The organism is uncultured Friedmanniella sp., from assembly GCF_964244005.1.
In the GTDB taxonomy this organism is placed as follows: Bacteria; Actinomycetota; Actinomycetes; order Propionibacteriales; family Propionibacteriaceae; genus Microlunatus.
The window spans coordinates 1-56,211 of sequence record NZ_CAXTHG010000021.1 but is presented as its reverse complement, the minus strand read 5'-3'; the positions used below and the strand labels follow the sequence as shown (position 1 = coordinate 56,211).

Below are 56,211 nucleotides of genomic sequence, written 5' to 3'. Positions count from 1 at the left end.
CGGCGCTCCGCCGCCGGGTGAGCTTGAGCACCGCCGGCGCGAGCACCACCACCAGCGCGACGACCAGGATGATCCGGCTGAACCACGAGTCGACCAGGGCGGTCAGGTCACCGTTGCTGATGGCCAGGGCGCGGCGCAGGTTGGTCTCGGCGACCGGGCCGAGGATCAGCCCGATCACCGCCGGCGCGACCGGCCAGCCGAAGCGGCGCATCGCGAAGCCGAGCAGGCCGAGGACCAGCAGGATGACCAGGTCGAGCGGGTCGGCGTTGACGGCGTACGAGCCGAGCGAGGCGAACATCAAGATGCCGGCGTAGAGGTAGGGCCGCGGGATCTTGAGCAGCTTCACCCAGATCCCGACCAGCGGCAGGTTCAGCACCAGCAGCATCGTGTTGCCGATGAACAGCGAGGCGATCAGGGTCCAGACCAGCGTCGACTCGGTGGTCAGCAGGGTGGGGCCGGGCTGGATCCCGTAGCCCTGGAACGCGGCCAGCAGGATGGCCGCGGTGGCCGAGGTGGGCAGGCCGAGGGTGAGCAGCGGCACGAGCACTCCGGCGGCGGCGGCGTTGTTGGCCGCCTCGGGTCCGGCGACTCCCTCGATCGCGCCGTGGCCGAACTCGTCCGGGTGCTTGGTCAGCCGGCGTTCGGTCGCGTAGGAGAGAAAAGTGGGGATCTCGGCCCCACCGGCCGGGAGGGCGCCGAAGGGGAACCCGAAGGCGGTCCCCCGCAGCCACGGCTTCCAGGAGCGCCGGAAGTCCTGCCGGGTCATGAAGGAGCCGGAGCTGCTCATCACTTCAACCGGCCCGTGCCGCAGCCGGGACGCGACGTGCAGCGCCTCACCGACCGCGAACAGCGCGACCGCGACGATCACCACGTCGATCCCGTCCGCCAGCTGCGGGATGCCGAGGTTGAACCGCTGCTGACCGGTCAGCAGATCGGTGCCGACCAGCCCCAGGAAGAGCCCGACACAGAGCGAGGCCAGCCCCCGCAACGGCGACGCGCCCAGCACCGTGGCCACGGCGAGGAAGGCCAGCAGCGCCAACGCGAAGTAGTCCGCCGGGCCGATCGCGATGGCGAGCTTGACCACCGTCGGAGCGACCAGCGCCAGCAGCAGGGTGGCAATCGTGCCCGCCACGAACGAGCCGATCGCGGCGGTGCCCAGCGCAGCCGCCCCCCGGCCGGCCTTGGCCATCTTGTTGCCCTCGAGCGCGGTCATGATCGAGCTCGACTCACCCGGGGTGTTCAGCAGGATCGAGGTGGTGGAGCCGCCGTACATGCCGCCGTAGTAGATCCCGGCGAACATGATGAACGCCGCGGTCGGTTCGAGCACGTACGTGATCGGCAGCAGCAGCGCAACCGTCATCGCCGGGCCGATGCCCGGCAGCACGCCGACCGCCGTCCCGAGCAGGACGCCGAGGAGTGCGAAGAGCAGGTTGACCGGGGTGGCCGCGTCGGCAAAACCGCCGAGCAACGAGCTCAGTGCCTCCATCAGAGCCAGCCCGTCGCCAGCTCGAGCAGGATGCCCCCGGGCAGCACGACGCCGAGGGCCTTGACGAAGATCAGCCAGACGATCACTGAGGTCAGCCCGCCGGCCAGCAGCGGCCGGAGGATCCCCCGCGCGCCGAGGGCCCAGGCCACCACGCCGAACATCGCGGTGACCGCGAGGGGCCAGCCGACGACGTTGATCAGCAGCGCGTGGGCGAGGAAGGCGACCGCGATGATGCCGACCGCCCGCCAGGACGTGGCCGCGTCCGGGTCGATGTCCTCGCCCTCTTCGGCCGGCCCCTGGTCTCCACGCAGGATCCGGATGCCGAGCACCGCCCCCACCGCCACGGTCGCGGCCCCGACCAGGTACGGGAAGAAGCGGGGACCGACGGTGTTCGACGAGCCCGGGACGGCGATCGTGGTCGCGTCGAGGATGACGTAGAGCCCGAGCGCGAGCAGCAGCACGCTGAGGGCCAGCTCGCCGTAGTTGCGGCCCGGGGGCGCCGACGCAGGGGTCGAGGGCTCCGTGTCCGGTGACTCCGGCGCCTCCGAGGCGTCCGGCAGGATCGCCGAGCTCACGTGAGACCGATTTCGGTGAGGATCTTCTGCACGCGCTGCTCCTCCTCGTTCAGGAACGCCCCGTAGTCGTCCCCGGTCAGGTACAGGTCGTCGAAGCCGTTCTTGCTCAGCACGTCCTGCCACTCCGGGGTGTCGTGTGCTCGGGTGACCAGGTCGGTCAGGTCGGCGCGCGCGTCCGGCGTCAGCCCCGGGTGGGACATCAGCCCGCGCCAGTTGGACAGCACCAGGTCATAGCCCGCCTCGGTCATCGTTGGCACGTCCGGCACCTGGGCGCTGCGCTTCTCACTCGAGACCGCGAGGCCGCGGAGCTTGCCCGCGGTGACCTGCGGGCCGTACTCGCCGATCCCGGAGATGCCGGCCGCCACCTTGCCGCCGAGCAGCGCGGCGAGGGACTGGCCGCCGCCGGAGTAGGGGATGTAGTTGATCTCCTTCGGGTCCACGCCGCCGGCTTGGGCGAGCAGTCCGGCGAGGATCTGGTCGGTGCCGCCCGCGGACCCGCCCGCCACGGGATGCTCGCGGGTCGAGCCGCGCCAGTCCTCGACGAAGTCCTTGAGCGTGCGGTACGGCGAAGCCGCGGGGACGACCAGGATCTCTGTCTCACCGACCAGCCGGGCGATCGGCGTCACGGCCGAGGTCTTGACCTTGGACTTGTTGGTCTCCACCGCGCCCACCATCACCAGGCCCATCATCATCAACAAGGCGTCGTCGGACTCGCGGCTGAGCTGGCCGAGGCCGATGGTGCCGCCGGCGCCCTCGACGTTGAAGACCTGCACGTTGCGCGCCAGCCCGGTCGACCGGATCACCCGCTGCAGCAGCCGAGCCGTGGTGTCCCAGCCGCCGCCGGGACTGGCCGGGGCCATGATCCGCAACCGCGACAGGTCACCGGGCTTGGCCACCGTGCCGGCGCAGCCGCTCAGGCCAGCGACCGGCAGGCTCAAGGCCCCGGCAAGGAGGGTTCGACGGCTCAGGCCCACGATGATCCTGTCGTTGTCCACCCCACGTGGCGGGGCGCGTGTGACGCAGGTTACACGGCGGTCGAGGGGACGGAAAGCGTCGGGTCCGTTGCGCGGCTCTCCCGGACCACGTGCAACGCGTCCTGACGTCGAGCGCGGCCGAGCAGCACGGCCGCGACGGCCATCACCACCCCGGCGAGCAGCAGCGCGTACGGTCCGCCCAGGTAGCGGGTCACCGCGGCTGAGGCGAGCGCGCCGAGACCCATGGTGACGATCGCGCCGACCCGCCGCAGCCAGGCCGACCCCGCACCGCCGGCGAGCCGGCTGTCGGCGGAGAGGTTGACCATCGTCATCGTGACCACCACGGTGGACAGGTCGCGCAGCCCGGTGTGCCGGACGGCGGCCGCCTGGGCCCCGAGCAGCAGAGCGAGCAGCCCGGTGAGCACGATCATCGTCGGCCGGCTGATCTCGCCCAGCGCCAGCCAGACCAGCGCCAGGACCACCAGCGCGCCGGTGTCGGCGAGCACGATCAGCAGCGCCCGGCGGGGCAGCCGGACCGGTCCGGTCGAGGCGCGGGTGAGCCGCGAGCCGAGCGAGGCCCCGAGGCAGAAGGTGAGCAGCGCGACCAGGTTGTTGAGCACCGGGATCCCCTGGACGCCTACCAGGCCAAAGCCGAGGAAGAGCACGTTGCCCGTCATGTTGCCGGTGAACACGCGGTCGAGCGCCAGGTAGCTGACCGCGTCCAACGCTCCCGTCGCCGCCGTGAGCACGAGCAGGGCGGTGGCGTACCCGCGGTCGACCCGGTCCGACATGGCGGTCCTCCTTTGCCCTCGACGCTGCCGGTGGTCAGCGCGCGCTCACCCTATGCGGGACATCAGGGCTGGCGCTGCACCCCCTATTGTCGTGGCCATGGAGTATCGACAGCTCGGCAAGTCGGGCCTGCGGGTCTCGACCATCACGCTCGGCACGATGGGCTTCGGCGGCAGCGGCTGGGCCGCTGCGGTCGGCCAGATCGACGTGGCTGGAGCCGCCCGCCAGATCGGCCTCGCCCGGGACGCGGGCGTCAACCTGTTCGACACCGCCGACGTCTACTCCAGCGGCACCTCCGAGGAGATCCTCGGCGCCGCGCTCGGGTCGTCACGGGACGACGTGCTGGTGGCCACCAAGGTCCGGATGCCGATGGGCGACGGCCCGAACGACGCCGGGCTGTCCCGGCACCACATCATCCGCGGCGCCGAAGCCAGCCTGCGCCGGCTCGGCACCGACTACCTCGACCTCTACCAGGTGCACGAGTGGGACGGTCAGACTCCGCTCGAGGAGACCCTGCACGCGCTTGACCACCTGGTCAGCTCGGGCAAGGTCCGTTACATCGGCTGCTCGAACTACGCCGCCTGGCAGCTGATGAAGGCGTTGGGGACGGCCGACAAGCACGGGTACCAGCCCTTCGTCAGCCAGCAGGTCTACTACTCGCTGCAGAACCGCGACATCGAGAACGAGATCGTGCCCGCGTGTCTCGACCAAGGCGTCGGCATCCTGGTCTGGAGCCCCATCGCGGGCGGGCTGCTGTCCGGCAAGTACCGCCGCGGGGTGGACGCGCCCGCCGGCAGCCGGCACCTGGGCGAGTGGAGCGAGCCGCCGGTCAACGACGAGGACAAGCTGTACGACACCATCGAGGAGATCGTCGCCATCGGCGAGGCGCACGGCGTCTCGGGCGCTCAGGTGGCCCTGGCGTACACGCTGGCCAAGCCGGCCGTGACCTCGCTGATCGTCGGGGCCCGGACCGAGAAGCAGCTCGCCGACAACCTGGCCGCGGCCGACCTCACGCTCACGGCCGAGGAGCTGGACCGGCTCGATACTGTCAGCGGCTCCCCGCTGATGTACCCCTTCTGGCACCACGCCGCCACCTCGAGCGACCGGCTCAGCGCCGCCGACCTCACCCTGCTGGGTCGCCACCTGAGCTGAGGAGATCGAGTGTGCGCCAAGCGCGGGCTGGGGCGTCCGCAGACCGCGTCTTGACACACACTCGACTGCGCGGCCATCCTGCTGCGGCCGAACGGGTCCAGAACCACGGCTCGCGCGGCTGGGCTGGTCGGCGGCCGACGTGGAACGGGTGAGCCGGGCGGCGGTCCATCGAACAGCTGGCTGCTGCTTTTCGCCCCATGACCGCGGAATCATGGGGACCATCATCGGCATTCTCGTCATCAGCGCCTTGGTGCTGGTGATCCGCAGCCTATGTAGGCGCGGCCCGTGGTGAGCAGGTCACCCGCGGCTGACCCCGGCCTCCACCACTATCACCTCGAGGGTGCGGGGGCCATGCACGCCCTCGACCCGGTTGAGCTCGATGTCGCTGGTGGCGCTCGGGCCGCTGATCATGGTGGTCGGCCGGGTCAGGTCGAGCCGGCTGACCATCTGGGGCACGTCCGCCACGACCTGGTCCGGCCGGACCACGCAGAGGTGGTAGTCGGGAATCAGGCTGACCACCCGCCGGCCTTGACCAGCCGTACCGTCCAGGACCAGCGTGCCCGTCTCGGCCACGGCCAGCGCGCAGCTGGTCACGACGCCGTCCACGCCGTCCAGCACGGCGACACTGAGCTGGCCGTCGACCTCGAAGCCGTCGGTGTGCACCGTCGTCGCCGCGTCGAGGCCGGCCAGCCAGCTCGGCTCGAAGCCCGCCGGCACGACGACCGTACGGGCCCCGCGCTCGGCCAGCGCCGCCGCGACCGTGGCCGCCACCTCGCCCTCGGTGCAGCGCCGGACCAGTGCCTTGTAGTCGAGCAGCCGATCGACCAGTCGCTCGGTCAGTGCGTCAGCGTCCAGGTCGGAGCTGGTCCGGTAGTCGCGGGCGATCGAGTCGTACGGCAGGTCGGGCGGCGGCGCGTCCGCGTGCGCCGCGGCGATCCGGGCCAGCACGTCTTCCCGGGCGCTCATGCCGGACCCCCGCGTCCCCGACCCGCTGACCGATGCTCCACAGATTGCCTTTTCCGCCTCATCGGGGCCCGAAGTGCCCCAGCGGGAGCATTCGTCAGCGGTTTGCCCGCCGTACCCCGAGGGAGCGCAACCCCTGCGGGGCCCTCGACAGGCTCGGGACGCGTATCTGGGCTCGCTGCCTCCAGGCTCCAAGAAGTTGCGTATGCGCTCACGACTGGTCCCCGCGCCCTGAGCTTGTCGAAGGCCTCGAAGAGGTTGCGCTTTCGTGCTCGGCACTCCACCAGTCGCGGAAGGTCTGCTGTGGCGGGCGCTTCAGGTCGCGGCTGTCGGTCCACGGGCCCACGACCGGGAGCGGGATGCGGCCAATCATCTCGGCGGCTCCGCCGCGGGCGATCACGCCCCGACGCCGACCCAGCACCCGGCCGAGCCGGCCGCTGCGGACGGCGAGGGTCCAGCGCTTCGGGTTGCGCATCACCCAGGCGACGGCCTTCATCGCCGCGGCCTCCACGCTCGGCAGCCGGTGCTCGGCGGCGTAGGTCTCGGTGTGGGCGGCCCGCAGGTGCACGAGGATCTCGGGGATGTTGATCTTGACCGGGCAGACGTCGTAGCAGGCGCCGCAGAGCGAGGAGGCGTACGGCAGCGAGGCGTTGTCCTCCACCCCGGTCAGCTGCGGCGACAGGATCGCCCCGATCGGACCGGGATAGACCGACCCGTACGCGTGGCCGCCGGCCCGCTCGTAGACGGGGCAGACGTTGAGGCAGGCCGAGCAGCGGATGCAGTTCAGCGCGTCCCGGCCACGCGCGTCGGAGAGGACGGCCGTCCGACCGTTGTCGAGCAGCACCAGGTGGAACTCCTGCGGCCCGTCGCCGGGAACGACGCCGGTCCACAGGGAGGTGTAGGGGTTCATCCGCTCCCCCGTCGACGAGCGCGGCAGCAGCTGCAGGAACACCTCGAGGTCCTGCTCACGCGGGACGAGCTTTTCGATGCCCATCACCGTGATCAGGGTCTGCGGCAGGGTCAGGCACATCCGGCCGTTGCCCTCGGACTCGACCACCGCAAGGGTGCCGGTCTCGGCGACGGCGAAGTTGGCCCCGCTGACCGCCACCCGGGCGGAGAGGAACTTGCGCCGCAGGTGCTGCCGGGCCGCGCCGGCCAGCGCGGCCGGGTCGTCGGTCAGCTCGGGGTCGACGTCGCCCATCTCGCGCAGGAAGATCTCGCGGATCTCGGCCCGGTTGCGGTGGATCGCCGGCACCAGGATGTGGGAGGGCTTGTCCTGCCCCAGCTGGACGATCAGCTCGGCCAGGTCGGTCTCGAAGGCCGCGATCCCCTCGGCCTCGAGCGCCTCGTTCAGCGCGATCTCCGCCGTGGCCATGCTCTTGACCTTGACCACCTCGTCCGACCCGGTCGCCTTGACCAGGTCGATGACGATCCGGTTGGCCTCGGTGGCGTCGCGGGCCCAGTGCACGACGCCACCGCGTGCCGTCACGACCTCCTCGAGCTGCACCAGGTACGCCGGCAGGTTCGCCATCGTGTGCACCTTGAGCTGGCGGCCCGCCTCGCGCAGCTCCTCCCAGTCGGGGAGCTCGGCGACCACGGCCGCCCGCTTGTCCCGGATCGTCCGGGTCGCGTTCCCGAGGTTGCGGCGCAGCTGGGTGTCGGTCAGGGAGTGCCGGGCGAACTCGGGAAAGCTCTCCTCCCCGCGCAGGTGGCCGACCCCGCGCGGCGAGACCACCGGCATGCCCAGGTGGACGGCGGTCATGCCGCTCCCCCAGCAAGCCCGGCCACCCGCGCCCGGAGCCGGTCGAGACGCGTTCCCTCACCGGTGAGCACCAGCGGCTGCTCGCGGGTGGCGGCGAGGATCTGGGCCAGGTGCACGGTCTTGGCGCCGGCCCGGAGCCGGGAGAGGCCGCCACCGATGTGCATCAGGCACGAGCTGTCTCCGGCCGTGCAGACCTCCGCGCCGGTGGCGGTCACGTTGGTCATCTTGTCGGCCAGCATCGCGGTCGAGGTGTCGGCGTTCTTGATCGCGAACGTGCCGCCGAAGCCGCAGCACTGGTCGGCGTCGGGCAGCTCGACCAGGTCGAGCGCCTCGACCGACCGGAGCAGCTGCAGCGGCTTGTCGCCGACGTGCAGCATCCGCAGCGAGTGGCAGGTCGGGTGGTAGGTGACACGGTGCGGGAAGTAGGCCCCGACGTCGATCACGCCCAGCACGTCCACCAGCAGCTCCGAGAGCTCGTACGTCTTCGCCGCGACGGTCTCGACCCGGCTGACCAGGGCGGGCGTACCGAAGCGTTCGGCGACCATCGCATGCTGGTGTCGGACCGAGCCGACGCACGAACCCGACGGGGCCACCACCGCGTCGCACGCGCCGAACACGTCGGCGAACCGGTCCACCAGCGGCAGGGCCTGCTCCTGGTAGCCGGTGTTCACGTGCATCTGCCCGCAGCAGGTCTGGGCCGCCGGGAACTCGACCGTGTGGCCGAGCCGCTCCAGCACCGTCACGCATGCCCGCCCCACGTCCGGGTAGAGCGCATCGGCCAGGCAGGTGATGAACAGCGCGATCTTCATTGGCACAGCTCCCAGATGCGGGCCGCAACGGCCTCGTTGCCCCCAGCGTGCCAGACGGAACCGACAGCGCCCGCACGCCGGGCGACACCAGGGTCCGCAGGACAGAATGCGGGTCATGGAGCAGCTGATCGCGCGGGCAGCCGCCGACCGGCACCGGCCGCGGTTCCACGTCGTCTCCCCGGCCGGCTGGTTGAACGACCCGAACGGGGTGGGCCAGTGGCAGGGCCGCTATCACCTCTTCTACCAGTACAACCCGGACGCGGCGGTGCACGGCAACATCCACTGGGGTCACGTCTCGAGCGCCGACCTCGTGCACTGGCGAGACGATCCGGTCGCCCTCAGCCCAGGCCCCGGACCGGACGCGGACGGCTGCTGGTCGGGCGTCCTGGTCGACGACGGCGGCACGCCCACGCTGGTCTACTCCGGCAACCGGGACGGCGTGGGCCAGCGACCCTGTCTGGCGGTCGGCGACACCGAGCTGCGGCACTGGCGCAAGGAGCCGGTCCCGGTGATCCCCGACCTGCCGCCGGGTGTGGACCTGCTGGAGTTCCGCGACCACTGCGTCTGGCGGCGGGACGGACGGTGGCACCAGCTGATCGGGGCCGGCATCGCGGGCCAGGGCGGTGCGGCCCTGCTCTACCGCTCGCCGGACCTACGGACGTGGACGTACGTGGGTCCGATCCTGGTCGGCGACGCCGAGGACCGCTGGGTGTGGACCGGCAGCGTCTGGGAGTGCGTCGACCTGTTCCGGCTGGGCTCCGGCGCCCCCGACGCTGGGAATGAGGCCGCGCTCGACGTGCTGTTGATCTCGGTCTGGCACGACCAGGTCACCCACTACGGCGTCTACCTGACCGGCGTGTTCGACGGTGAGCGGTTCGAGCCGCAGCAGCGCCGCCACCTGGACTTCGGACGGCACTACTTCTACGCCGCCCAGTCGTTCCGCGACGAACAGGGGCGGCGGGTCCTCTTCGGCTGGCTGCCGGAGGGCCGGTCCGCCGCCGCGCAGGTCGAGGCCGGCTGGTCGGGGGTGATGTCGCTGCCCCGCGAGCTGACCCTGGGCGCGGACGATGAGCTGGCTGGTGGTCGGCTTCCGGGCCACCCCGGACGGGGCCGAACAGACTCGACTGGTCCTGTCGGCCCCCGAGGTGGACGCGGCGCACCCGGGCAGCGTCCGGCTGCTGCTGGACCGGAGCTGCAGCAGCCTCGACCGCACGAGCGACGACCAGGAGCTGCACGGTGAGGTCCCGCTGGTCACGGACGAGACGCTGTCGGTGCGGCTGCTGCTGGACCGGTCGGCGTGCGAGATCTTCGTCAACGGTCGGGCGATGACCGCCCGCCTCTATCCCACCCGTGAGGACGCGACGGAGATCTTCCTCGCCGCTGGCGCGCGTCCCGTACGGGTCGACCGGCTGCACCTGTGGCGGATGGCGGACCTGGACTGGGGTCCACGCGTCGCCCGCCCATGACCGAGCCCGAGCCTTGGTGGGCGGACCGTCGCGCGCGGGCAGGCCCCGCTCGTCACCGGGTACCTCGCTCTCGTGGCTCTTCGGCCCCGTCGGGTTCTTCGGGTGGGCCACGCCGGTCGGGTCGGGCCTCGGCCGTTCGCCGACCAGACGCCCGGGGAGAACGCGTTCGAGTCCGTGCAGCCGGTGCCGAAGATCTCTACTGACCGTGCCGGACCCTCCTAGACGGTGGTGGGCGACGGGTGACGCCGCCGTCGCCACAGCCATCCGGCCCCGACCAGTGCCAGCAGTCCGGCGCCACCGGCGTACCACCAAGCCGACGTGCCGGCCGTCGACGGGTCCGGCAGGACGACGTCACCGCGCGACTGCGCCTCCGCGCCGGCCGGCAGCAGGTCGGAGTCGGACGCGCACACCACCGGGGAAGCCTTGGCGCCGGTCTGCAGGCAGGCGACCGAGGCGAGCCGCAACAGGCTGGCGTCAGCGCCGGCCAGGGTCAGCGCGCTGTGCCGGGTCACCGTCGCGCCGGGGTCGACCGTCACCTTCCACTGCAGCTGCGACGGACCGGCCTTCGCCTTCACCACCGTCGGCTTCGGGCCTTTGCTCCTCGCGGACGAGACGGTCGTACCGGTCGGCACGGTCTGGGTGATCAGCATGTCCTTGACCGGGCTGGCGCCGACGTTCGTCACGGTGACGGCGTAGCGGAGCGTCTGACCGACCCTGGCGGACGGCTGGCCGTCGTCCAGCGCGATCTGGACCTGCGGTACGCCCGTGCTGGGTGCGGGGCTGGGCGCCGCTCCCGCCGACGGCGGCAGCAGCAGCGCTCCAGCCAGGGCACAGCCGAGCGGAGCGAGGGTCAGGACTGATCGGTTCATCAGGCTCCTCCTGGGTGGTGGCGATGTGTTCGAGCGTCGTGGAGCAGGTGTCGGATGCGACGAGGGGATGTCGACGGAGTAGTCGTAGCTGCCTGCGTCCCCGTCGAGGGAGGTGTCCACGCCGTCCCGACGTACGCGGGTCTCACCGGTGTTCTGGACCGACACGGTGCAGCCGACCGCCTCACCCGGGCTGGTCGTTCTCGAGGTCAGACATCTCCACTACCGGTCGGCTGCCGCAGCTGGGCGGCGGCGGCCAGCACCCGGTTCTGGTACTGGCGGCGCATCAGCCGCAGACCCAGAACCAGCAGAAGATAGACCCCGACCGCGATGGCCACCAGATGCCACGGGAAGATCACGACACGGACGGTCTGCGACTGCAGCACCCCGCCGTTGGAGAACTCGACACGCGGGTGGCAGATGCACGCCACGGGCGGGTCCCAGGTGGTGCTGAGGTCGCGGACCGCGCCGCGCGGGACGGTGAAGTCAGGAAAGGGCGCCGCCTTCGACACGCCCTGCACGGCCAGCGCCGTGGCCCCCCGGAAGTCGCGGTGCACCGTCCCCGTGTTCTGGACCTGCGCGGTGATCGTCAGCGGACCCCAGGCGGCGAAGCCGGGCGCGTGGACCGAGCGCAGCGCCACCGAGTCGTCGACCGGACCGGGCACGGTGATGAAGACGGGGACGCCGACGCCGCGGTTGATCCGGATGTTGCCGTCGGTCTGGCCGGGCGGCACGAGGAAGATCAGGGCTGCCTGGTGGTCGCCCACCTCCGGATCGGACGGGATGGTGACGCGGGCGGTGACGACCTGGGTCGCGCCGGGCTTGGCCTCGAACGTCCTCGGGCTCACCACCAGCCAGTCCGCTGCCCCGTAGGGAGCGTCCTGGGAATACGTCAGAGACCCGTCCACGCCCGCGGCGAAGTTCCGCGTCTGCACCGTCACCGACACCGACTCTTCGCCGCGGTTGACGACCTGTACCTGCTGCAGGGCAGACCCGCCCTGCCCGACGACCAACCGGGTGGGGCTGATGGTCAGCGCAAACGGTGTCGGCTTGGTCTTGTAGGTGGTCCGCGTCCCGCCCGGCGTCGCCGAGGGGGCAGTCGGCGACGCCGTCGGTGCGGCCAAGGCCACGGTCGGACTCGTCACCACGGCCACGACGAGCCCGGCCGCCAGCGCACGCGCGAGCGACCGAACTCCCCGGCTAGCCATGATGACGACGTCGACCCGGATCAGAGCGTCGTAGCGACGTAGTTCAGGGTGACCGAGTAGGTGTCAGCGTTCACGAACGGGATGTCCACCGAGTAGTCGTTCTGGATCGTGTCGCCACCCTCGGCCGACCGCTCGGTCTCCCCGCCCACGGTCACCGGGGCGGTGGCGTCGAGCGCCTGGTAGGTCGGGCTGCCGGTCTCGCGCACACTCAGCTGGTCGACGTCGATGACGTCGGTGTTCGCCACGGGGTCCGCCGGCACCAGCTCAGCGGTAGCGGGCTGGACGGTGACCGAGTAGCCGCCGATGTTGTTCGTCTCCACGTTCATGCTCACGGCCGCGGCGCCCTCCACGGTCGCCCCCGGCGCACCGGTCAGGGTGAAGGAGGAGGTCGGGCCGGTGAGCGTGATGGAGGAGGTCACGCCGACGTTGGCGGTCGTGGCGCCATCATCGGTCTGCCCGGGGACTGCCGAGGCCGGCAGCGCGAGCCCGCTGAGCATCAGGGCTGCGGCGGCGGTACCGACACGACGGAAGGTACGGGTGGAGATGACGAACGGGGAGGTGGGAGTGGACACGGGGGTTCCTTTGCTTGTCGTGCTCGACCCCCGAGCAAGAGAAATATATACAGCGAAAGTGACCCTTGGAACCTCTCTGGGCGGAGAGGTGACCTTCGTCTGGTGAAGACAGGACGATAGTCCCAGACCTCGTACCTCACCGTTACCAAAGTGTAGCGCCGCGTGGCGGCGGGCCCGGACGTCGGCGGGAACGTCCGGCTTCGGGGTGAGTGGGTCCGTTCTGACGAACCTTTCACCACCCTCCTAGGGCTCCCCGGCCGGTGAAACGGTTCAGACCGGTATTCGAGGGACCAATGTCTTGGAGTGAGGTCTTCCGCGCCACAGTCGCCCCCTCCTGAGCTCGGCCTGCCGGGTGCGGGCTCAACTCCGGACAGGCTACGGCTCGCCGCCGGCGGCGTGGATCGTGCGGGTCGAAGACTCCCGGACGACCAGCTCGGGGACGAAGCGGACCTGCCGATGCTCGTGCTCCAGTCCCGTGGCCGCATCGCCGATCTCCGCGAGCAACAGCCTGGTGGCTTCGGCCCCCAGGGCGGCCCGCGGTTGACGCACGGTGGTCAGCGGGACGTCGGCGAGGGCAGCCAGGTCGATGTCGTCGTAGCCGACCAGCGCCACGTCGTCCGGCACCCTCAGCCCGACGGCCGCCAGCCCCTGCAGCACCCCGATGGCCAGCAGGTCGTTCGCTGCGAACACCGCGGTGGGACGTTCCGACGGCTTCAGCGCCACCAGGGTGGCGGCCGCCTTGAGGCCGGCCGGCACGTCCAGGACGGTGGTGAGCAGGGTCCGCAGCCGCAGCTGGTCGCCGTAGCCGGCGCTGGCCAGCTTGGCGCCGAGCAACCGGTCCCGCACCTGCGGCAGGCTGCCCGGCCCGCCGACGAAGGCGATCCGCCGGTGCCCCCGCTCGGTCAGGTGGGCGACCGCCAACCGGCCACCGGTGACGTCGTCCACCCCTACCGCACAGAAGTCCGGGTCGTCGACACCCCGGTCCACCAGCACCACCGGGACACCGCGGTGGCGCAGCCGCTTCACCTGGTCGGGGACCTCACCGATCGGGGCGAGCAGCACCCCGTGCACCCGGTGCCGCTCGTAGCCCCGCAGGATGTCGACTTCCCGCTCCGGATCTCCGGCGCTGTCCCCGATCCGGACGGCGTACCCCTCGGCAGCCACCTTCGTCTCCATCGCGGCCAGCACGTCGGCGAAGAAGGGGTTGGCCAGGTCCATCACCGCCAGGCCGAGCGCCCGGCCGCGGCCGGACCAGCGTGAGCGCAAGAAGGGCAGCGTGGCAGAACTACCGGCGGTCGTCCTCGCCTCTCCCATGAGACCTCAATCTCGCGCCGTTCCCCCGACGCTTCCAGGAGGCGGCGCTGACTCACCTCCGGTCCAGGTGATGATAGTGCCTCCAGGCACCAGGAGGGCGGTGATGCTCCTCTTGGTCGCCAAGCGCAGTGAGCCAGACACGGCAGGTCTGGGCGTGGGCGTCGTCCCGGCGGGTACCGCGTTCGCTGGTGGAGATGTGCGTGGGCCGGACGGAGAAGTATTCGGCCACCTGGGTCGGAGTGACGTTCTTGGCCTGGCTGACGGGTCGGAGATCTTGGTGGCAGCGGTCGCCGCCGGGCCGACGGCCGCACCTCGTCGAAGCCCGGATGGTGGGTCCAGCAGGGCTCTTCTGTGTCGCGTCCCGTTTGGATGCGTGATCTATCCAACCTGGTCAGAGGCAGGTTAAGGTCATCGGCCGCCTAGGATTGGACCATGACCACGATGGTGACCTCTCCCGGTGACCGCAGCACCGCCACTCCGACGCACCACCTCGCCGAGACCTCGGTGATCACCGACGCACGCACGGCGGGCAGCCAGGAGCTGTCTTCGCGCGTCCGCCGGTACACCTACGCGATGGCGTTCCGGATGGCGTGCTTCCTCGCGATGATCTTCGTCGAGGGCTGGCTGCGCTGGGTCCTGCTGGCGGTGGCGGTCTTCATGCCCTACCTCGCGGTGGTGCTGGCCAACCAGTCCGACCAACGCAGCGCCGACCCGGTAGACGCCGTGCTGCCGGAGGCGGCTCCGGCCCTCACGTCCGGCGTCGACGACGTCCTCCCCGGCGAGATCATCACCGGGGAGATCGTCAGCGAGTCCGTCGAGGCCGAGCCGCTGCCCCGCGCCGCCTGATCCTCAGCGCCGGCGGCGGACCACTCTGCGCGCGAGCTGACGGACGGTCACGGCGACCCGCCGACGGGTGGTGCGTTGCCGGTCGGTCACCAAGGGCAGCACGGCGGCCGGCGGCAGCGCCACCTCGAAGATGCGCGGACCACCGAACGATCGCGTCAACGCACGCACCGACACGAGATGGATCCGGGCACTCCGGGTGACCAGCTGCTGCCACCACGGGGCCTGGACACCGGCGCCGATCCGTACCAGAGGACCGTCCGGCCCGGCGACCTGCACGGTCAGACCCAGATCGTCGAGCTGCTGGGCGAACGGCCGCACCAACGGACGCGTCGACGAGCCGCCCAGAGACGGCATCGGCGAGAGGTCGACCGTGATCTCCTGGCCGTCAGCCTGCACCCGACCGGTGCACCGAGTGGGCGCACGACCACCGCCGGCGTGCGGAGGCACGTCGACGGTGAACGTGAGGTCGGCCCGGACCTGCAGCGCCACGACCTCGAGCCTGGTCAGGAGGCGTTGTCGGTGGTGGTGATCTGCAGGGTGCCGTCGAACTTCCAGGTCGCCCGCGGGGCGTCCGCACCGGTGTCGCGCGGCACCTCAACGGTCATGTCAATCAGCTTGTAGTTGATCGCGGCACCGCGACCGGTGAGGTAGGCCCACATCTCCTTGCCCAGCTGGGTCCAGGACTGCGGCTCGGCGCCCTCCGTGCCCTCCGTCGGCTGTGCGCTTCCTTCGGTCGGCTGAGATGTCATGGGTGGCTCCTCGTTCGTCGGTGCGACTGCGGGTGCAGACGCCCAATCTTCACGGTCGGCCGCCCCGGCAGATGCAGCGGGGTCCTCAGCAGCCCTCGTACGTGGTGATCTCGGCGACCTTGGGAGCCGAGGAGCTGGTCGGGTCGAAGACGTAGCCGATCCACTCCTTCGCCAGTCGACGCGCCAGCTGCAGGCCGATCACGCGCTGGCCGAGGGTGAGCACCTGGCAGTCGTTGGACAGGATCGACCGCTCCACGCTGAACGAGTCGTGGGCGACCGTGGCACGGATGCCAGGGACCTTGTTGGCCGCGATGGCGACACCGATCCCGGTGCCGCAGAACAGGATGGCCCGGTCCGCCTCGCCGGCGCGGATCTTTTCCCCTGCGGCGATGGCGACCGAGGGGTAGGAGCCGCCCTCGAGGTCGCCGGCGTAGACGCCGAGGTCGGTCACCTCCACCCGGGCGTCGGACTGCAGGTCGGCCAGGATGGCGTCCTTGTAGTCGAAGCCGGCGCTGTCGCTGCCGACGAGGATGCGGAGCGTGCTCATCAGGTGTCCTTCTGTCTGTCTGGTGGTGGTCTGGGTGGTCGGGTCGTACGCGGTCAGGCCGGCGGTGCGGCGAGCGCCTCGCCGACGGCGGTGACGATCATGCCGAGGGAGACCGCGCCCGGGTCGGGGGTGCCCACGCTGCGCTCGGCCAGCGGGCGGGCCCGGCCGATCCGAGGCGTGAGGGCTGCTGTGTCCTCCGCTGCGGCAACCGCCGCGGCCGCCGCCGTGTTCCAGGCGTCGGCGAGCGTCCGGCCCGCACCGGTCTCGGCGGTCAGGCTCTCCACGAAGGGGAACAGGGCGTCGAGCATCGTCTTGTCGCCTCGTTCGGCCTTGCTGAAGGTCTGCAGCTTGTCGACCGCGGACTGGACGGCGGCGGCAACGCGCTCGGCCGTCACCTCGTCGGTGTTGCCGAGCCCTTGGCCGATCCCGTCGAGCAGCACACCCCAGAGGATGCCGCTCGTGCCCCCGGCCCGGTCGCCGAAGGCCGCTCCGGCGGCCGTGAGCACCGTCTGCACCCCGCCGTCGGTGGCCTCGGCGGCCTCGGCGGCCGCGGTGGCGCCCCGCGACATCCCGATGCCGTGGTCCCCGTCGCCGGCCACGGCGTCGAGCTGGCCCAGCTCTTCCTTGTGCTCGTTCACGGTGTCTCGCAGCGCCGTCACCGCCCGCTTGACCACGGCCGCCGCGGCGACCGACGCCTCGCTGGCCTCCTCGGCCGCGGCCGTAGAGGCTTCGGGCACCTTGCGCTCCCGCGGGGTGCTGCGCTGGGTGGCTACGGCGTTGCCGCGGCGAAAGGCCGGGGTGCTCGCCGGGGCGATCCAGTAGCCCTCGAGCTCGTCGTCGAGCCAGGTCACCGAGAGGGAGCAGCCGGCCATGTCCAGGCTGGTCACCAGCTCCCCCACCTCGGGCGCGACGAGCTCGACGTCGGCGTCGGCGAGCAGCTCGGCGACCTCACCGAAGAGCACGAACAGCTCCTCGTACTTAGTGGCGCCCAGCCCGTTCACCAGGACGGCGGCGTGGCCGTTGGCGCCGTCCGGGCGTTCGGCCAGCACCGTCTCGACCAGCTGGGCCGCCAGCTCGCGCGCCGGCATCCAGGGCGCCGAGCTGATCCCGGGTTCACCGTGGATGCCCAGCCCGAAGTCCATCTGGCCCGGCTCGACGTGGAAGAGCGGCTCGTCCGCGCCCGGCATGGTGCAGCCCTCGAAGGCGACCCCGAAGGAGAAGGTGGCGGCGTTGGCGGCCCGCATCACGCGCTCCACCTCGTCGAGGTTCAGCCCGGCCTCGGCGGCCGCGCCGCCGATCTTGTACACGGTGAAGGTCCCGGCGATGCCACGACGGAGGTCGGCCTCCGCCGCCGAGCCGGAGGCGATGTCGTCGGTGACGTAGACGATCCGGGTGTCGATGCCCTCGGCCTGCAGCCGGTCCGCGGCGACGGCGAAGTTGAGCCGGTCACCGGCGTAGTTGCCGAACGCGAGCACCAGCCCGGCGCCCCCTTCGGCCGCCCGGCCGACCCGGTAGACCTGCTCGGCCGACGGCGAGGCGAAGAGGTCGCCGAGCACGGCCGCGTCGGCGAAGCCGGTGCCGACCACCCCGCTGTAGGAGGGGTAGTGCCCGGAGCCGCCGCCGACCAGCAGGCTGACCTTGCCCTCGGTCGGCCCGCCGGCCCGGACGAAGCCCGAGGCCTCAGCCACCCGCTCCACGTACTGCGGGTAGGCCGCCGCGAAGCCGCGGAGCACCTCGCTACGGAAGTCGGCGGGATCGTTGTGCACGTGGGTCATGGCGTCTCCAGGCGGTACGGGTCGGTAGCGGATGTCGGCGGTGCAAAGGGGGCGCAGAGCTGCAGCAGCTCCACGAAGCCGGTGGCCGACCAGCCGGCCCGGCCGACGAACAGGCCGTCGGTGTGCGGGTCGGTGAGCAGGTCGGCCGCGTTGTCGGGATGGACGCCGCCGCCGTAGAGCAGGGCGAGCGCCGGCTGGCCGTCGCAGACCTCGGCGACGACCTCGGCGATGGCGGCCATCACCGGGGCGATCTGGTCCTGGGTGGCGGGCCGACCGTGCTCCCCGATCGCCCAGATCGGCTCGTACGCGATCAGCACCCGGTCGACGGCGGTCGCCGGCACCCGGGACAGGGCGGCGCGGACCTGCCCGGTGACGAAGGCCACCGCGTCGCCGGCGGTCCGGACGTCGGCGGACTCACCGACGCAGATCAGCGGCAGCAGACCGTGCTCGAGAGCGGCCGCCGCCTTCAGCGCCACGGTCTCGTCGGTCTCGCCGAAGCTGGCCCGCCGTTCGGAGTGGCCCATCTCGATCAAGGTGGCACCGGCGTCGGCCGCCATCCGCATCGAGATCTCGCCGGTGCCCGCGCCTTCGGGCCCCCAGTGGGCGTTCTGAGCTCCGAGCAGGAGGCTGGATCCGGCGGGCAGCCGGTCGCGGACGCTCGCCAGTGCGGTGTGCGCGGGCAGCACGAACGGCTGGATCCCTGCTGGTACAGGGTTTTCGACCAGCTCGTCGACGAACGCGGCTGCCTCGGCCAGCGTCTTGTTCATCTTCCAGCTCGTGCCCACCCACAGCGGGCCGGGACGGGACTCACTCACGGTTTGAGCTCACGGGATGAGCGAGACCTTGATCGACTCCTTGCCGCTGGCCACGAGGTCCAAGCCCTGCTGGAAGTCCGCCAACGGCAGCTGGTGGGTGCAGATCTTCTCCATCGGCAGCCGGCCCGACTCGATCATCCGAATGGCTGCCGGCCAGCAGTGCGGGCCGAGGTGCGCGCCACGGACGTTCAGCTCCTTGTCGTCGCTGATGATCGACCAGTCAACGGTGACGTCGCTGCCGAAGACGCTGTACTCCACGTAGGTGCCCAGCTTGCGCAGCAGGTTCAGGCCCTGCGCCACCGCGGACGGGTGGCCGGTGCCCTCGATGTAGACGTCCGCGCCGTAGCCGTCGGTGAGCTCTTTGATCTTGGTCACCGCGTCCTCGGTGGCGATGTTGATCACCAGGTCGGCCCCGCACTCCAAGGCCAGGTCCAGCTTGTCTTGAGCAAGATCAAGACCGATGACGAGCTTGGGGTTCTTGGACTTCGCGCCGGCGATCATGCCCAGGCCGATGGGACCGCAGCCGGCGACCACGACAACGTCGTCGAAGGCGATCTCGGCGCGCTCGACCGCGTGCAGGGCGCAGGAGAGGGGCTCGGCAAAGGCGGCGTGTGCCGGGGGCAGGTCGGCCGAGACCTGGTGCACGCGGGCGCGGGAGGAAAAGACCATGTACTCGGCCATGGCACCGGGGTTGCGGCGCTTGAAGCCGAACATGTCGTGCGGCTGGCACATCCAGTACTGGCCGTTACGGCAGTAACGACACTCCTCACAGGGGACGATCTGCTCGGCCACCACGCGGTCACCGACGCCGACGCCCCAGCCCCGGGCCGCGGCGTCGTCCAGCTCGACGATGGTGCCGACGAACTCGTGGCCCGGGATGACCTCGGTCTCGGCCCACGCCGGCCGGTTCTCGTCTCCCCAGAACTTCGACGCGCCGTGATAGCACTTCAGGTCGCTGGCGCAGATACCGACCGCCTCGACCTTGACCAACGCCTCGCCCGGACCGGGGCGTGGGACGGCGACCGTCTCCAGCACGTAGTTCTCCGGACCGTGGCACACCACCGCCTGCATCGACTCCGGCAGCTGCGGCCCTCCGGCCGGCTGCGCGAGCGTGGCGGCTGCTGGCGATGTGGTCATGGGTGCGCCTTCCTTGGTGCAATGGTGTGCTGACACCTTCTCGCGCCGGGGCTGGCGATCGAAAGGCGGGTCAGGCCAGGCCGAGCAACCGGTCGCAGGCCGCCGCCAGGTCATCGCCCAGCTGCGGGTCTCGCAGCCGACCGGGCAGGGCGATCGGACGCCGACCGCGCCAGTAGGGAGCGGTCGACAGGTCGGCTCCGCCGGCCTCGACCGGCGTGCACAGGTAGGAGAGCGCATCGGCGGAGTCCTCGACCCGTCCGGGCGCGCCACTGCTGGCCAGCTTGGTCAGCACCCAGCCCGGGTCGAGCGCCGCCGACGCGACGTCCGGCAGCCGCCGGTTCCAGGCTCCGGCGAGCGCCACGTCGCAGGCCTTGCTGTCGGCGTAGGCGCGCGAGGACTCCTGCGGCTCCCCGAGGTGAGCCGGGTCGGGGCGACCGGAGCCGGCCATGCCTGAACCCAGCCAGATCAGGCGGTCCGTGATCTGGTCGGACAGCAGCGTCGTCAGCAGGTGCGGGGCCAGCACGTTGACCCCGAAGGTGGTCTCGAAGCCGTCGACCGTGGTCAGCGGCATGGGTTCGCGGACCCAGACCCCGGCGTTGTGGACCAGAGTGTCCACTCCCCCGAGGGCGCTGATCTGCTCCGCGAGAGCCCGGACGTCCTCCAGCCGGGCGAGGTCGCCGCTGACCAGGACGGCTTCAGCTCCGGCTGCGGCGTCCGCGGCCAGCCCGTCGACGACCGGACGCCCGCGCTCCTCGTTGCGGGCGTGCACGAGGACCCGGTGGCCCGCGCCCAGCAGCACGCGCGCGGTGGCCAGGCCGATGCCGTCGGTCGCTCCGGTGAGGCAGATGGTGGTCATGTCCGTATCGTCTCCCGGTGGACCAAACAGATGTAGGGCGACGAACTATCCAGCCACTGGAGCAAACCCGCGCTCGCGCAAAGCCTCGTAGATGCGTGCGGCGTTCTCTGACGGCGGCGTCACGGTGGTGTCCAGATGAAAGACGTCAGCCGGGGGTGGCTGGTAGAGGCTGGTGTGGAGACGGTGGACTCGATAGCCCTCAGGGTCCGACCCCTTGCGCCGGGCCACTCGGTCGGGGTTGTCGATGCGACTGACCTGCGTCTCGATGTCACAGCTGAGCATGACCGAGAGAAACAACGATCTCCGCCGCCGTGCGACCGACCGCAGGCGGTCGTACTCCGCAGCCGCCGTAGGGCCCTCTTCGATGACGTTGGTGAAGATATAGCTGTTCGACGGCGGCGCCAGGTCCTCGATCGTGCTGAGCACCGCGTCACGGATCTGCCTCGCCCGCTCCCAGATCTCCGGCGGCAGCAGCTCAACACCGTCCCAACGGAAGAGCTCGAGCAGCGGCCGGTTGATCAGCGCGTTGTCGACCAGCACCCCGTCGAGAAGCGTCGCCAGCTCGCTGCCGATGGTTCTCTTACCCATGCCGGGATAGCCCAGCATGTGGACGACGCACGTCTCGAACGGGCCCGTTGCGGCAACCGCGGGCGACTCCACCGTCGTCACCGTTCGCGGGGCAGACAGCGCTCCATGCCTGGACCTTCGCAACGCGTGATCGACGCGACGGCGACCGGCGACGCGCCCTGAGCAACAGGGCGCCCCAGGAACCGCTGACGGATGCTCCCGCTCGCACACATTCCGGGCTGTTCACCCGGAAAAGACGATCTGCGGAGCATCTGTCAGCGGGTCTCGGCTAATTCCCTTCTGTCAGCCACCAGATGTTCGCTCACCGTCAGACCTGAGTTGTCGCAACCCCTTCGGGGCCCTCGACGGGCTCGGGGCGCGTGATGGGCTCCACGAGCGTGGGGCGCTAGCCTCGAGGCGTGCCCCTCTCCCCCGCGTCGTCGGTGACGACTGCTCCCCTGGTGACCCTCGGCCTGCTCGGCGGTTACCTCACCGCGCGCGAGACCGGCATCCGGCCGTTGGGCGGGGTGGTCCTCGGGCTGGCCGGGGTCTACAGCGGACGGACCTGGCTGGCCAAGCGCGGACCGGCCGTCACCGCGGTGCTGAGCGCGGTCTACGTCCTGGGTTTCGGGGCCTCGCACCCGCTGGCGAAGCAGATCGGCGCCTGGCCGTCGGTGCTGACCGTGACCGCCGTCTCCGCGGCCGCATCCTGGGCGCTGGTCGACCGCTACTGACGGCTCCAGCGCGAAGGGGCTGATCCGGACGCCGATCGTCCGGCATCGGTCCTACAGTGCGTCAATGAGCGGCGTTTCGATGGACGGCTTCCGGATCGAGCCGCTGAGCCCGCAGACCTGGCCGGACTTCGAGGCGCTCGCGGGACGGCACAACGGGGTCTGGGGCGGCTGCTGGTGCACCTGGTTCCACCTCTACCCGGATCCGCCGGAGCGCAGGGAGCTCGGCCACTGCGAGTTCAAGCGCCAGCTGGTCGAGCAGGGCCGGGCGCACGCGGCGCTGGTCTTCGACAGCACACCGGACGGGGACGAGGCGATCGCCTGGGCTCAGTTCGGCACGGTGGCGGAGCTGCGCAACATCCACCACCGCAAGGAGTGGGAAAAGGGTCTGGTCCAGGCGCCGGACTTCCGGATCACCTGTCTCTTCGTCGATCGGCGCTACCGCCGGCGCGGCGTGGCGGCCGTTGCCGTCCGCGGCGCGCTGGCGCTGATCGCCGAGGCGGGTGGCGGCTTGGTCGAGGCCTATCCGCACGACCTCGTGCCGGGCAGGAAGACGTCGTCATCCTTTCTCTACAACGCCACCCGCACCATGTACGAACGCCTCGGCTTCGACTACCAACGTCCCAAGGGCAAGGGAAACTGCGTGATGACCAAGATCATCCCGGCCGCCTGATCCCCCGTCAGCGGCGGTCGACCCGTTTGAGCGTGAAGGGCGGCGCCTCGCGCTCGCTGAGGGTGTAGTAGGCCGAGCCGTCCGGCGCGTACTCGATCGCCTCGCCCTGGCCCTCACCGGTCGGAACGGTCAGCGCGACTGGCGTGGCGGCCAGCGCGCTGTCGAACGAACCGCCGGGCGTCCCGCGGTACTCCCAGACCGCGTACGGGGTCCGGACCAGGAACCGGTTGGCGGCGGGGTGAATCGCGGCGGCGGTCACCTGTGCGTACCACTGGGCGGTGTGGGTGTCGGTCGGGTCGCCGGTCCAGGTGGGCACGTCGAGCGTCGCGACCTTGGTCAGCGTGGTCACCGTGGTGGCGGACGGGGCGGGCAGCGTGGTCGGGAAGGCGTAGACCCCGCTGATGCCGCTCTGCTCCTTGGTGATCACGTAGATCCGTCCGGTCACCGGGTGCACCATCAGTGCTTCCGCGTTGTGGGGGGCGTCGGGATAGCGGAAGCGGAACCAGTCCCCGGTCAACGTGCCGGAGGTCTTGCCGGCGGCCAGGTCGGGCTCGGGCACGCGGTAGACCGCGAAGGTGGACGGCGGGTTGGGCTTGCCGTTCGAGCGGCCGATGTCGCCGGCGAAGATGCAGCTGCCCGTCGGGCAGGGGCCGGTCGCGATGTCCTCCCAGTCCCACTGGTCGGGAATGGCCACGTCGTAGCGGCCGACGACCCGGGCGTCAGCGGTGCTGAGGGCCACCATGCCCTCGACGTCGGACTCGCTGTGCACGTACTGCACTCCCACGTTGACCCGGCTGGCGGCGAGGCCGGACGGCTCGTGCAGCTCGCTGTCGGGCAGGGCCGTGTTCTTGGCTCCCGACGCGGTGTAGCCGTCCCAGAGCTGGCCGACGTCGACCGAGGCGCTGACGTAGCGGTCGGCGGCCTGGACGGTCGCGGCCGGGCGCAGGGTGAGGACCTGGGTGACGTTCGTCTTGTCGTACGGCGAGCTACCTGACCAGCCAGAGCGGGTGGCGGCGGCGCCCAGCTGGGCGTACGCCGTGTCCATCGCGAGCCCGGAGCTGCCGGTCAGGCACGAGTCAAGGGTCTCGGTGAAGCCGGCTGGGGCGGTGACCGACGAGGTCGGGCAGCTGGCCACCGCGTCGAGCTGGGTGCCGAACCACGCCGCCACAGCGTTGCCCGTACCCGTGGTGACCGCACCGCTGGCGAAGCTGGCCGCGTTGCCGTTGACCTTGCCGACGTAGCCGTCGACGGGGTTGTCGGGGTCCACGCCGTCGAACGCGGAGATGCTGGCCACCAGCGGGCTCCGGGCGCTCGCGGTGAAGGTGTAGGACGAGGGTTCCGAGACTCCGGCCACGCGGGTGAGCAGGACCGACTTCAGCATCGCCGAGCTGTGCGTCTCCCCGGCCTGGGTCCAGCCGGAGCCGGCCAACGCCACCGAGACGTTGCCCCAGTTGGCCACCCGGGCCACCAGCACGTCGCCGGCGACCACCCCGGCGGGCTTGGTGACCATGAGCGCGGTGGCGCCGGCGCTGGTGGCGCTGCTGCCGGCACGGAACGCGATCGGGGCGCCGGCGGTGACCGCCGCCTGCGCTCCCGTGGGCGGGACGAGTGCCGCGACCACGCCCAAGGCGATGGCGAGCGCGGCTGGTGCAGGACGGGCAGGACGCATAGGTCTCCGTTCAATGACCTGACGTCGTCGTCGGGCGCGCAGGGCATCGGGGGTTGCCTGCGTTGACTCTCATCCTCCCAAGGCGCGCAACCGAGTCGCACAGCAAACGCACAGGTCTTGTTGGGTTTGCCCTAGCCGGGAGCCCATCACGCGACTAGGTTGCCGCTATGACGGAAGCGGCCGGACGGCGCGAGGCCAGCGGCGCGATGTCGCGCGCGGCGCTCGCCGTGGCGGTCGTCGTCGTGGTCACCGCGCTGACCGGCTGTGGGTCGGCAGCCGCCCCGGCTGCGCCGCCGAGCCCGTCGGAGAGCCGGGACCCTTCCGGGCTGGTCATCTTGCCGCCGGACGATCTGACCGTCATGCCCACACCCGTCGCGGTACCGGACGGCCTGGATCCGGCGTACCTGTTCGCGCGGATGCTCGCCGAGGACAACCCGACCGACTTCGGGTTCAGCCGGATCGAGGGTGACCACGTGCTGCTGCCCGTCACCTCGTCGCTGAGCAAGCCGCTGCTGGCCGCCACGGACGCTGAGACTCGCCAGGCGGCGCTGCTGGCCTACGACCAGGAGGTACGGGCCCGGTTCCCTGCCCACCCGAACCCGCCGGACCTGCTCGAGAAGCGGCTGCAGCTGACCCCGGAGCGGCTGCAGCAGTTCGCCGACCACGTCCGCGTCACCGCCGAGCCGGTCAGCCTCTCCGACGCCGACGAGCTGAGGGAACGCGCCACCGACCTCGTCATCGAGCCGACCTACGCCGACGCCAAAGCCTGGGAAAGCACCTACGACGAACACCTGGGCAAGGTTGTCCTGACGATGGAGAAGCTGACGCCCGAGCTGGCCGCGGCACTGGTCAAGGCATTCGGCACCGACGGCGTGGCCGTCCGCCTCGAACCCGACCCGGGTGCCGGGTTCTGACGAAGCGGACCATGGCTGCTCCCGACCCGGTCTACGCCGCCCTGCTGGCCGACAAGCTCGCCCAGACTCAGGTCCAGCAGGCGGCCCTGACGAGCGCGATCGCGGACATGCGGCTCGCGCGCAGCCTCACCGTCGCCGACGACGAGCATGACCCGGAGGGCTCGATGGTCTCGCTCGACCAGGCCCGCGACGCGGCCCTGCTCGAGCGGACCGAGCTGACCTTGGCCGAGCTGGGCGCCGCCCAGGACCGGCTGGTGGCCGGGCAGTACGGCCGGTGCGAGAGCTGCGGCCGCGCGGTTCCCGACGAACGCCTGCAGGCCCGACCCGAGGCCCGACGCTGCGTGGGCTGCACCTGAGGAGGATCACCCGGCGCGCTGGGTCAGCGGCGGCAGTCCGGCCCGGCGACGTAGCCCGCGCCGGGTGGCCCGCTCGGCGGCACGCTGGCTGGCGGGTCCGGCATCGGGCGATCGCCTGATCTTCGGCGCCCCTCGACGCCGGTCGGACCTCTGAGGTACCGAGACGCCAGATGGGCGCCGTGCCCTCCTCCTGGTGCTCGCGCCGCTGACCGGCCGGGACGACGAGCTGAGCCGAGGAAGCCGCTGACGGATGCTCCCGCTCCGACGTTTCCGGGCCTGTCAACCCGGAAATGGCGATCTGCGGAGCACCGGTCAGCGGTTACGGCACACACACCCGCGTCGGTCACGGGATGTTCTCGCTCGCCCCGTAGAGGCGGACCCGAGTCGCCTTTCCGGCGCACCTGTCAATCTTGGTGTCGCATGCCCCGAAGGGGCTGCGCTCCCCGCTGACACACGGGACACAGGCGGGTGCTCGTCGCAGCGGCTGCTGGAAGAGTCGGGCAAGTTTGAGCGCCCTCGGCGCCCGCTTCCAGCACCTACTTCTCCAGATCGGGCGGCCAGACCGGGGTCCACGCACATAGTGTGAGTGAACGTCTCGTAGTCAGGACACAAGCTCACACTCTGACGGGCTCGGGGGGCTTGCGCTGAAGGGCATGTCGCGTCCAGGGCCGATGGTGAGCGTGCTGGTGGCCGAAGTGGTGGACGGGCTCCGAAGTCTGGTCCGAGTTTTGCCAACCCATGCTGGACGTTATCGGTACCACGACGCTTCGGCGTACACGGCCAGCTTCGTCTCAGCTTGTCGAAGGACGCGTACGGGAGTCAGCGCAGGACGGCGTCCAGGGCCCAGAAGGCCTGCTGGGCGGTCGGGCACGGGTACTGCTCCCGCGGCAGGCGGCCGACGGGACGGCACTCGGCGCAGCTGAGGTGCGGGCCCGCCGGGTCGTAGCGCACCACCGCGCGGTGCTGGCTCAGGACGAGGTAGAGCGCGATGACGAGCCGCTCACCGGCCGCCTCCGCGCGGCGCAGCACCCGGGCGGACGCCTCGGCGAAGGCCTGCTGGTCAGCCAGGGCGGGGTGCGGCTGGCGAACGAGCTGCCGCGGGGCGGGCTCGGTCACCGGGACCTCCCGCAGCTCGGCCGGACGGTCGGTGGCGACGTCGACTGACATGTCGTGCTCCTGTCCACGGTTGGTCTGGCCCCCTCGGCCGTCGGGGTCGCGGGCAGCAACCGGACTGGCGATGGCCGTACTCTGCCCGGCCCACCTCAGCCCGCTCCCAGGTCAGCCGCAGACCCACCTCAAGAACGGCCCAGGAATCGCCGGTACGGCTACAGGTCGTTTCCGGAAATGACCACTACGCTGCGCGCCAACCGAGGAATGAGGACGTGCGATGGACTCGTGGCTGTCCGGCGCGACCGGAGCCGGACTGCTCGGTGCGCTGGAGCTGGTCCTCGTCGCGATCGCCCTGGTCGTCGCGCCGCGGAACCGCCGACCGTCCTCAGCCCTGGCCTGGATCTTGCTGATCGCCCTGCTGCCGCTGGTCGGGATGCTGCTGTTCGCGCTGATCGGCAGCCCCAAGCTGCCGGCGCACCGGCGGGAACAGCAACGGCGGATGGACGAGCAGATCTCCGAGGCCGCCCGGGACGTCCAGGACGTGATCGGGACCCAGGACGCACCCGACTGGCTGCCGGCGGTCGCTCGCCTCAACCAGACGGTCGGCGCTCTGCCCCTGCTGGGTGGCAACGACGTCGACCTGCTCGGCGACTTCGACGACCAGCTGCAGGCGCTCGTCGACGCCGTCGACCACGCCACCCGCTACGTGCACGTCGAGTTCTACATCCTCACCTACGACCAGGCGACGGAGCCTTTCTTCGCCGCCCTCGGGGCGGCGGTGCAGCGGGGCGTCGACGTCCGGGTGCTGCTGGACCACCTCGGGTCCCGGTCGTACCCAGGCTTTCGGCGGGCCACGTCCCAGCTGACCCGGCTGGGCGTCGACTGGCGGCTGATGCTGCCCGTCCAGCCCTTCCGCGGGCGCTACCAGCGGCCCGACCTGCGCAACCACCGCAAGCTGCTCGTCGCGGACGGCGAGACCGGCTTCGTCGGCTCGCTGAACCTGATCCACCCCAGCTACGACAAGCGGGCGAACCGCCGTCGGGGCCTGGCCTGGAAGGACCTGCTGGCCCGGGTCCAGGGACCCGTGGTGCACGAGATCGACGCCGTCTTCGTCACCGACTGGCAGGCCGAGACCGGCGACCTGCTCCCGGGTCCACGCGAGGAGGTCCGCGGCCGTCGGCGTACCGGCCTGCTGGCCCAGGTCGCGCCCAGCGGACCGGCGTTCGAGACCGAAAACAACCTCGCCCTCTTCAACAGCCTGATCTACTATGCGCGACGTCGGATCAGCATCACCAGCCCGTACTTCGTCCCGGACGAGTCACTGCTGAACGCCATCACGACAGCCGCCCGCCGCGGCGTGGCCGTCGAGCTGTTCGTGAGCGCGATCGGTGACCAGTTCTTCGTCTTCCACTCCCAGCACTCCTACTACGCCGAGCTGCTGCGGGCAGGGGTGCGCATCTACCTCTATCCCGCCCCGTCGATCCTGCACGCCAAGCACCTCTCCGTCGACGACGAGGTGGCCGTCGTGGGCAGCTCGAACATGGACATCCGCTCGTTCCAGCTCGACCTGGAGCTGATGCTGATGGTCTGCGGGCGCCCGTTCGTCGACCAGCTGCGCGCGATCGAGGACGGCTACCGCGCGGTCTCCCTCCAGCTGACCCTTCACGAGTGGGCAAGGTCGTCGCGCGGCCACCGGTTCGTCGACAACCTGACCCGGCTGACCTCGGCGGTGCAGTGACGTCCACCTCGTGAGACCTGGATTCCCGAGCATCGCACTGGGTAATCTGAAGAGCCGCCCGAGCCCACCGCACACGTTCCCGTACCCACTTGCTCGCAGAGGAGCATCCATGAGCGACACCTGGTCTTTCGAGACCCGCCAGATCCACGCCGGCCAGACGGTCGATGCCGTCACCCACGCCCGCGCGCTGCCGATCTACCAGACCACCTCGTACACGTTCGACAGCGCCGACCACGCGGCCGATCTCTTCGCCCTCAAGCAGTTCGGCAACATCTACACCCGGATCATGAACCCGACGCAGGACACCGTCGAACAGCGCATCGCCTCGCTCGAGGGCGGCGTCGGAGCCCTGCTCGTCGCCAGCGGCCAGGCGGCCGAGACGATCGCCCTGCTCAACGTGGCGGAGGCCGGCGACCACATCGTCTCCAGCGCCCGCCTCTACGGCGGCACCTACAACCTGTTCCACTACAGCTTTGCCAAGCTGGGCATCGAGGTCAGCTTCGTCGAGAATCCTGACGACCTGGACAACTGGCGCGCGATGGTCCGGCCGAACACCAAGGCCTTCTTCGCCGAGACCATCTCCAACCCGCAGATCGACGTGCTCGACATCGAGGGCGTCGCCGGCGTCGCGCACGAGGTCGGGGTGCCGCTGATGGTCGACAACACCATCGCCACCCCGTACCTGATCCGGCCGATCGAGTGGGGCGCCGACGTGGTCATCCACTCCGCCACCAAGTATCTGGGCGGTCACGGCACGGCGATCGCCGGCGTGATCGTGGACAGCGGCCGCTTCGACTACGCCAAGGACGCCGAGCGCTTCCCCGGCTTCAACACCCCGGACGCCTCCTACAACAACCTGGTCTACGCCCGCGACCTCGGCGTCGGCTCTGCTCTGGGGGCCAACCTGGCCTTCGTGCTCAAGGCGCGGGTCCAGCTGTTGCGCGACCTCGGCTCCGCCGTCTCGCCGTTCAACGCGTTCCTCATCGCCCAGGGCATCGAGACCCTCAGCCTGCGCATCGACCGGCACATCCAGAACGCGACGGCGGTGGCCACCTGGCTCGAGGAGCGCGACGAGGTCGAGAGCGTCAACTACGCCGGCCTGCCGTCGAGCCCGTGGCACGAGCGTGGCCAGAAGTACGCGCCGAAGGGGACGGGTGGGGTGCTGAGCTTTGAGATCAAGGGCGGTATCGAGGCCGGGACGCGGTTCGTGGAGGCGCTCGAGCTGCACAGCCACGTGGCCAACATCGGCGACGTTCGCAGCCTGGTCATCCACCCGGCCTCGACGACGCACTCGCAGCTGTCGCCCGCGGAGCGAGAGAAGGCCGGCGTGACCGAGGGTCTGGTCCGGCTCGCGGTGGGTCTGGAGCACATCGACGACATCCTGGCCGACCTCGACGCCGGGTTCCGCGCCGCGAAGTCGGCCTGAGCTCTGAGGTCGTGACCGCCGTCGCCGTCCGGTACGGCGGGTGGCGCGAAGGCGACCCGGTCGCTGACCGGCGGTTCGTCGACGTCGGCCCGGTCGCTCTGGAGCTGGGTGGCGCCCTGCCGCAGGTCCGGGTCGCGTACGAGACCTTCGGTTCGCCGCGGCTCGTGGACGGCCGGGTCAGCAACGCCGTGTTGGTCGAGCACGCGCTGACCGGGGACGCTCACGTCACCGGACCGGCCGGGCCCGGCCAGGCGACCGCGGGCTGGTGGGCCGCGTTGGTCGGTCCGGGACGCGTCCTCGACACCGACCGCTGGTTCGTGGTGGCGAGCAACGTGCTCGGCGGCTGCCAGGGCACCACCGGTCCGTCGTCCACGGCTCCGGACGGCCGGCCCTGGGGGTCCCGCTTTCCCGCGACGACGATCCGCGACCAGGTCGAGGTGGAGCGTCGGCTGGCTGATGCGCTCGGCGTCGAGCGCTGGGCCGCGGTGGTCGGCGGCTCGATGGGCGGGATGCGGGCGCTCGAGTGGGCCATCGCCTGGCCCGACCGGGTCGGCGCCGCCCTCGTGCTCGCCACCGGAGCCGCGGTGACCGCCGACCAGATCGGCACCCAGAGCGCCCAGGTCCTCGCGGTCACCGCCGATCCGGCGTGGCACGGCGGCGACTACCTGGCGGCCGGCGACTTCCCGGTGACCGGGCTGGGCCTGGCCCGCCGGCTCGCGCACCTGACCTACCGCAGCGACCTCGAGCTCGAGCGGCGCTTCGGCCGGCGGCGGCAGTCCGGCCGCGAGGAGGTCTACGCCGTCCAGTCCTACCTCGACCACCAGGCCGACAAGCTGGTCCGGCGGTTCGACGCCGGCAGCTACGTCGCGCTGACCGCGGCGATGAACACCCACGACGTCGGTCGGGGCCGCGGCGGCGTCGAGTCGGCGTTGCGCGGGGTGTCCGTCCCGCTCGTGGTCGGCGGGATCGACACCGACCGGCTCTATCCGAGACGCCTGCAGGAGCAGATCGCCGCCCTGGTTCCGACCTGTCCGAGCCTGGCGGTGGTGCGGTCGCTGTACGGCCACGACGGCTTCCTGCTCGAGGTCGACGCCGTTGGCGCCCTGGTGGAGCAGACCCTCGCCCTGGCCTGAGACGGCTGGCCGATAACGGCGGACATGGTAGGGCCAGGATGCGAAGTCGTCGCGACGCTCCATTCCCGAATCTGGAGCGGCGTGATCTTTGGTGCGACTCTTGTCGCCTCATTCATGGCCATCTCGGAGGACAACCCGCCTGTGCCTACCCGCGGCGATCCCATAGGGGTCGGGGTCTGTCTGCTGACCTTCGCCCTCACGATCCGATCGCTCCGGCTGGCGATAGTGGTGAGACCGGACGCCCTCGTCGTTCGAGGCTACTTCACGACGAGAACGATCAGGATGGGGAACGTCGTCTCGATCAGCGTCATCGACTACCCCGGCCCGTGGTGGCTGAACACTGAGCGGTTAAGGGGCCTGCGGATCACCCGACACCAAGGGCGAGGCGTCACGGCTTGGGGCGTGACGGGAAGCGACCGCCGCGTCAATGAGGCAAGGCGACGAATAGTTCGCGCTCTACGGTCTCGTGGTTGGCCCTCGGCCCCATATGACTAACTTGCCCTACGGTGAGGCCGCAGGATCGGGTGCCCACCCTCTAGTGTCCTGGCATGGAAGCATTGGTGTCGACCCGGCGCGTTCGGCGGGTGTGGTGCTCGTCGTGGCGGCAACCGCCCAGGCGTGGTCGACCGCGCTGTACTGGGCCCCGTGCGCCGGGACGGCCTGATGTCCGATGGCTGCCTCAGCCGGTAGCCGAGCGGGACCGAACACGTCAGCGGGGCTCGACGTCCAGCGCCCATCCGGCGTGCCGCTGGACCTCGCGGGCGACCTCCAGCGGGGTCCGTCCGGTGGTCTCGACTTCCACGTCGTCGAGTCGGGCCCGGTCGAGGACGGCGGTGAGCGAGGTGGTGCGCTGCAGATGCCACCTCAGCCCGGCGGGGTCGTCGACGTGGCGGCGGTTGAGGCGCTCGCCTGCCGTGTCGGGGTCGACCAGCAGGCGGCAGATGAGCAGCGCCGGCACCCCGAGGGCCGCGACGTAGCGAGGGATCTCCGGCGGGCTCTCGAGCACGCCGGCGACGATCAGGTTGACGGCTCCGGCTGAGCGGTAGTTAGCGGCGAGGTCCCTGAGGTTGGCCAGCTCGACCTCGTGCTGAAAGGGGTCGTCGGTCGCGGCCGGGAACAGCAGCCGAATCTGGTCCAGGTCCACCACCGCGTGCGGCTGCCGCCGCTCGTTCAACAGACCGGACAGCGCCGCCGCGGTCGTCGTCTTGCCTGCTCCGACGGTGCCGTTGAGGAAGACAGCGTCAAACACCTGCGAAGCCTGACACGTCCACCCGTACCGGCCAGCCACTCAGTCCGGCCGGTAGGGCAGCAGCGCTGCTGCTGGTGCGGGGTCGGTGGCGAGCCGGGCGTGGATCTCCACGTCGAACCGCTCCTCGCCGTAGCGCAGCTTGGACCGTTGGACCCCTTCGGCGGCAAAGCCCGCTCTCGTGGCGACGGCACAGGAGCTGGGGTTGTTGACGCGGTGACCCAGCTCAAGGCGAAAGAGGCCGATGTCGTGAAAGGTCCAGTGCGCGAGCGTGGTGAGTCCCTGCGTAGCCAGGCCCCGGCGGGGCCTGGTGCCGATGGTCCAGCGCGTGCCGGTCGCGGTGACCTCACACTACTGCGGTTCACCGCGGACATCGTGGCGCTCTAGGTCTCTGCGCGCTCGGCCGGGCCCGGACTTGGTGGTGCGTGCCAGCGACCGGCGTCTGCTCACCAACACGGCCGGACGCGCGTCCCCGCTCTGGTCTTCGGCGACCCCCTCAACCAGCCCGCGCGAGCTACCGCTGAGCCATAACGTGCGACATGGTGCCGCGTACTCGCGGCACCATGTCACAAGCTGTTTCAGAAGCCGTCGTCAGGGACGACCGCACAGTTCAGGCAGCGCTGAAAGGGGTCTCGGTAGCCCCGACCGGTCAGGACGTGAACACCTGCCAAGCCACGCCGCACGCCGAGCCGGCGACGTCGGCCGAGCCGTTACGCAGCGTCATCTCACCCGAGGTGGCCGCGAGGTTGTCCCGGTTCATGTCGCGGAACCTTCCCAGTCCAACGTGTCCGAGTCGACCGTCGAGCTCGACGACGAGAGCAAACTCCTCGTAGACCACGTCACGCCGGTGCCGGTGGCGGGACCGGTTCTGCCGGTCGCCTCGGGGCAGCCCGTGTGCCCGTTCGACGTCTCGCAGGTAACGAAGCTCAAGCGGCGAGTGCACACCCTCACCGACGTCGCCGAGGATCTCGGCCATGAAGGCCCGACTCGCAAAGCGATGCCGCCCAGCCAGCGCACGAGACAGTCGAACGGCCGACGTTCGTCCCGAGCCCACCGCTTGGGTCACCCAGCCGACCACCGCGCTGGGGTCGGACCCGTCGCACAGGTCGAGGACCGTGTCCTCCACCGTGGTCCGCGGCGGTTCGCCGGGCGATCGAGGACTGCGCAGGCCCGGGTACTCGCGGCTGAAGACCCAGGGCGGCCGGACCCGGTCCCTCGCCGTGACCGGTACGAGGACGTCGAGGGTCGTGGGCGCTTCGGTGACGAGTCCGTACAAATGGGCCGCAGCGGGGCCCGCAAGGCGAGACGACGGACCGCCGAGCAGGGTGCCCGCCCAGGCCGAGCCCAGCCAGTCGAGCTCCAGTGGGCTGACGGAATAGACCGGACCGTCCAACCGGCGCCACTGGCCGAGGTCCACCAACCGCTGCCGAGGGTGACGGCCGAAGCCGACAAAGATTGGCCTGCGCCGCGCTGACCACTCCGGCCTGCGCCGCGGCGACCGCCAGCAGCTCCGCGGGAGGGTCGATCCGTCGATGCACGAGCAGCAGTCTCGACCAACAGGTGCGCCCGCTGTGACTTATCCACAGGCCCTAGACCGGCTGGAAGAACGTCAGACCCGGGCCGCCTCCAGCGCGTCCCAGGTCCGGCGCCGCTCACGCTGAACGACCGGGTCGGCGACCGGGACGGCGGCGAGCAGCCGTCGGGTGTAGTCCTCGTTCGGCGTCCGCAGCACCTCGCCGGTGGGGCCGACCTCGACCAGCCGGCCGTCGTACATCACCGCCACCCGGGAGGTCACCGCGCCCACGACGGCGAGGTCGTGGCTGATGAACAGGCAGGCAAAGCCGAGGTCGCGCTGCAGCTCGGCGAGCAGCTCGAGCACGGTGGCCTGGACGGAGACGTCCAGCGCGCTCGTCGGCTCGTCGGCGATCAGCAGGGCCGGGTGGTCGACCAGCGCCCGGGCCAGCGCGACCCGCTGGCGCTGCCCGCCGGAGAGCTCGTGCGGCAGCCGGTCGGCCAGGTCGCGACCCAGCCGGACCCGCTCGAGCAGCTCCTCGACGCGCGCCCGGCGTGCGGCCGGGTCGCCGGCGCCGTGCAGCAGCAGCGGCTCGGCGATGCTGCGTCCGATGCTGTGCCGCGGGTTGAGACTCGACGCCGGGTCCTGGAAGACGATGCCGAGGTGCGTCCGCGCCTCCTGCAGCACCCGACGGGACGCACCCGCCAGCTCGACGCCCGCCAACCGGGCCTGACCCGAGCTGAGCGGGACCAGTCCGGCCAACGCGCGGCCCACCGTGGACTTGCCCGAGCCGGACTCCCCCACCAGACCGACGAACTCCCCGCGTCCGACCACCAGCGACAGTCCGTCGACCGCCCGTACCTCGTCGCCGCCCCGCCCGAAGACCACCGACGCGTCGACCAGCTCAGCCGCTGGCTCGGTCGGCGTCCCGCCCGGGGCCGCAACATCGCCCACCGAGGTGATCCGCGGTACGGCCTGGAGCAGCGACCGGGTGTACTCCGCCTTCGGGTCCGCAAAAAGCGTCTTTGCCGCCGCGCTCTCCACCACCCGGCCGTCGTGCATCACCGCGACCTCGTCGGCCACGTCGGCGACCACCCCCATGTCGTGGGTGATCAGCAGCACGGCCGTACCGAGGCGGTCGGTCAGGTCGCGCAGCAGGCTGAGGATGCCGGCCTGCACCGTCACGTCGAGGGCGGTGGTGGGCTCGTCGGCGATCAGCACGGCCGGGTCGTTGCTGATCGCCATCGCGATCATCGCCCGTTGCAGCTGGCCCCCGGACACCTCGTGCGGGTACGCCCGGGCGATCCGCCGCGGCTCGCGGACGCCGACCAGCTCGAGCAGCTCGAGCACCCGCTGCCGGACCCCGTCCCGCCCCAGTGAGGGCTGGTGGATCTCCACCGCCTCCCCGATCTGGGCACCGATCCGGAAGACCGGGTTGAGCGCGCTCATCGGCTCCTGGAAGATCGCCGCGACCCGACGGCCGCGGACCGGCGCCAGCTGTTCCGCCGACGCCCCGATCAGCTCGACGTCGGGTCCGCCCGGATCGGTCAGCACCGCTGAGCCCCCGACCCGGGCGTTCCGCGGTAACAGGGACAGCAGCGCCATCGCGGTCACGCTCTTGCCCGACCCCGACTCGCCCACCAGCGCCAGCACCCGGCCGCGGGTCAGGGTGAAGCCCACCGCGTGCACCACCTCGCGTGGCGGCCCGGGACGGCGCGACCCGGTGGCCGCGAACGCGACGGTGATCCCCTCCACCGTCAGCACCGGCGCGGCCAGCACGGGCCGCGCGTCAAGGTCGGTCACGGGGCCAACGTCACCTTGAGATAGTTCGGGTACGCGGGGAACGCCCCGATCTGGAAGTTCTGCACCTTGGACCCGTGCAGGAAGGAGTTCTTCGTGTAGGTCAACGGCACGACCGGCGCGTCGGTCATCACCTGCTTGTCGATGGCCGCCCACTGGGTGCCGGCGTCGGCCGGGTCGACCGTTCCGGTGGCCTTCGCGATCGCCGCATCGACAGCAGGGTTGGAATAGCGGGAGATGTTGTAGGCCCCGCCGCCGATCTGGCTGGAGTCGAAGAGCGGCTGGATGTTGCCGTTCGGGCTCGGGAAGTCGGGCTGCCAGCTGCCGATGTAGAGGTCGTAGTCGCCGGAGCTCCCGGTCACCCGGTCGGTCACGGTGGTCTCGTCCTGCGGGTCGAGGGTCACCTTCACCCCCGCCTTCTCGAACCCCTGCTGCAACGCCTGGGCCTGAGCCAGCGAGACCGAGTCGTTCTTGGTGATCTGGGTCAGGTTCAGGTCGTCGGCGTGCCCGGCCGCGGCCAGCAGCGACTTGGCCTTGTCCACGTCACCCGAGGCGGGCGCCGGGTACAGGTCGTACTCGGCCCGGCCGGGGATGCCGGGCGTGATGAGCGTCGTCGCAGCCGCGCCGGAGATCTCGCCGCCGGACGCGAGCAGGAAGGCCTGCCGGTCGGCGGCGTACTCGAGCGCCTGCCGCACCTTCACGTCCTTCAGCGCACCGCGAGCAGTGTTGAACGCCAGGTACGCGAGCGCACCCGGGTCGGAGGTGACCAGCCGGCTCTTGGCCGTCGGGTTCCCCTGGGCCTGGGCCAGCTGGGCCGGCGGCACGAACTGGGCGCCGAACGAGGTCTGCGCCTCCCCGCTGTCGGCGATCAGCGCCTGTGCGGCAACGGTCTCGTCCTGGCTCATCTTGAACGTGATGGTGTCCGGACCGGCCGTCCGGACGGTATCGGTCGCCGCGCTCCACTTCGGGTTGCGGACCAGCTTGAGCGCGACACCCTGCTGGTAGGACTCGACCGCGTACGGGCCGGACGCGGCCGGCTTCTCCCCGTACGTGGCGGGCTTGGTGTCCTTGGCCTTCGGCACCGGGGAGAAGGCCGGCATCGAGGCGATCCAGGGCCAGTCGCCGTACGGGGTGTTCAGCTCGAAGACGATCGTCTTGTCGTCCGGGGTCTTGATCGAGGCGAGCTCCTTGCCGCCGTACGGGCCGGTGTACTTCTCCGCGCCGGCGAGCAGCGACTTGTGGTAGCCGAGGCCGCCGGACAGCTCCGGCGCGAACGAGCGCTCGATGCCGTACTTGATGTCCTCGCTGGTGATCGGGGTGCCGTCGTCGAAGGTGAGGCCGTCCTTGAGCGTGTAGGTCCAGGTCTTCCCACCGTTGCTGGACTTCCCGGTGTCGGTCGCCAGGTCGGGGACGTACTTGGCCTCCTGACCCGGCGTGATGTCCCAGGTGGTCAGCCGACGCTCCACCAGACCGAGGGACGTGATCGCCAGGCTCTGGCTCTTCGCCGGGTCGAAGCTGAGCTCGGTCTGGGCGGTCAGGATGGTCAGGTCGCCCCCCTTGGTCACCGGGGCGGTCGAGCTGCCGGCCGGGGTGGTCGGGTTGGCGTTGCAGCCAGCCAGCAGCAGGGTGGCGGCGGCCAGCAGGGCGCCGACGGTGGTCGCGCGCTTTGTCATCGGGTGGTTCCTTTCGAGGTGGTGGTGGAGATCGGGCCCTACAACAGGCTCGGGGGCGGGGGTCAGCCGGCGCCGGCCTTGACGCGCGGGTCGAGCAGGCCGTAGGTGAGGTCGACGAGGAAGTTCGCGACGACGATCACGAAGGCGGAGAACAAGGTGACGCCGACCAGCACCTGCAGGTCGAGGTTGCCGACGGCGTCGAGCAGCAAAGCGCCGAGACCCTGCATCGAGAAGACCTTCTCGGTGATCACGGCGCCGCCGAGCAGGCCGCCGAGGTCGAGGCCGAACACGGTGACCACGGGGATCAAGACGTTGCGCAGGGCGTGGTGGCTGACGGTCCGCCGCTCGCTGACGCCCTTGGCCCGGGCGGTGCGGATGTAGTCCTCGCTCAGCACCTCGAGCATCTCCCCGCGAGTCAGCCGGGTGTAGAGCGCGGCGTTGAGGAAGGCCAGCACGAGCCAGGGCAGCACCAGGTGCCAGGCCCAGTCGATGGGGCTCTCGGTCAGCGGGACGTAGCCCGAGACCGGAACCATGTTGAGGGTGAAGCCGAAGAGGCCGATGCCGAGCAGCCCGACCAGGTAGGCAGGCGCGGACACGCCGGCGACGGCCGCAGTCATCAGCACGCGGTCGGTGGCCGAACCGCGCTTCAGGGCCGACAGCACGCCGGCCGCGACGCCGAGGACCAGCCAGAGCACGGCCGCGCCGATCGCGATCGAGAAGGTCACCGGGATCCGGGCCAGGATCAGCTCGGTGACCGAGGCGTTGAGCCGGAACGAGTAGCCGAAGCACGGGGCGCTGCACTGGATGGCGGCGGCTCCGGTGCCGTACGTCCGACCCGTCACCAGGCCGCCGAGAAAGTCGAGGAACTGCCGCCACCAGGGCTGGTCGTAGCCCATGAAGGTCTGGGCCTGGGCCAACCGTTCCGGGGTGCACGGGCGACCGCAGGACAGCTGCGCCGGGTTGGCGGGCAGCAGGTAGAAGATCACGTAGCTGACCAGGGCGATCACCAGCAGCACGGCGAGCATGCCGAGCAGCCGGCCGGCGAGGAAGCGTGCGTAGCCGCCGGACCTCATCGGCGCAGGCTCGCGGACCGGGGATCGAGCGCGTCGCGCAGCCCGTCGCCGAAGAGGTTGAAGGCCAACGTGATCAAGAACAGCGCCGCCCCCGGGAAGATCAGGAACATCGGGTCGGTCTGCACCCAGCTGATCGCCTCGCCGATCGAGCGGCCCCACGCCGGGGTGGGCGGTGGCACCCCGACGCCGAGGAAGGACAGTGCCGCCTCGGCGCCGATCTTGCCCGGGATCGAGATGGTGGCGAAGACGATGATCGTCGCGGTCAAGTTGGGCAGGATCTGCCGCAGCACGATGTGCGCCGCGCCCGCTCCGGCGGCGCGGGAGGCGACCACGTAGTTGCGTTCCTTCAGCAGCAGCGTCTGGCCACGGACGACCCGGGCGATCGGCGGCCAGCCGAAGAACCCGATCACCAGCACGATCAGCGCGGACTTCGGCAGCCAGCGCGGGGCGATCGCGCCGAGAGCGATCATGAAGATCAGTCCGGGAAAGCCGAAGACGACGTCGGTGGTCCGGCTCAGCAGACGGTCGGTCCAGCCGCCGGCGTAGCCGGAGACCAGGCCAACGGCCACCCCGAGCACGACCGAGACGACGGTGGCGAGCAGCCCGACCAGGATCGAGGTGCGGGCGCCGTAGACCACGACCGCAAAGAGGTCCCGACCGGTCAGGGGTTCCACCCCGAACCAGTGGTCGGCGCTGATCCCGCCCAGCACGCCGGCCGGTGCGCCGGTCCCGCTGAGCGCAGCGAGGTCGTAGTCGTACGGGTCGTGCCCCGACAGGCGTACCAGCAGCGGCGCCAGCACCGCAGCGAGGACGAAGACGACGATCAACACGATGCCGACCACCGCACCGCCGTCGGCGCGCAGCCGTTCCGCGACCGAGGCGTTCGGCGCCCGGCCGGGTGCGGAGGAGATGCCGACGTCTGACGTGGTCACGCCGTACCTCCTACCCCTCGGGCCCGACGCCTACCGCCGACCTGCTTTCCCGACCGTAACGCTGGGAAATACCGATCGCTTCCGGTCTCGCTGAGTGGAAACCGTTCCGCCTCGGTCCGCCGATCGTGACGAGGCGCGTACCTGGTCCGGTTGACCCACGACGCCGCCGAGTCGATGGCCGCCGGACACATCCGCGCCGCTGAACGGCAGGACGGCGTCTGCGACGACGGGACGGCCTCCACCTCCGCGCTGCACGAGGCCGGCGTCTGGGGAGAGATCCATCGGACGGGCTGATCGTTGCCGATCCGGCATCACTATTGGCCCTGAATGCGCAGATTGCCTACAGTGACGGTATGAAATTCGGCCGGTCGACGAGGGGCGGCATGCGTTGTGGCGCACGCCCGGCCCGGTCACCGGTGCGCGCGCCGCGATGTCGCTGACCGCGCTCGCCCCCGCGGTTCGCTGAACCGCCCCCGCGTCCGCCGACCTCGCCTCCACCACCCTTCTGCGTGGGGCGGCAGCGGTCCCCGAAGCCGAGTCCGCCCGCCCTCTCCCGCCTTCTCGAGGAGCACCTCCATGCCCGAATTGCGACCCACCCCCTCCAGCACGGCGCCGGAGGTGGAGTTCATCAGTGCCGTCAACGTCCGCGAGTCGAGCGAGCTGCACCCGCGACCCGGCAGCGGGGTCGACCTGGCGTACCTGCGCCGCTACGCCCGCGCCCTGGAGGACGGCGGCTTCGACTACACCCTCGTCGCGTACGGGTCGCAGAGCTTCGACCCGTTCACGGTGGCGGCGGCGCTCAGCCAGCACACCGAGCGGATCAAGCCGATCATCGCGCTGCGGCCGAACACGATGTACCCGACGGTCGCCGCCCAGCAGCTGGCCACCCTCGACCAGCTCTCGCACGGGCGGGCGGTGGTGCACATCATCTCCGGTGGCAGCGACGCCGAGCAGGCCAGCCACGGCGACTACCTGACCAAGGACGAGCGCTACGACCGGTCCGAGGAGTTCGTCGAGATCCTCCGCCGCGCCTGGACCGAGACCGCGCCGTTCAGCCACGACGGCCGCTACTACCGCTTCGACGACTTCGGTCCGGGCTTCCCGACCTGGTCCGGCACCATCCCGGTGTCCATCGGCGGGTCGTCGGCTGCGGCGTACCGGGTCGGCGGCCGGCTCGGTGACATCTTCGGCCTCTGGGGCGAACCGCTGGCCGACACCCGGGAGCAGATCGACCGGGTCGCCGAGGCCGCACGCGCCGCGGGCCGGACCGACGTCCCGCGGATCTGGGTCACCTTCCGTCCGATCGTGGCCGCCACCGACGCGCTGGCCTGGGAGAAGGCGGAGGCCACGCTGAGCGCGGTCGAGGCGGCCCACGCCTCGGGCTTCTTGCCCCGTCGGCTCCGGACCTCGGGCCGGCCGCAGAACGCCGGATCTCAACGCCTGCTGGACATCGCGGCCCGCGGTGACGTGCACGACCGGGCGCTGTGGACCCGACCGGCCCAGGTCACCAACGCCGCTGGGGCGTCGACCGCGCTGGTGGGCAGCTACGAGACGGTCGCCGCAGCGATCCTGGACTACGTCGAGCTGGGCGCCAGCCTGGTGTCGGTCCGCGGCTACGACAACCTGAACGACGCCATCGACTACGGCCGCTACGTGCTGCCGCTGGTCCGCGACGAGCTGGCCCACCGCCGGGCGACCGGCCGCCGCGGCGAGGTGGTGGCGCAACCCCCGCTGGAGGCTCCGAAAGCCGCGAAGGCCGACGCCCTGGTGACCGCATGACCCTCACCGAGACCCGTCTGACCCTTCGACAGGCTCAGGGAACGGTTCGACAGGCTCAGGGAACGGCAGGCGAACGACACCTCTGCCCAAGATCGACCTCTCCGACGCCGCACTGACGCGGATCACCGCGACGCTGGCCCAGACGGCCGAGGAGCACGACCGGACTGCGGCCTTCCCGTGGGCCGGACTGAGCGCGGTGCACGAGGCCGGCCTGCTGCGGCTGGGCATCGGCACCCGGTACGGCGGCGAGGAGCTGACCGCGGTCGACGGCGTCCGGGTGTTCGAGGCCCTCGGCGAGGGCGACCCGTCGGTGGCCCTGATCACCGCGATGACGGTCTTTCAGCACGCGCACCAGGCCCGGGCGCCGTGGTGGCCAGAGGCGCTGTACCGCCGGGTGCTCACCGAGTCGACCGACCGTCCCACCCTGCTCAACGCGATCCGCGCCGAGCCGGAGTGGGGCGCCCCCGCCCGCGGCGGACTGCCGGCGACGACCATCACCCAGACAGCCGACGGCTGGCTGCTGAACGGCCACAAGGGGTTCGCCACCGGCTCGGAGGGGCTCGCCTACCACCTGGTGTGGGCCGCGACGAGCGACGACGACCCGCTACTGGCCCACGCGATCGTCCCCGCCGACAGCCCAGGGATCCGGGTCGAGCGCACCTGGGACCACCTCGGGATGCGCGCGTCGAGCACGCACGACGTGATCTACACCGACGTGCTGATCGCGAGCGAGAACTTCGTCGGGACGCCGCACTCGCAGCTGCCGCGGGAGTTCGCGGCCGGGAACTCCGTCAGCCTGGCGATCTCGGCGCTCTACGTCGGCGTCGCCCGGGCGGCGCAACGCTTCTTCACCACGTTCGCCCACGACCGGGTACCGACCTCCCTGGGTCGTCCGATCGCCACCACAGAACGTATCCAGACGGTGGCGGGAGAGATCGAGGCGCAGCTCGTCGGGGCCGAGGAGATCCTCTTCGGCCTGGCCGCCCGCTTCGACGCGGGCGACCCGTCCGCCCCGCAGCGCGCCGGCGTGGCCAAGCTGCTCACCTCCCGGGCCGCGATCAGCGCCGTCCAGGCCGCGGTGGCTGCCATCGGCAACCCGGCTCTGACCCGGCACCACCCCCTCGAACGGCACCTCCGAGACGTCTACGGCGCCCGGCCGCACCCACCCCAGGACGACGCCGCCCTGCTCAACGCCGGCCGCGCCGCCCTGGCCCGTCGACCTCGACCTTCCGACCCGACCGCCGCCCCTGACACCCCTGACACCCCTGACACCACTGACACCGCAGGAGAATCACGATGACCGACCCGTCCGCCTCCGTCCGACGACGACCGGGAGCCCGGTTCGCAGCCGTGGCCGCCTCCCTCGGCCTGAGCCTGGTGCTGGCCGCGTGCGGTGGCTCGACCACGCCGGCCCCCGCCACCGACGCCGGCGCCCCGCACGCCGGCGGCACCCTCGACCTCGCGTTCTGGCCCGACAACGCCGCCTTCAACTGCGTCGATCCGTTCCAGACCTACTGGATCGAGCACCGGACGGTCATCCGCAACATCGCCGACTCCCTCACCGACCAGGACCCCAAGACGGGCAAGATCGTGCCCTGGCTGGCGACGAAGTGGAAGATCACCAAGGGGGGCCGCGAGTACACCTTCGACCTCAAGCAAGGCGTCACGTTCTCCGACGGCACCCCGTTCGACGCAGCGGCCGTCAAGACCGCCTTCGACGGGAACGCGGCCCTGCTCAAGACGCTGCCGACCGCGTACGGCGGGGTCTACATCGCTGGCTACCAAGGCAGTACCGTCGTCGACTCCGACACGGTCACGATCAGCTTCTCCCGGCCGAACGCGGCGTTCCTGCAGGCGACCTCGACCACCAACCTGGCGATCCTCGCCCCGGCCACCTACGCCAAGACCCCGCAGGAGCGCTGCCTCGGGGCCGTGGTCGGCTCCGGCCCCTTCGTGCTCGACTCCTACAAGCCGAACGAGAGTCTCGACCTGAGCAAGCGGTCGGGCTACGCCTGGCCGTCGTCGCTGAACGCGCACACCGGCGAGGCCTACCTCGACCACGTCAAGGTCAGCTACGTGGCCGAGGACAGCGTCCGGGTCGGCAACCTGACCAGCGGCGCGCTCGACATCGCCTGGCCCCGCAACCCGTTCAGCCCCGAGCAGGTGGCCCAGCTCAAGGCCGCCGGGGACACCGTGGTGAGCCGCTCACTGCCCGGGCCCTCGTCCGCGCTCTACCCCAACACCTCGGCTGGCCGACCGCTGGCCGATCTGCAGGTACGCCAGGCGGTGCAGAAGGCGATCGACCGCACGACCTACGCCAGCACCATCTACGGTGCCGACTACCCGGTCGTCGAGGGTCCCTACGACAGCACGACGCCGTACGCCGACTCGACCGCCGCAGCGCTGGCTTATGACCCCGACGGCGCCAAGGCCCTGCTCGACCAGGCTGGCTGGACGGTCGGCGCCGACGGCTACCGGGTCAAGGACGGCAAGAAGCTGACGCTCGTCGACCCGATCACCGCCGAGTCGCCCGGCGACGTGCTGCTGCAGGACCAGCTCAAGCAGGTAGGGATCGACCTGCAGCTCGCCGTGACCACAGCAGCCGAGCGGCCCGCGGTGATCACCGAGGGTAGCTACGACCTGATCAACAGCTACTACACCCGCGCCGACCCAGGTGTGCTGCAGTGGATCCTCGACGCCGACCTCGCCGGCTCGAAGGCCCTGGCCGCGAACAGCCAGAGCCCGGCGGTGGCGGCGAAGGTCAAGGCCCTCTTCCAGGCCGGGTCGGAACAGACCGATGAGACCAAGCGGGCGGCCACGTACAAGGAGCTGCAGCAGTACCTGATTGAGCAGGGCGTCTCCTTCCCCGTGTTCGAACGGGTGCAGCTGGTGGGCCTGTCGCCCAAGGTGCAGGGCTTCCGCTTCACCTCCGAAGCGTTCGGCTCCTTCTACGACGTGTGGTTGAACGGCTAGTGACGCGCTACGTCGTCGGTCGGGTCGCCCAGGCACTGCTGGTGCTCTGGGCGGCCTACACCGTCACCTTCGTCGTGCTCTACCTGCTGCCGAGCGACCCGGTCGCGCTGCTGCTGTCGGCCAACAACGTGCAGCTCGACTCGCTGAGTCCCGCCCAGATCGCGGCCGTCCGGGCCCAGTACGGCTTCGACCAGCCGGTGCTGGTGCAGTACGTCCACCTGTTGACCCGGGCGTTGCACGGCGACTTCGGTACCTCGATCGCGTCGCACCTGCCGGCCGGCGAGCTGATCCTCTCGCGGTTGCCGCAGACCCTGCTGCTCAGCGGGCTGGCCGTGCTGCTGGCCCTGGTCCTGGGGACCGGCACCGCCTTCCTGGCTGCGTACGTCCAGTGGCCGCCGGCCCGGCTGCTGATCAGCCGGGTGCCGTCGCTCGGGGTGTCGCTGCCCACCTTCTGGGTCGGGTTGCTGCTCATCCAGGTCTTCGCCTTCAACCTGCGATGGGTGCCGGCGACGGGCAGCGAAGGCTGGCGGAGCTACGTCCTGCCGGCGGTGACGATGGCCATCCCGACCTCGGCGAGCCTGGCGCAGGTGCTGATCCGCAGCTTCCGCGACACCTTGTCCGAGCCGTACATCATCACGGCGCGGGCGAAGGGGCTGTCGCGGCTGGAGGTCCAGCTGCGGCACGCGTTGCGCAACGCCGCGCTGCCCGCGCTGACCATCCTCGGACTGCTCGTCGGCGCGACCGTGACCGGCGCCATCACCGTCGAGACGGTGTTCTCCCGCGCCGGCCTGGGTCGGTTGGCCGCCGAGTCGGTGCTGGCGCAGGACGTGCCGGTGGTCCAAGGCATCGTGGTCGTCGCCGCGGCCGCCTTCGTCGCGGTCAACCTCGTCGTCGACCTGCTCTATCCCCTGATCGACCCACGCGTCGTGCATGCGCCGCGGGTCACCACGAGCTGAGACGAGACCCGTCATGACCCTCGACATCTCCCCACCCCGGACCGCGGGCGTGCTGCCCACCACCGTGGGGCCGGACCCGCTCAGCGATCTCGTCGCGGACGCGCCGGGCGGCGACCGGCGTCGCTCCGCGGCTCGGGAGGCGGTCGGTGTCCTGGCCCGCCGGCCGGGCTTCGTGCTGGCCGTGCTGTTCATCGTCTTCGTCGTGGCTGCGGCCGCTGCGCCCTCGCTCTTCACCCACTTCGACCCGTACGCCACCGCACCCGCCGACCGGCTGCTACCGCCCGGGACCGCGCACTGGTTCGGGACCGACGAGCTCGGTCGCGACCTCTACACCCGGGTGGTCTTCGGCTCGATGCTGACGATCAAGGCGACGCTGACCGCGATCGGCATCGCCCTGGTCGCCGGTCTTGGCCTCGGGGTGCTCGCCGGTTTCGTCGGCGGCTGGGTTGACGCCGTGCTGATGCGGGTGGTGGACGTCTCCCTGGCCATCCCGGGCCTGCTGCTGGCGCTGGCGATCGTCACCGCCCTCGGCTTCGGCACCCTGCCGATCGCGGTGGCGGTCGGCGTGGGCATCGTCCCCGGCTTCGCCCGGACCACCCGGGCGGAGGTACTGCGGGTCAAGACCCTGCCCTACGTCGAAGCGGCGGTGACCGGCGGCGCCAGCTGGGGTCGGGTCGTCCTGCGGCACGTGCTGCCCAACGCCTGGGGGCCGGTCGCGGTGCTCTCCGTCCTGGACTTCGGGGTCGCCATCCTGTCGGTGGCCGCGCTCAGCTTTCTCGGCTTCGGCGCGGCTCCCCCCGCTGCGGAGTGGGGCACCCTGATTGCGAACGGCCGCAACTACCTGGTCACCGCACCCTGGGTGTCGCTGCTGCCCGGCATCTTCGTCGGCCTGGTGGTGCTGAGCCTCAACCACATCGCCCGCACCCTCGAGGAGCGGCAGCGATGAGCGAGCGCGACGGGGGAACCGCGCTGGTCGAGGTCACCGGGCTCGAGGTGGGCTACCGCCGGCACCGGGTGGTCCAGCCGGCCGTACGCGGGGTCGACCTGCGGGTCGCGCAGGGCGAGGTGGTCGCCGTCGTCGGCGGCAGCGGTTCGGGGAAGACGACCCTGGCCTCGGCGGTGCTCGGCCTGCTGCCGACCAACGGGGTCGTCACCGGCGGCCGGATCGAGGTCGACGGCAGCGACGTGACGGGCGCACCCGACCGGGTGCTGCGCCGGCTGCGCGGCTCGTTCATCGGTCTGGTGCCGCAGGACCCCACCGTCGGACTCAACCCGACCATCCGCGTCGGAGCACAGGTCGGCGAGGCCGTGCGCCGGCGCGGCGTCCCTGCTCGGTCGGTGGACGCCGAGGTGGCGGAGGTGCTCGCGGCCGCCGGCGTCGACCAGCCGGTGCTGCGGGCCCGGCAGTATCCGCACGAGCTCTCCGGCGGCCTCCGGCAGCGGATCCTGATCGCCATCGCCCTCGCGGGCCAGCCGAAGTTGATCATCGCCGACGAGCCGACCAGCGCGCTGGACGTGACCGTGCAGAAGAAGATCCTTGATCATCTTCAGCACCTGGTGCAGGACCGGGGCATCGCGATGATGATCATCACCCACGACCTCGGCGTGGCCGCCGACCGCGCGGACCGACTGCTGGTGATGAGCGAGGGACGGGTGGTCGAGACCGGCCCGGCCCGTACGGTGCTGGCCCAGCCGACGCACGCCTACACCCGTCAGCTGATCGCCACCGCGCCGGGGCTGAGCGCAACCGGGGAGCTCACCGCCCGCCACCAGCAGGTGGCCGACGCACCGGTCCTGCTCGAGCTGCAGGGTGTCACCAAGGACTTCCCCCTCCCCCGTGGGGCGGCGTCCCGGACGTTGCGGGCGGTGGACGCCGTGAGCGTGAGCGCCTACCGCGGCCAGACCCTCGCCGTGGTCGGGGAGTCCGGCTCGGGCAAGACCACCGCCGTCCGGGTGGCGCTCGGACTGGAGCCGGCCACGGCAGGCCGGGTCGTCTTCGACGGCACCGAGCTCACCGCCCTGTCGGCCCGTCAGCTAAGGCCGTTGCGGCAGCGCTTCCAGCTGGTGCAGCAGAACCCGTTCGCGGCGCTCGACCCCCGTTTCACCGTGCAGCAGAGCATCGTGGAGCCGCTCGTCTCCCAGGGTCTGGACGACCGCCGCGCCCGGCGCGAGCGGGCGCGCGAGCTGCTGGACGCCGTCGGGCTGCCTCGTACGTTCGACGACCGGCTGCCCGCCGAGCTGTCCGGCGGTCAGCGCCAGCGGGTCGCCATCGCCCGTGCGCTGGCGGTCCGGCCCGAGCTGGTGTTCCTGGACGAGCCCGTCTCGGCCCTGGACGTGTCGGTGCAGAGCCAGATCCTGACCCTGCTGCGCGAGCTGCAGGACGAGCTGGGCCTGACCTACGTGCTGGTCTCCCACGACCTCGCCGTCGTCGCCCAGGTCGCCCACCAGATCGCCGTCCTGCGCCGGGGCCGGGTGGTCGAGCAGGGACCGGCTGCCCAGCTGCTCGCCCACCCCGCCGAGGACTACACCCAGGCGCTGCTCGACGCCGTCCCCGGCCGGTCCGCCCAGCTGGCCGATCAGTAGGGTCACGAGAAGGAGGTCTTCCCGCTTCCGGAGGTCGATAAAGCGCGACTACCTCCTTCTCGCGGTGCTGAGCGAGTTCTAGAGCACCTCGGCCAGGAATCGCTGGAGACCCGCAGGATCGTGGACTCATCGACGAGGTGGGGCTGCAGGCCACTCGAGCCCTCCGGGACGGCTGCTACGACATCATTGCCGACGCCGAGAAGTACGGCCCGCCGGAGTCTCTCGCCTTCTGGCGAAGCATGGAGTCGGATCTGCAGGAGATCGCAGGACGACCCCCGCTCCTGTGGGGCGGTGAGAACTGACAGAGCCTGCCAACGAAGAGGCGCGACGCGTGTACGTGGCCTAACCTCGGCTGAGCCTGACGCCACGGCGTGCCGCGCAGGTTTGTATTACGGGCTGGCGCTGCCGTCTGGAATGCTGGGACCGGTGAGCAGTTGGAATGGCGCCGGGGCCCCTCGAGAGGTGCGCTTCCGGGAGTACCGCGATTACGAGACGCGCCGTATCGAGGCCAGCGACGCTCTCATGGCTCTACTTGCAGGCGCCCAGTTGGCCTCACACTTGTTGAAGCTCAACGAGGGTTCAGACCGGCTGCTGCCTGAGGTGTTTCCGAAAGTACCTCACATCAGGCGTTTCAACCTGACCAGCGAAAAGGCCAGAGCCATCCTCGACACCGCGGATGAGCACCTCGGAGCGATGAGCGTGCCCTACGCACTGGCGATCCACGAAGATTTTCTCAAGACCTGCCTTGGCCTGCTCGAGACAGCCGGGCGCCTTGCTGTGGGAAAGGCCGAGGACTCCAAGCTCGCTACCCAGCACGAGTTGATAGAGAAAGCCACACACGGGCAGTTCTGCGCTGACAACATGCAAATGATCACGACTCTTCGGCGCATGCGCAACTGCACCATTCACTCCGGCGGTCGTGCCAACGCCATCCTGGTTAAGGGAATAAGCGGATGGACCGCCGAGGTCGAACGAGAGTGGATCCGGCTTGCCGGACGAAACCCGCGTCACCTTCGGGTCGGGGACGTGGTGCGCTTCTCCCACGGCGAACTGATCCTGGCGCTGGCCGTTACCAAGCGTCTCGGCCGAGAGGCGAACCAGCTGCTCCAACCCGCGCTCTCGCGCGATCTGTGGGCCGACATCGTGGTGGCCGATCTGCTTACCGACGACGGCGGAGCCATCCTCCGCTCCGAATTCCCTCGCAAAGTGCAGGGCTGGTGCCGCTTCAGCTACGGCGCCCTGTCCCTGAGCAGAGACGAGTTGGACGCCGCCGTGGCGCGGGCTCGACTACGCCCATCGTGAGCGTCACTCAGACCAAATGTACGAAGGGCCGCCCCGAGGTCGGGACGGCCCTTCGCGTGACAAAGGGGGGCTCTGCTCCTTGAGCTACGGGCTTGAAACCCGCCAGGAGTTGCACCTGGATCGACCCACTTCTGTGAAGTGCCTGGTCGCGAACCAGATAGGCCCTTGGCCTCACTTCCAGTTCCTACTGTATCCGATGGAGCGGCAAGGCGCGCCCGCCCTGCCGCCTCAACCCTCCCCGCCGAGGGCAGGGTCCCTGCCCTCAGCTCAGAGCACCTCGGCCAGGAATCGCTGGAGACGCGGGGTGGTCGGGGCCTCGAAGACCTGGGCCGGCTGGCCCGACTCGAGGACCTTCCCCTGGTCCATGAACAGCACCTGGCTCGCGACGCTGCGGGCGAACCCCATCTCGTGGGTGACCACGAGCAGGGTCATGCCACCGTGGCCGAGCTCGGCCATGACGGACAGCACGCCCTTGACGAGCTCCGGGTCGAGGGCGGAGGTCGCCTCGTCGAACAGCATCACCTCTGGCTCCATCGACAGCGCCCGCGCGATGGCGACGCGCTGCTGCTGGCCGCCGGAGAGCTGTCCGGGACGGACGTCCGCCTTGTGCCCGAGACCCACCCGGTCGAGCTCTTCGAGGGCGCGAGCGTTGGCCGCGTCCTCGCTGAACCCACGCAGCTTGCGGAGCCCGAGCGTCAGGTTGGCGCGCACCGTCTTGTGCGGGAAGAGGTTGAAGTGCTGGAACACCATCCCGATCCGCTGTCGTAGGTCGTCCGGATTGTCGCTCAGCACGCTCTGGCCGCCGAGCAGGACGTCCCCGGAATCGGGTTCGAGGAGCCGGTTGACCACCCGCAGCAAGGTCGACTTGCCCGAGCCGGACGGACCGATGACGCAGGTGGTGGAGGCGGCCTCGACGTGCGCGTCGACCCCGCGTAAGACGCGGTTGGTGCCGAACGCCAGGTGGACGTCGCGGACGTCGACGTCGACGCCCGGCTGGGTGTCGACGAGCGGCTGACCAGCCATCAGTGTGCCTCCTGGGTGAGCGGCAGCGGCGGTTCCGCGTCCTGACCACCGGTCTCGGCGCCGTCGGCTCGCCGGCCCTCCCGGAGCCGGCGGTCGATGACGTTGACGACGTGGGTGAGCGGAACGGTCAGGAGGAGGTAGCAGAGCCCAGCCAAGAGCAGCGCCGACTCGTTTCCGCTGGTGGCGGCCGCGTCCTGCCCGATCCGGAACAGGTCGCGCTGGCTGGCCAGCAGACCGAGGAAGTACACCAACGACGACTCCTTGATCAAGGCGATGAACTGGTTGACCAGCGCGGGGAGCACCCGGCGCACCCCTTGCGGGATCACCACCAGGCGCATGCTGGCGCGCCAGCTGAAGCCGAGCGCCCGCGACGCCTCGAGCTGGCCGACGTCGACGCTCTGGATGCCGGAGCGGAAGATCTCGCCGATGTACGCGGCGGCGATCAAGGACAAAGCCAAGATCCCCAGCGGGTACGGGTTGGGTCCCCAGATCTGCAGGCCGAGCGGTGACAGGCCGACGCCGATGAGCAGGATCGTCACCGCCGCCGGCAGGCCGCGGAAGATGTCGGTGAACACGCGGGCAGGCCAGCGCAGCCAACGGGTCCGCGACAGGCTGCACACCGCCAGCAGCATGCCGCCGGCCGTACCGATCACCCCCGAGCACAGCGCGAGGATGAGGGTGTTCGGCAGTCCTGTCTTCACCAGCTCAGGCAGCGCCGCCCGCATCGCCTCGAGGTCGAAGAACGTCTCCCACAGGGAGCTCAGAACCTCCATGTCGTACCTCCTCCTCGACGACGGGGCTAGTTCGCTGCTCCGATGGCGACGTTGCCGCTGCCGGGCTTGAAGTCCTTCGGGATCTTCCGGTTGGGGTAGAACTCCTGCTGCAGCCGGGCCCAGGTGCCGTCGGCGATGACCTCGTCGAGGGCGCCGTTGACGGCCTTCAGCAGCTCGGGGTTGTCCGGAGCGATGGCGTAGGCGGTGCCGCCCGGGTCGAGCTGCTTGGCGACGGCCTCGACCTTGCCTCCTGAGTCGGCCGCAGTCTTCTCGCCGATCTCCGCCGGGGTGATCCACGCGTCGGCCGTGCCGGACCGCAGCTGGTTGAGCGCGGCGTTGTAGTCCGGCACCCGCACGGGGTTGAGGCCGGTCCGGGTGGCGTAGTCGTCCTGGACGGTGCCCTGGACGACGGCGACGCGCTTGCCGGCCAGCTGGTCGAACGTCTTGATGTCCGAGCCCGCAGGCACGTTCAGCCCGAGGAAGCCGAAGTCGTACTTGTTCGAGAAGGCGACAGTCTGCTTGCGGGCCTCGGTGATGCTGATCGAGGACGACCCGATGTCGAACTTGCGCGTCTTGACCTGGGCGAGAAGCGAGCTGAACTCGGTCCCCACGAACTCGACCCGCAGACCGAGCTTCGCCGCGACCGCGTTCAGCAGCTCGTTGTCGTACCCGGTGAACTTGCCGTCCTTCAGGTACACGTTCGGAGGCGCATCGGTCAGCGTGCCGGCCCGCAGCACGCCCGCCTGCTGCAGGTTGTACGGGTTGTCGGCGGACGCGGCGCCGGACCCGCCGCCTCCGCAGGCGGCGAGGGTGAAGCTCAGGGCAAGGACGAGGACGCCAGCGAGGCGCCGTAGTGGAGCGGTGGTCATGGTGATTCCTTCAGTCGGAGCAGGGACAAGAGCATGGGCAACCACCCGACGCGTCGTCGGTGGTGCGGGCTAGCGACAGGGACTCGGGCGTCCCGGGCCGCGACCAGGTCGGCTGCACCACGCGGGGCGGGTCGAAAACCCCCGCCGGCGACGGGCACTCCTGGACATGCTCACGGCGGTAACCCTACTAAACAAGCAGGATGACTCGGGAATTCGGAGATCGGTTTCGCTGACTGAGACGAGGTCGGGGCCGCGATGCGACCAGGCTTTCCGGTACCGAGGACGGCGTCGGACAACCATCAGGGCGCCGCCCACAGCTCAGCGTCAGAGGGCTGAGTGGTCCCCGACCGCGTGGTAGCTGCGGTCGTGGTAGACCAGCGGGGCGCGCTCGGCGTCGGCCGCCAACGCGGAGTCGAGCGCCAGCACCGAGACCAGGAAGCTGCGGCCGACGGGCGTCCGCTGCACCACCTGGCCGCGGAACCAGGCCGGCGACCCGTCGAGCACCGGTTCGCCGCTCGGCAGCACCGTCCAGCCGCCGGCAGCGAAGCGGTCGATGCCGCTGGTGGCGAAGCGGGTCGACACCTCGACCTGGTCGGCGGCGAGGAAGTTGACCACCAGCGTGTCGACCTCACGCAGCGCCGCCCACGACGACGAGGCGGAGTCGACCGAGAAGGTGAGCAGCGGCGGGTCGGCGCTGACCGAGATGACCGAGGTCGCGGTGAAGCCGCCGAGCCTCTCCGGCCCGGCGAAGGTGATCACCGCCACTCCGGCCGGGTGCCGCCGGAAGACGGCTTTGAACGTGGCCGGCGCGACCCCGTCCAGTTCGGGGCCCAAGAGGTCCAGGTCGGGGCGGGTCAGCTCGGTCGTCATGGTCGTCCCTCAGTCTCGGGGTCGGCGGGCGGGCCGCCGGATCGGGCGAACGCCGGCCGCAGCAGCGGCGCGGCGGTAACGAACCATCGGTCGACGACGTCGTCGAGCTGGGCGAGCTGGGACTCCGTCACCGCGAGCGCGCGGGTCGGCACGCTCGCACCCAGCTCGACGAGCAGCGGACGCAGGTGGACCTCACCGGCCAGGCTGTGGGCCGGGCTGCCCGAGACCACGACCGGGACGGCGGTGACCCCAGCGAGCCCGTTGGTGCCGTAGAGGTCCAGGAACGACTTGAGGAGTCCGGTGTAGGAAGCCTTGTAGACCGGGGTGGCGACCACGAGCACGGTCGAGGCGGCGACGGTGGTCAGCGTCGCGTCGACCCCGGGCCGCTCGGCGGCGAACAGGTACGGCGCGAGGTCGGCGAGCTCCACGGCGACTATTTCGGCGCTGCCGGCGAGGCCGGCGACCCGCTCGGCCACCGCCCGGGCGACCAGCGAGGTGCGGGAGCCGGCGCGTGGGTTGCCGGAGAGGGCGACGACCGTCGCGGCTCCGGGATCGGTGACCATCAGATCGCCTTTCCGGGGTTGAGCAGCTGCTGCGGGTCGAAGACGGCTTTGACCTGCTGCTGCAGCTCGCGTGCGACCGGCCCGAGCTCGGCGTCGAGCCACGGCCGTTTGAGCAGGCCGACGCCGTGCTCGCCGGTCAGGGTGCCGCCCAGCTCCAACGCCAGCGCGAACACGGCGTCGGCAGCCTGGTCGACGCGAGCCAGGTCGGCCGGTTGCTCGGAGGTGACCAGCAGGATCGGGTGCAGGTTGCCGTCCCCTGCGTGGGCGAAGGTGAAGATCGGGACACCGGTCGCTGCCGCGATGGCGGCGATGCCCGTGACGGCGTCGGCCAGCCGCGAGCGCGGGACGGCGATGTCCTCGATCACCACCCGGCCCTGCCGTTCGATCGCGGGCAGCGCGGCCCGGCGGGTGGCGACCAGCCGCTCTCCCGCCGCCGGGTTCGTGGTCATCTGGACCTCCTGCGCCGTACGCCCGAGGACCGAGGCGACGACAGCCATCTCGGCCTCGGCCCCGAAGCCGTCGGTCTGCACCAGCAGGAAGGCGTCGGCGCGGGTGCTGAGATCGTCGCCCGAGGCCGCGTCCAGCGCCACCAGGGTGGCGTGGTCGAGCAGCTCGCACGTCGAGGGCCGGACCCCGGCCCCGGTGATGGCGAGCGAGGCGGCGACAGCCTCGGTGGTGGAAGCGAACCAGGCAGCGGCGGTGGCGGTGGTCAGCGGGACCGGCGTCAGCCGGACGGTCACGCCGACGATCACGGCCAGCGTGCCCTCGGACCCGACGAGCAGGCTGGTCAGGTCGTAGCCGGTGACCCCCTTGGCCGTCGTCCGGCCGGTCGAGACCAGCCGCCCGTCGGCGAGCACGACGTCCAGGGCCAGGACGGCGTCGCGGGTCACCCCGTACTTGACGCAGCGCAGCCCGCCCGCGTTGGTCGCGACATTGCCGCCGATCGTGGAGATCTCGACGCTGGCCGGGTCGGGGGCGTAGCGCAGGCCGTGCTGCCGGGCCGCGCGGTCGAGGTCGGCGGTCAGGACGCCGGGCTCGACCACCGCCACCCCGTCTTCGACCCGCAGCTCGCGGATCGCGTCCATCCGGCGCAGGTCGAGCACGAGGCTGCCCCGACCCGCCGTCGCGCCACCGCTGAGGCCGGTCCCGGCCCCGCGGGGGACGACCGGCACGTGGTACCGGCTCGCGAAGCGCAGGGCCTCCTGCACGTCCGCGACCGTCGCCGCGTGGACCACCGCCTCGGGCAGCCCGTCCGCCACGTTGCCGGACCAGTCGCTACGGACGGCAGCGCGGTCCGCGACCTCGGTCGACAGCCCGGCCGCCGGGGAGAGCTGCCCGGCCAGCTCAGCCCAGGGCGGTGCGCCCGCGTACGTCTCGAGACTGGCGGTGGCCGTCAGCGTCACGGTCGGCTCGCGGTGGGGCTGACGATCAGCGGCAGGTCAGCCCCCAGCCGCAGCCGCTCGAGGAACAGCACCACGGTCGCCGCCACCGAGCGGTGACTGACGTCGTTGAGGATGTCGTGCCGACCGCCCGCCACCACCACGACCTCCGCGACCCCGGCCCGGCCGTACCAGCGCCTTGCCGCCGGCAGCGGGCTGATCGCATCATCGCCACCGTGCAGCGCGAGCACCGGCAGAGCGACCCTGGCTTGGATGGGCGCCGGAGCGAGCCGGATCAGGCTGGCGGCCGACGCCAGACTGCCCCGAGCGGAACGGCGGAGCACCTGCTGGTGGTTGGGGCAGGCCGTCCGGGCTTCGACCTCGGCGGGCCAGTCGGCGGCAGCAGCGTGGTCCTCGAGGGCCAGCCCGGCCAGCACCAGGCCCGCCACCTCGACATCAGGGTCGCTCGCGAGCGCCAGGGCGGCGCGGGCTCCGGCGTCGGAGCCGACCAGCACGACCGGGGCCACGACCTCCGGATCGTCGAGCAGGGCAGCGATCTCGGCCCGGACGCCGGGTTCGGTGTGGTCGCCGGCGCTGACCACCAGCACGCGGTAGGCGTCGCTCGCCAGCCGGCGGCCGAACCGCGCGTACACCTCGGGCGGCTCGCCACGTCCGGTGAGCAGCACCAGGGTGCCACGCGGGTTGAGGCCGGCAGGTTCGTGCCAGCGCGCGATGTCGGTCTGGTTGGTGCGTTCCGGCAGGTTCAGGATGGTCACGGGTGCTCCTCGGGGTCAGGCGCTCTGGAAGGCGGGTGCGGTGGCCCGGCTCTCGCGGCCGGCGAGCTCGGAACGGACGAGCGGCAGCAGGTAGCGGCCGTAGTCGATGGCGTCGTTGAGGTTGTCGTAGCCGCGGATGGAGATCAGGTCGCAGCCGATGTCGACGTAGTCGAGGATGGCGGCGGCGACGGTCTCGGGGCTGCCGACGAGGGCGGTCGAGGCTCCGCGGGCGCCGGTGGCGCTGGCCACCGGGGTCCACAGGGCTCGGTCGTGCAGCTCACCGCGTGCGGCCAGGTCGAGCAGTCGCTGCGAGCCGACGTTCTGCGGCGCGGGAGCGTCGAGACCGGCGTAGGTCTGCTGCAACGAGCCGAGGGTCCGGTGCGCCTTCTCCCAGGCCAGCGCGTCGGTGGCGGCGATGATCGGCCGGAAGGTCACCCAGATCCGGGGCCGGTCGGTGCGCCCGGCCAGCCGCGCCTGTTCGTGCACCGCCTCGATCTGTTGCCGGGTCTCGGCCAGCGGTTCGCCCCAGAGCCCGAAGATGTCACCCAGCGCGCCGCCGACCTGGTACGCCTCGGCCGACGAGCCGCCGACGGAGACCGGGATGGTGCCGTTGACGGGTCGGAAGTCGGACCGGAAGTCCTCGAAGGAGTAGTAGCGGCCGGCGTGGTCGAAGGGTTCGGTCTCGGTCCAGACGCGGCGCAGGATCTCGATGAACTCCGCCGACCGCGCGTACCGCTCGGCCTTCGGCAGCCGGTCGCCCTCGCGGGCCTGCTCGGCGTCGCTGCCGCCGGAGATGATGTGCACGGTCGCGCGGCCGTCGCTCAGCTGGTCGAGCGTGGCCAGCGCCTTGGCCGCCACCGTCGGATAGAGGGTGTTCGGCCGCAGCGCAATGATCGGCCGGACCCGTTCGGTGTGCTGACTGATTGCCGCGGCGACGCTGAACGGGTCGTAGCCGCTGGATCCGTACGGCAGCAGGGTGTAGTCGAAGCCCGCCGCGTCGAGCTCGCGGGCGTAACGGACCAGGAAGCGCCGGTCGATGGTCGACGAGCCGGCCGGCTGGGTGCCCGGCCGGATCTCGGTCCGGTCGTTGACGAAGGTGGCGCTGATGAACTCGACGGTCATGCGGAGTCTCCTGACACAGAGCGGCGGG

At 71.0% G+C, this 56,211-nt stretch carries 55 protein-coding genes (1 of these 55 only partly in view); 19 read left to right on the top strand and 36 right to left on the bottom strand.

Annotation, left to right across the window (positions count from 1 at the left end):
* The 4 genes from ACFE76_RS14005 to ACFE76_RS13990 all read right to left on the bottom strand — a co-directional run.
* Nucleotides 1–1,486, bottom strand: the 5' portion of a protein-coding gene (locus tag ACFE76_RS14005; RefSeq protein WP_375432376.1) for a tripartite tricarboxylate transporter permease. 26 nt of this gene lie to the left of the window's left edge; 1,486 of the gene's 1,512 nt are visible here — the first part of the coding sequence; the start codon lies at nt 1,484–1,486; its stop codon lies beyond the left edge, outside the window.
* Nucleotides 1,486–2,061 carry a tripartite tricarboxylate transporter TctB family protein gene (locus ACFE76_RS14000; protein ID WP_375432375.1) on the bottom strand — a complete coding sequence of 192 codons (576 nt, stop codon included), beginning with the start codon at nt 2,059–2,061 and terminating at the stop codon, nt 1,486–1,488. Before ACFE76_RS14000 ends, ACFE76_RS14005 begins: the two co-directional genes overlap by 1 nt.
* Nucleotides 2,058–2,999 (bottom strand): Bug family tripartite tricarboxylate transporter substrate binding protein, encoded by a 942-nt coding sequence (locus tag ACFE76_RS13995; RefSeq protein ID WP_375432374.1) that lies wholly within the window; start codon nt 2,997–2,999, stop codon nt 2,058–2,060. The genes ACFE76_RS14000 and ACFE76_RS13995 overlap by 4 nt, the downstream gene beginning before the upstream one ends.
* A gap of 86 nt (nt 3,000–3,085) precedes the next feature.
* Complete coding sequence (locus tag ACFE76_RS13990; protein ID WP_375432373.1) at nt 3,086–3,826, bottom strand: YoaK family protein; 741 nt, start codon at nt 3,824–3,826, stop codon at nt 3,086–3,088.
* Nucleotides 3,827–3,923: 97 nt separating this feature from the next.
* Here ACFE76_RS13990 and ACFE76_RS13985 point away from each other — a divergent pair, with 97 nt between their 5' ends.
* Complete coding sequence (locus ACFE76_RS13985; protein WP_375432372.1) at nt 3,924–4,976, top strand: aldo/keto reductase; 1,053 nt, start codon at nt 3,924–3,926, stop codon at nt 4,974–4,976.
* A 297-nt stretch (nt 4,977–5,273) separates the two neighbouring features.
* On the opposite strand, the gene ACFE76_RS13980 is transcribed toward ACFE76_RS13985, so the two are convergent.
* The 3 genes from ACFE76_RS13980 to ACFE76_RS13970 form a co-directional block, all read right to left on the bottom strand.
* On the bottom strand, nt 5,274–5,942 hold the full coding sequence (locus ACFE76_RS13980; protein WP_375432371.1) for a lactate utilization protein C: 669 nt from the start codon (nt 5,940–5,942) through the stop codon (nt 5,274–5,276).
* Between the two features lie 208 nt (nt 5,943–6,150).
* Nucleotides 6,151–7,701: a LutB/LldF family L-lactate oxidation iron-sulfur protein gene (locus ACFE76_RS13975; RefSeq protein WP_375432370.1), complete on the bottom strand. Its 1,551-nt coding sequence runs from the start codon at nt 7,699–7,701 to the stop codon at nt 6,151–6,153.
* Nucleotides 7,698–8,510, bottom strand: coding sequence for a (Fe-S)-binding protein (locus ACFE76_RS13970; protein ID WP_375432369.1), 813 nt, complete (start codon nt 8,508–8,510; stop codon nt 7,698–7,700). Before ACFE76_RS13970 ends, ACFE76_RS13975 begins: the two co-directional genes overlap by 4 nt.
* A 115-nt stretch (nt 8,511–8,625) precedes the next feature.
* Here ACFE76_RS13970 and ACFE76_RS13965 point away from each other — a divergent pair, with 115 nt between their 5' ends.
* Together ACFE76_RS13965 and ACFE76_RS13960 are read left to right on the top strand one after the other, a co-directional pair.
* Nucleotides 8,626–9,750: a glycoside hydrolase family 32 protein gene (locus ACFE76_RS13965; RefSeq protein WP_375432368.1), complete on the top strand. Its 1,125-nt coding sequence runs from the start codon at nt 8,626–8,628 to the stop codon at nt 9,748–9,750.
* On the top strand, nt 9,656–9,976 hold the full coding sequence (locus ACFE76_RS13960) for a GH32 C-terminal domain-containing protein (protein ID WP_375432367.1): 321 nt from the start codon (nt 9,656–9,658) through the stop codon (nt 9,974–9,976). The genes ACFE76_RS13965 and ACFE76_RS13960 overlap by 95 nt, the downstream gene beginning before the upstream one ends.
* Before the next feature lie 218 nt (nt 9,977–10,194).
* Here ACFE76_RS13960 and ACFE76_RS13955 read toward each other — a convergent pair whose 3' ends face one another.
* From ACFE76_RS13955 to ACFE76_RS13940, 4 genes are all read right to left on the bottom strand, one after another.
* The gene (locus ACFE76_RS13955; protein WP_375432366.1) at nt 10,195–10,845 is read right to left on the bottom strand and encodes an LPXTG cell wall anchor domain-containing protein; all 651 of its coding nucleotides are present in this window, start codon (nt 10,843–10,845) and stop codon (nt 10,195–10,197) included.
* A 206-nt stretch (nt 10,846–11,051) separates the two neighbouring features.
* Complete coding sequence (locus ACFE76_RS13950) at nt 11,052–12,050, bottom strand: hypothetical protein (protein ID WP_375432365.1); 999 nt, start codon at nt 12,048–12,050, stop codon at nt 11,052–11,054.
* 20 nt (nt 12,051–12,070) lie between these two features.
* Nucleotides 12,071–12,622 carry a hypothetical protein gene (locus ACFE76_RS13945; protein ID WP_375432364.1) on the bottom strand — a complete coding sequence of 184 codons (552 nt, stop codon included), beginning with the start codon at nt 12,620–12,622 and terminating at the stop codon, nt 12,071–12,073.
* 375 nt (nt 12,623–12,997) lie between these two features.
* Nucleotides 12,998–13,888: a substrate-binding domain-containing protein gene (locus tag ACFE76_RS13940; protein ID WP_375432363.1), complete on the bottom strand. Its 891-nt coding sequence runs from the start codon at nt 13,886–13,888 to the stop codon at nt 12,998–13,000.
* Between the two features lie 480 nt (nt 13,889–14,368).
* Between ACFE76_RS13940 and ACFE76_RS13935 the strand changes: the two genes are divergently transcribed.
* Nucleotides 14,369–14,782 (top strand): DUF3099 domain-containing protein, encoded by a 414-nt coding sequence (locus ACFE76_RS13935; RefSeq protein ID WP_375432362.1) that lies wholly within the window; start codon nt 14,369–14,371, stop codon nt 14,780–14,782.
* Nucleotides 14,783–14,785: 3 nt separating this feature from the next.
* Here the strand turns inward: ACFE76_RS13935 and ACFE76_RS13930 are convergent, their stop codons facing one another.
* From ACFE76_RS13930 to ACFE76_RS13895, 8 genes are all read right to left on the bottom strand, one after another.
* Entirely contained in the window at nt 14,786–15,271 is a 486-nt protein-coding gene (locus ACFE76_RS13930; RefSeq protein ID WP_375432361.1) for a hypothetical protein, read from the bottom strand.
* A gap of 14 nt (nt 15,272–15,285) precedes the next feature.
* Complete coding sequence (locus tag ACFE76_RS13925; RefSeq protein WP_375432360.1) at nt 15,286–15,531, bottom strand: hypothetical protein; 246 nt, start codon at nt 15,529–15,531, stop codon at nt 15,286–15,288.
* A gap of 85 nt (nt 15,532–15,616) precedes the next feature.
* Nucleotides 15,617–16,078: a ribose-5-phosphate isomerase gene (locus tag ACFE76_RS13920; protein ID WP_375432359.1), complete on the bottom strand. Its 462-nt coding sequence runs from the start codon at nt 16,076–16,078 to the stop codon at nt 15,617–15,619.
* A gap of 53 nt (nt 16,079–16,131) precedes the next feature.
* The gene (locus tag ACFE76_RS13915; protein ID WP_375432358.1) at nt 16,132–17,853 is read right to left on the bottom strand and encodes a dihydroxyacetone kinase family protein; all 1,722 of its coding nucleotides are present in this window, start codon (nt 17,851–17,853) and stop codon (nt 16,132–16,134) included.
* Nucleotides 17,850–18,668 carry a triose-phosphate isomerase gene (locus ACFE76_RS13910; protein ID WP_375432357.1) on the bottom strand — a complete coding sequence of 273 codons (819 nt, stop codon included), beginning with the start codon at nt 18,666–18,668 and terminating at the stop codon, nt 17,850–17,852. Before ACFE76_RS13910 ends, ACFE76_RS13915 begins: the two co-directional genes overlap by 4 nt.
* 9 nt (nt 18,669–18,677) lie before the next feature.
* Nucleotides 18,678–19,805 (bottom strand): alcohol dehydrogenase catalytic domain-containing protein, encoded by a 1,128-nt coding sequence (locus ACFE76_RS13905; protein ID WP_375432356.1) that lies wholly within the window; start codon nt 19,803–19,805, stop codon nt 18,678–18,680.
* A gap of 70 nt (nt 19,806–19,875) precedes the next feature.
* The gene (locus ACFE76_RS13900; RefSeq protein ID WP_375432355.1) at nt 19,876–20,661 is read right to left on the bottom strand and encodes an SDR family NAD(P)-dependent oxidoreductase; all 786 of its coding nucleotides are present in this window, start codon (nt 20,659–20,661) and stop codon (nt 19,876–19,878) included.
* 45 nt (nt 20,662–20,706) lie between these two features.
* Nucleotides 20,707–21,321 carry a hypothetical protein gene (locus ACFE76_RS13895; RefSeq protein ID WP_375432354.1) on the bottom strand — a complete coding sequence of 205 codons (615 nt, stop codon included), beginning with the start codon at nt 21,319–21,321 and terminating at the stop codon, nt 20,707–20,709.
* A gap of 326 nt (nt 21,322–21,647) precedes the next feature.
* Here ACFE76_RS13895 and ACFE76_RS13890 point away from each other — a divergent pair, with 326 nt between their 5' ends.
* Both ACFE76_RS13890 and ACFE76_RS13885 read left to right on the top strand, forming a co-directional pair.
* Nucleotides 21,648–21,962: a hypothetical protein gene (locus ACFE76_RS13890; protein ID WP_375432353.1), complete on the top strand. Its 315-nt coding sequence runs from the start codon at nt 21,648–21,650 to the stop codon at nt 21,960–21,962.
* 64 nt (nt 21,963–22,026) lie between these two features.
* Nucleotides 22,027–22,632: a GNAT family N-acetyltransferase gene (locus tag ACFE76_RS13885; protein WP_375432352.1), complete on the top strand. Its 606-nt coding sequence runs from the start codon at nt 22,027–22,029 to the stop codon at nt 22,630–22,632.
* Nucleotides 22,633–22,639: 7 nt separating this feature from the next.
* On the opposite strand, the gene ACFE76_RS13880 is transcribed toward ACFE76_RS13885, so the two are convergent.
* Nucleotides 22,640–24,301 carry a hypothetical protein gene (locus ACFE76_RS13880; protein WP_375432351.1) on the bottom strand — a complete coding sequence of 554 codons (1,662 nt, stop codon included), beginning with the start codon at nt 24,299–24,301 and terminating at the stop codon, nt 22,640–22,642.
* A gap of 167 nt (nt 24,302–24,468) precedes the next feature.
* Here ACFE76_RS13880 and ACFE76_RS13875 point away from each other — a divergent pair, with 167 nt between their 5' ends.
* Entirely contained in the window at nt 24,469–25,215 is a 747-nt protein-coding gene (locus tag ACFE76_RS13875) for a hypothetical protein (RefSeq protein WP_375432350.1), read from the top strand.
* Nucleotides 25,216–25,226: 11 nt separating this feature from the next.
* Nucleotides 25,227–25,571 carry a TraR/DksA family transcriptional regulator gene (locus ACFE76_RS13870; RefSeq protein ID WP_375432349.1) on the top strand — a complete coding sequence of 115 codons (345 nt, stop codon included), beginning with the start codon at nt 25,227–25,229 and terminating at the stop codon, nt 25,569–25,571.
* Nucleotides 25,572–26,390: 819 nt separating this feature from the next.
* Here the strand turns inward: ACFE76_RS13870 and ACFE76_RS13865 are convergent.
* Complete coding sequence (locus ACFE76_RS13865; RefSeq protein WP_375432348.1) at nt 26,391–26,738, bottom strand: hypothetical protein; 348 nt, start codon at nt 26,736–26,738, stop codon at nt 26,391–26,393.
* Nucleotides 26,739–26,958: 220 nt separating this feature from the next.
* Between ACFE76_RS13865 and cls the strand changes: the two genes are divergently transcribed.
* The 3 genes from cls to ACFE76_RS13850 all read left to right on the top strand — a co-directional run bounded on the left by cls (nt 26,959) and on the right by ACFE76_RS13850 (nt 30,978).
* A complete protein-coding gene (gene cls, locus ACFE76_RS13860; RefSeq protein WP_375432347.1) occupies nt 26,959–28,419 on the top strand; it encodes a cardiolipin synthase in 1,461 nt (486 codons plus the stop codon).
* Nucleotides 28,420–28,528: 109 nt separating this feature from the next.
* Nucleotides 28,529–29,845 carry a bifunctional o-acetylhomoserine/o-acetylserine sulfhydrylase gene (locus tag ACFE76_RS13855; protein WP_375432346.1) on the top strand — a complete coding sequence of 439 codons (1,317 nt, stop codon included), beginning with the start codon at nt 28,529–28,531 and terminating at the stop codon, nt 29,843–29,845.
* Nucleotides 29,846–29,856: 11 nt separating this feature from the next.
* Nucleotides 29,857–30,978, top strand: a complete 1,122-nt coding sequence (locus ACFE76_RS13850; RefSeq protein ID WP_375432345.1) for a homoserine O-acetyltransferase — start codon at nt 29,857–29,859, stop codon at nt 30,976–30,978.
* A 709-nt stretch (nt 30,979–31,687) separates the two neighbouring features.
* On the opposite strand, the gene ACFE76_RS13845 is transcribed toward ACFE76_RS13850, so the two are convergent.
* The 7 genes from ACFE76_RS13845 to ACFE76_RS13815 all read right to left on the bottom strand — a co-directional run bounded on the left by ACFE76_RS13845 (nt 31,688) and on the right by ACFE76_RS13815 (nt 39,215).
* Nucleotides 31,688–32,227 (bottom strand): zeta toxin family protein, encoded by a 540-nt coding sequence (locus ACFE76_RS13845; protein WP_375432344.1) that lies wholly within the window; start codon nt 32,225–32,227, stop codon nt 31,688–31,690.
* A gap of 39 nt (nt 32,228–32,266) precedes the next feature.
* On the bottom strand, nt 32,267–32,542 hold the full coding sequence (locus ACFE76_RS13840) for a GNAT family N-acetyltransferase (protein ID WP_375432404.1): 276 nt from the start codon (nt 32,540–32,542) through the stop codon (nt 32,267–32,269).
* Nucleotides 32,543–32,873: 331 nt separating this feature from the next.
* Nucleotides 32,874–33,641, bottom strand: coding sequence for a hypothetical protein (locus tag ACFE76_RS13835; RefSeq protein ID WP_375432343.1), 768 nt, complete (start codon nt 33,639–33,641; stop codon nt 32,874–32,876).
* Between the two features lie 192 nt (nt 33,642–33,833).
* The gene (locus ACFE76_RS13830) at nt 33,834–35,540 is read right to left on the bottom strand and encodes a dipeptide ABC transporter ATP-binding protein (protein WP_375432342.1); all 1,707 of its coding nucleotides are present in this window, start codon (nt 35,538–35,540) and stop codon (nt 33,834–33,836) included.
* Complete coding sequence (locus tag ACFE76_RS13825; protein ID WP_375432341.1) at nt 35,537–37,210, bottom strand: ABC transporter substrate-binding protein; 1,674 nt, start codon at nt 37,208–37,210, stop codon at nt 35,537–35,539. The genes ACFE76_RS13830 and ACFE76_RS13825 overlap by 4 nt, the downstream gene beginning before the upstream one ends.
* Before the next feature lie 62 nt (nt 37,211–37,272).
* Nucleotides 37,273–38,283 (bottom strand): ABC transporter permease, encoded by a 1,011-nt coding sequence (locus ACFE76_RS13820; RefSeq protein ID WP_375432340.1) that lies wholly within the window; start codon nt 38,281–38,283, stop codon nt 37,273–37,275.
* Nucleotides 38,280–39,215 carry an ABC transporter permease gene (locus ACFE76_RS13815; RefSeq protein WP_375432339.1) on the bottom strand — a complete coding sequence of 312 codons (936 nt, stop codon included), beginning with the start codon at nt 39,213–39,215 and terminating at the stop codon, nt 38,280–38,282. Before ACFE76_RS13815 ends, ACFE76_RS13820 begins: the two co-directional genes overlap by 4 nt.
* Nucleotides 39,216–39,365: 150 nt before the next feature.
* Here ACFE76_RS13815 and ACFE76_RS13810 point away from each other — a divergent pair, with 150 nt between their 5' ends.
* The 8 genes from ACFE76_RS13810 (at nt 39,366) to ACFE76_RS13775 (ending at nt 48,808) form a co-directional block, all read left to right on the top strand.
* Complete coding sequence (locus tag ACFE76_RS13810; protein WP_375432338.1) at nt 39,366–39,509, top strand: hypothetical protein; 144 nt, start codon at nt 39,366–39,368, stop codon at nt 39,507–39,509.
* Nucleotides 39,510–39,791: 282 nt separating this feature from the next.
* A complete protein-coding gene (locus tag ACFE76_RS13805) occupies nt 39,792–40,994 on the top strand; it encodes an LLM class flavin-dependent oxidoreductase (RefSeq protein WP_375432337.1) in 1,203 nt (400 codons plus the stop codon).
* Between the two features lie 82 nt (nt 40,995–41,076).
* Entirely contained in the window at nt 41,077–42,294 is a 1,218-nt protein-coding gene (locus ACFE76_RS13800; protein WP_375432403.1) for an acyl-CoA dehydrogenase family protein, read from the top strand.
* The gene (locus ACFE76_RS13795) at nt 42,291–43,967 is read left to right on the top strand and encodes an ABC transporter substrate-binding protein (protein ID WP_375432336.1); all 1,677 of its coding nucleotides are present in this window, start codon (nt 42,291–42,293) and stop codon (nt 43,965–43,967) included. The genes ACFE76_RS13800 and ACFE76_RS13795 overlap by 4 nt, the downstream gene beginning before the upstream one ends.
* The gene (locus tag ACFE76_RS13790; protein WP_375432335.1) at nt 43,967–44,923 is read left to right on the top strand and encodes an ABC transporter permease; all 957 of its coding nucleotides are present in this window, start codon (nt 43,967–43,969) and stop codon (nt 44,921–44,923) included. Before ACFE76_RS13795 ends, ACFE76_RS13790 begins: the two co-directional genes overlap by 1 nt.
* 13 nt (nt 44,924–44,936) lie before the next feature.
* Entirely contained in the window at nt 44,937–45,869 is a 933-nt protein-coding gene (locus ACFE76_RS13785) for an ABC transporter permease (protein ID WP_375432334.1), read from the top strand.
* The gene (locus ACFE76_RS13780) at nt 45,866–47,506 is read left to right on the top strand and encodes a dipeptide ABC transporter ATP-binding protein (RefSeq protein ID WP_375432333.1); all 1,641 of its coding nucleotides are present in this window, start codon (nt 45,866–45,868) and stop codon (nt 47,504–47,506) included. The genes ACFE76_RS13785 and ACFE76_RS13780 overlap by 4 nt, the downstream gene beginning before the upstream one ends.
* A 462-nt stretch (nt 47,507–47,968) precedes the next feature.
* A complete protein-coding gene (locus ACFE76_RS13775; RefSeq protein WP_375432332.1) occupies nt 47,969–48,808 on the top strand; it encodes a hypothetical protein in 840 nt (279 codons plus the stop codon).
* 267 nt (nt 48,809–49,075) lie between these two features.
* On the opposite strand, the gene ACFE76_RS13770 is transcribed toward ACFE76_RS13775, so the two are convergent.
* The 8 genes from ACFE76_RS13770 to ACFE76_RS13735 all read right to left on the bottom strand — a co-directional run bounded on the left by ACFE76_RS13770 (nt 49,076) and on the right by ACFE76_RS13735 (nt 56,183).
* Nucleotides 49,076–49,831 (bottom strand): amino acid ABC transporter ATP-binding protein, encoded by a 756-nt coding sequence (locus ACFE76_RS13770; RefSeq protein ID WP_375432331.1) that lies wholly within the window; start codon nt 49,829–49,831, stop codon nt 49,076–49,078.
* On the bottom strand, nt 49,831–50,604 hold the full coding sequence (locus ACFE76_RS13765; RefSeq protein WP_375432330.1) for an amino acid ABC transporter permease: 774 nt from the start codon (nt 50,602–50,604) through the stop codon (nt 49,831–49,833). Before ACFE76_RS13765 ends, ACFE76_RS13770 begins: the two co-directional genes overlap by 1 nt.
* A gap of 26 nt (nt 50,605–50,630) precedes the next feature.
* The gene (locus ACFE76_RS13760) at nt 50,631–51,473 is read right to left on the bottom strand and encodes an ABC transporter substrate-binding protein (protein ID WP_375432329.1); all 843 of its coding nucleotides are present in this window, start codon (nt 51,471–51,473) and stop codon (nt 50,631–50,633) included.
* Nucleotides 51,474–51,797: 324 nt separating this feature from the next.
* Complete coding sequence (locus tag ACFE76_RS13755) at nt 51,798–52,343, bottom strand: flavin reductase family protein (RefSeq protein ID WP_375432328.1); 546 nt, start codon at nt 52,341–52,343, stop codon at nt 51,798–51,800.
* Nucleotides 52,340–52,906: an NADPH-dependent FMN reductase gene (locus ACFE76_RS13750; protein WP_375432327.1), complete on the bottom strand. Its 567-nt coding sequence runs from the start codon at nt 52,904–52,906 to the stop codon at nt 52,340–52,342. The genes ACFE76_RS13755 and ACFE76_RS13750 overlap by 4 nt, the downstream gene beginning before the upstream one ends.
* Entirely contained in the window at nt 52,906–54,309 is a 1,404-nt protein-coding gene (locus ACFE76_RS13745) for an FAD-binding oxidoreductase (RefSeq protein WP_375432326.1), read from the bottom strand. The genes ACFE76_RS13750 and ACFE76_RS13745 overlap by 1 nt, the downstream gene beginning before the upstream one ends.
* Nucleotides 54,306–55,061: an alpha/beta hydrolase gene (locus ACFE76_RS13740; RefSeq protein WP_375432325.1), complete on the bottom strand. Its 756-nt coding sequence runs from the start codon at nt 55,059–55,061 to the stop codon at nt 54,306–54,308. Before ACFE76_RS13740 ends, ACFE76_RS13745 begins: the two co-directional genes overlap by 4 nt.
* Before the next feature lie 15 nt (nt 55,062–55,076).
* Nucleotides 55,077–56,183: an LLM class flavin-dependent oxidoreductase gene (locus tag ACFE76_RS13735; protein ID WP_375432324.1), complete on the bottom strand. Its 1,107-nt coding sequence runs from the start codon at nt 56,181–56,183 to the stop codon at nt 55,077–55,079.
* Nucleotides 56,184–56,211 lie beyond the last annotated feature (28 nt).

Coding starts and splice junctions, on each gene's coding strand:
- ACFE76_RS13990 (WP_375432373.1), bottom strand. CDS start 3,826: ATGTCGGACCGGGTCGACCGCGGGTACGCCACCGCCCTGCTCGTGCTC.
- ACFE76_RS13985 (WP_375432372.1), top strand. CDS start 3,924: ATGGAGTATCGACAGCTCGGCAAGTCGGGCCTGCGGGTCTCGACCATC.
- ACFE76_RS13980 (WP_375432371.1), bottom strand. CDS start 5,942: ATGAGCGCCCGGGAAGACGTGCTGGCCCGGATCGCCGCGGCGCACGCG.
- ACFE76_RS13975 (WP_375432370.1), bottom strand. CDS start 7,701: ATGACCGCCGTCCACCTGGGCATGCCGGTGGTCTCGCCGCGCGGGGTC.
- ACFE76_RS13970 (WP_375432369.1), bottom strand. CDS start 8,510: ATGAAGATCGCGCTGTTCATCACCTGCCTGGCCGATGCGCTCTACCCG.
- ACFE76_RS13965 (WP_375432368.1), top strand. CDS start 8,626: ATGGAGCAGCTGATCGCGCGGGCAGCCGCCGACCGGCACCGGCCGCGG.
- ACFE76_RS13955 (WP_375432366.1), bottom strand. CDS start 10,845: ATGAACCGATCAGTCCTGACCCTCGCTCCGCTCGGCTGTGCCCTGGCT.
- ACFE76_RS13950 (WP_375432365.1), bottom strand. CDS start 12,050: ATGGCTAGCCGGGGAGTTCGGTCGCTCGCGCGTGCGCTGGCGGCCGGG.
- ACFE76_RS13935 (WP_375432362.1), top strand. CDS start 14,369: ATGACCACGATGGTGACCTCTCCCGGTGACCGCAGCACCGCCACTCCG.
- ACFE76_RS13925 (WP_375432360.1), bottom strand. CDS start 15,531: ATGACATCTCAGCCGACCGAAGGAAGCGCACAGCCGACGGAGGGCACG.
- ACFE76_RS13920 (WP_375432359.1), bottom strand. CDS start 16,078: ATGAGCACGCTCCGCATCCTCGTCGGCAGCGACAGCGCCGGCTTCGAC.
- ACFE76_RS13915 (WP_375432358.1), bottom strand. CDS start 17,853: ATGACCCACGTGCACAACGATCCCGCCGACTTCCGTAGCGAGGTGCTC.
- ACFE76_RS13905 (WP_375432356.1), bottom strand. CDS start 19,805: ATGACCACATCGCCAGCAGCCGCCACGCTCGCGCAGCCGGCCGGAGGG.
- ACFE76_RS13900 (WP_375432355.1), bottom strand. CDS start 20,661: ATGACCACCATCTGCCTCACCGGAGCGACCGACGGCATCGGCCTGGCC.
- ACFE76_RS13885 (WP_375432352.1), top strand. CDS start 22,027: ATGAGCGGCGTTTCGATGGACGGCTTCCGGATCGAGCCGCTGAGCCCG.
- ACFE76_RS13880 (WP_375432351.1), bottom strand. CDS start 24,301: ATGCGTCCTGCCCGTCCTGCACCAGCCGCGCTCGCCATCGCCTTGGGC.
- ACFE76_RS13875 (WP_375432350.1), top strand. CDS start 24,469: ATGACGGAAGCGGCCGGACGGCGCGAGGCCAGCGGCGCGATGTCGCGC.
- ACFE76_RS13870 (WP_375432349.1), top strand. CDS start 25,227: ATGGCTGCTCCCGACCCGGTCTACGCCGCCCTGCTGGCCGACAAGCTC.
- ACFE76_RS13865 (WP_375432348.1), bottom strand. CDS start 26,738: ATGTCAGTCGACGTCGCCACCGACCGTCCGGCCGAGCTGCGGGAGGTC.
- cls (WP_375432347.1), top strand. CDS start 26,959: ATGGACTCGTGGCTGTCCGGCGCGACCGGAGCCGGACTGCTCGGTGCG.
- ACFE76_RS13855 (WP_375432346.1), top strand. CDS start 28,529: ATGAGCGACACCTGGTCTTTCGAGACCCGCCAGATCCACGCCGGCCAG.
- ACFE76_RS13825 (WP_375432341.1), bottom strand. CDS start 37,210: ATGACAAAGCGCGCGACCACCGTCGGCGCCCTGCTGGCCGCCGCCACC.
- ACFE76_RS13820 (WP_375432340.1), bottom strand. CDS start 38,283: ATGAGGTCCGGCGGCTACGCACGCTTCCTCGCCGGCCGGCTGCTCGGC.
- ACFE76_RS13805 (WP_375432337.1), top strand. CDS start 39,792: ATGCCCGAATTGCGACCCACCCCCTCCAGCACGGCGCCGGAGGTGGAG.
- ACFE76_RS13795 (WP_375432336.1), top strand. CDS start 42,291: ATGACCGACCCGTCCGCCTCCGTCCGACGACGACCGGGAGCCCGGTTC.
- ACFE76_RS13785 (WP_375432334.1), top strand. CDS start 44,937: ATGACCCTCGACATCTCCCCACCCCGGACCGCGGGCGTGCTGCCCACC.
- ACFE76_RS13780 (WP_375432333.1), top strand. CDS start 45,866: ATGAGCGAGCGCGACGGGGGAACCGCGCTGGTCGAGGTCACCGGGCTC.
- ACFE76_RS13770 (WP_375432331.1), bottom strand. CDS start 49,831: ATGGCTGGTCAGCCGCTCGTCGACACCCAGCCGGGCGTCGACGTCGAC.
- ACFE76_RS13765 (WP_375432330.1), bottom strand. CDS start 50,604: ATGGAGGTTCTGAGCTCCCTGTGGGAGACGTTCTTCGACCTCGAGGCG.
- ACFE76_RS13760 (WP_375432329.1), bottom strand. CDS start 51,473: ATGACCACCGCTCCACTACGGCGCCTCGCTGGCGTCCTCGTCCTTGCC.
- ACFE76_RS13755 (WP_375432328.1), bottom strand. CDS start 52,343: ATGACGACCGAGCTGACCCGCCCCGACCTGGACCTCTTGGGCCCCGAA.
- ACFE76_RS13750 (WP_375432327.1), bottom strand. CDS start 52,906: ATGGTCACCGATCCCGGAGCCGCGACGGTCGTCGCCCTCTCCGGCAAC.
- ACFE76_RS13735 (WP_375432324.1), bottom strand. CDS start 56,183: ATGACCGTCGAGTTCATCAGCGCCACCTTCGTCAACGACCGGACCGAG.